The organism is Kitasatospora purpeofusca, assembly GCF_036010405.1.
Lineage (GTDB): Bacteria > Actinomycetota > Actinomycetes > Streptomycetales > Streptomycetaceae > Kitasatospora > Kitasatospora purpeofusca.
Genome location: NZ_CP108561.1, coordinates 9,200,586 through 9,257,841, shown reverse-complemented (window position 1 = coordinate 9,257,841; position 57,256 = coordinate 9,200,586). Strand labels below are relative to the sequence as shown.

50 protein-coding genes (2 of these 50 only partly in view) are annotated in these 57,256 nt (G+C 73.6%); 30 read left to right on the top strand and 20 right to left on the bottom strand.

Features of this window, described 5'->3' with window-relative positions; genetic code table 11:
- The 5 genes from OG715_RS40270 to OG715_RS40250 all read left to right on the top strand — a co-directional run.
- Positions 1–541, top strand: the 3' portion of a protein-coding gene (locus OG715_RS40270) for a TetR family transcriptional regulator (RefSeq protein ID WP_266272237.1). It extends 95 nt beyond the left edge of the window; 541 of the gene's 636 nt are visible here — the last part of the coding sequence; its start codon lies beyond the left edge, outside the window; the stop codon is at positions 539–541.
- Between the two features lie 195 nt (positions 542–736).
- The gene (locus OG715_RS40265; RefSeq protein WP_266272238.1) at positions 737–2,308 is read left to right on the top strand and encodes a Re/Si-specific NAD(P)(+) transhydrogenase subunit alpha; all 1,572 of its coding nucleotides are present in this window, start codon (positions 737–739) and stop codon (positions 2,306–2,308) included.
- A 5-nt stretch (positions 2,309–2,313) separates the two neighbouring features.
- Positions 2,314–3,789: a Re/Si-specific NAD(P)(+) transhydrogenase subunit beta gene (gene pntB / locus OG715_RS40260; RefSeq protein WP_266272239.1), complete on the top strand. Its 1,476-nt coding sequence runs from the start codon at positions 2,314–2,316 to the stop codon at positions 3,787–3,789.
- 233 nt (positions 3,790–4,022) lie between these two features.
- Complete coding sequence (locus tag OG715_RS40255; RefSeq protein WP_045943636.1) at positions 4,023–4,442, top strand: YciI family protein; 420 nt, start codon at positions 4,023–4,025, stop codon at positions 4,440–4,442.
- Entirely contained in the window at positions 4,415–5,776 is a 1,362-nt protein-coding gene (locus tag OG715_RS40250; protein ID WP_266272240.1) for an RNA polymerase sigma factor, read from the top strand. The genes OG715_RS40255 and OG715_RS40250 overlap by 28 nt, the downstream gene beginning before the upstream one ends.
- A gap of 118 nt (positions 5,777–5,894) precedes the next feature.
- On the opposite strand, the gene OG715_RS40245 is transcribed toward OG715_RS40250, so the two are convergent.
- The 7 genes from OG715_RS40245 to OG715_RS40215 form a co-directional block, all read right to left on the bottom strand.
- Positions 5,895–6,602 (bottom strand): DUF3152 domain-containing protein, encoded by a 708-nt coding sequence (locus OG715_RS40245; protein WP_266272241.1) that lies wholly within the window; start codon positions 6,600–6,602, stop codon positions 5,895–5,897.
- A 222-nt stretch (positions 6,603–6,824) separates the two neighbouring features.
- Positions 6,825–7,616, bottom strand: a complete 792-nt coding sequence (locus OG715_RS40240; RefSeq protein ID WP_266272242.1) for an ABC transporter permease — start codon at positions 7,614–7,616, stop codon at positions 6,825–6,827.
- Positions 7,613–8,599, bottom strand: coding sequence for an ATP-binding cassette domain-containing protein (locus tag OG715_RS40235; RefSeq protein ID WP_266272243.1), 987 nt, complete (start codon positions 8,597–8,599; stop codon positions 7,613–7,615). Before OG715_RS40235 ends, OG715_RS40240 begins: the two co-directional genes overlap by 4 nt.
- A gap of 124 nt (positions 8,600–8,723) precedes the next feature.
- Positions 8,724–9,569, bottom strand: a complete 846-nt coding sequence (locus OG715_RS40230) for a DUF4097 family beta strand repeat-containing protein (RefSeq protein ID WP_266272244.1) — start codon at positions 9,567–9,569, stop codon at positions 8,724–8,726.
- A gap of 360 nt (positions 9,570–9,929) precedes the next feature.
- Positions 9,930–10,667, bottom strand: a complete 738-nt coding sequence (locus tag OG715_RS40225) for a class I SAM-dependent methyltransferase (protein WP_266272245.1) — start codon at positions 10,665–10,667, stop codon at positions 9,930–9,932.
- Between the two features lie 308 nt (positions 10,668–10,975).
- Positions 10,976–12,001 carry a substrate-binding domain-containing protein gene (locus OG715_RS40220; RefSeq protein WP_266272247.1) on the bottom strand — a complete coding sequence of 342 codons (1,026 nt, stop codon included), beginning with the start codon at positions 11,999–12,001 and terminating at the stop codon, positions 10,976–10,978.
- Positions 12,002–12,242: 241 nt separating this feature from the next.
- Complete coding sequence (locus OG715_RS40215) at positions 12,243–14,258, bottom strand: hypothetical protein (RefSeq protein ID WP_266272248.1); 2,016 nt, start codon at positions 14,256–14,258, stop codon at positions 12,243–12,245.
- Positions 14,259–15,084: 826 nt separating this feature from the next.
- On the opposite strand from OG715_RS40215, the gene OG715_RS40210 reads away from it, so the two are divergent.
- The 11 genes from OG715_RS40210 to OG715_RS40160 all read left to right on the top strand — a co-directional run bounded on the left by OG715_RS40210 (position 15,085) and on the right by OG715_RS40160 (position 28,076).
- Positions 15,085–16,308: a hydroxymethylcytosylglucuronate/cytosylglucuronate synthase gene (locus tag OG715_RS40210; protein ID WP_266272249.1), complete on the top strand. Its 1,224-nt coding sequence runs from the start codon at positions 15,085–15,087 to the stop codon at positions 16,306–16,308.
- Positions 16,309–16,398: 90 nt separating this feature from the next.
- Positions 16,399–17,400 (top strand): cytosylglucuronate decarboxylase, encoded by a 1,002-nt coding sequence (gene blsE / locus OG715_RS40205; RefSeq protein WP_266272250.1) that lies wholly within the window; start codon positions 16,399–16,401, stop codon positions 17,398–17,400.
- Positions 17,388–18,293 carry a CGA synthase-related protein gene (blsF, locus tag OG715_RS40200; protein WP_266272251.1) on the top strand — a complete coding sequence of 302 codons (906 nt, stop codon included), beginning with the start codon at positions 17,388–17,390 and terminating at the stop codon, positions 18,291–18,293. Before blsE ends, blsF begins: the two co-directional genes overlap by 13 nt.
- Positions 18,294–18,401: 108 nt before the next feature.
- A complete protein-coding gene (gene blsG / locus OG715_RS40195; protein ID WP_266272252.1) occupies positions 18,402–19,574 on the top strand; it encodes an arginine 2,3-aminomutase in 1,173 nt (390 codons plus the stop codon).
- Positions 19,571–20,749 (top strand): DegT/DnrJ/EryC1/StrS family aminotransferase, encoded by a 1,179-nt coding sequence (locus OG715_RS40190; RefSeq protein WP_266272253.1) that lies wholly within the window; start codon positions 19,571–19,573, stop codon positions 20,747–20,749. Before blsG ends, OG715_RS40190 begins: the two co-directional genes overlap by 4 nt.
- Positions 20,746–22,092 carry an ATP-grasp domain-containing protein gene (locus OG715_RS40185; RefSeq protein WP_266272255.1) on the top strand — a complete coding sequence of 449 codons (1,347 nt, stop codon included), beginning with the start codon at positions 20,746–20,748 and terminating at the stop codon, positions 22,090–22,092. Before OG715_RS40190 ends, OG715_RS40185 begins: the two co-directional genes overlap by 4 nt.
- 5 nt (positions 22,093–22,097) lie before the next feature.
- Positions 22,098–23,342, top strand: a complete 1,245-nt coding sequence (locus OG715_RS40180; RefSeq protein ID WP_266272257.1) for an MFS transporter — start codon at positions 22,098–22,100, stop codon at positions 23,340–23,342.
- A gap of 119 nt (positions 23,343–23,461) precedes the next feature.
- Complete coding sequence (locus tag OG715_RS40175) at positions 23,462–25,369, top strand: hypothetical protein (RefSeq protein WP_266272259.1); 1,908 nt, start codon at positions 23,462–23,464, stop codon at positions 25,367–25,369.
- Positions 25,370–25,407: 38 nt separating this feature from the next.
- Positions 25,408–26,040 (top strand): class I SAM-dependent methyltransferase, encoded by a 633-nt coding sequence (locus OG715_RS40170; protein ID WP_266272260.1) that lies wholly within the window; start codon positions 25,408–25,410, stop codon positions 26,038–26,040.
- Positions 26,041–26,045: 5 nt separating this feature from the next.
- Positions 26,046–26,576, top strand: a complete 531-nt coding sequence (locus OG715_RS40165) for a nucleoside 2-deoxyribosyltransferase (protein WP_266272261.1) — start codon at positions 26,046–26,048, stop codon at positions 26,574–26,576.
- Positions 26,577–26,648: 72 nt separating this feature from the next.
- Complete coding sequence (locus tag OG715_RS40160) at positions 26,649–28,076, top strand: M1 family metallopeptidase (RefSeq protein ID WP_266272262.1); 1,428 nt, start codon at positions 26,649–26,651, stop codon at positions 28,074–28,076.
- A 127-nt stretch (positions 28,077–28,203) separates the two neighbouring features.
- On the opposite strand, the gene OG715_RS40155 is transcribed toward OG715_RS40160, so the two are convergent.
- A complete protein-coding gene (locus tag OG715_RS40155) occupies positions 28,204–30,522 on the bottom strand; it encodes a M9 family metallopeptidase (RefSeq protein ID WP_266272263.1) in 2,319 nt (772 codons plus the stop codon).
- Between the two features lie 340 nt (positions 30,523–30,862).
- Positions 30,863–31,714 (bottom strand): LysR family transcriptional regulator, encoded by an 852-nt coding sequence (locus OG715_RS40150; protein WP_266272264.1) that lies wholly within the window; start codon positions 31,712–31,714, stop codon positions 30,863–30,865.
- An 82-nt stretch (positions 31,715–31,796) separates the two neighbouring features.
- Between OG715_RS40150 and OG715_RS40145 the strand changes: the two genes are divergently transcribed.
- Positions 31,797–32,366, top strand: coding sequence for a cupin domain-containing protein (locus OG715_RS40145; protein WP_266272265.1), 570 nt, complete (start codon positions 31,797–31,799; stop codon positions 32,364–32,366).
- Positions 32,367–32,398: 32 nt separating this feature from the next.
- Entirely contained in the window at positions 32,399–32,866 is a 468-nt protein-coding gene (locus tag OG715_RS40140; RefSeq protein ID WP_266272266.1) for a GNAT family N-acetyltransferase, read from the top strand.
- A gap of 39 nt (positions 32,867–32,905) precedes the next feature.
- On the opposite strand, the gene OG715_RS40135 is transcribed toward OG715_RS40140, so the two are convergent.
- From OG715_RS40135 to OG715_RS40115, 5 genes are all read right to left on the bottom strand, one after another.
- Positions 32,906–33,877: an ROK family protein gene (locus OG715_RS40135; RefSeq protein WP_266272268.1), complete on the bottom strand. Its 972-nt coding sequence runs from the start codon at positions 33,875–33,877 to the stop codon at positions 32,906–32,908.
- A 95-nt stretch (positions 33,878–33,972) separates the two neighbouring features.
- Positions 33,973–35,445 carry an APC family permease gene (locus OG715_RS40130; RefSeq protein ID WP_266272269.1) on the bottom strand — a complete coding sequence of 491 codons (1,473 nt, stop codon included), beginning with the start codon at positions 35,443–35,445 and terminating at the stop codon, positions 33,973–33,975.
- A gap of 189 nt (positions 35,446–35,634) precedes the next feature.
- Complete coding sequence (locus OG715_RS40125; RefSeq protein ID WP_266272270.1) at positions 35,635–36,504, bottom strand: NAD(P)H-binding protein; 870 nt, start codon at positions 36,502–36,504, stop codon at positions 35,635–35,637.
- 193 nt (positions 36,505–36,697) lie between these two features.
- Entirely contained in the window at positions 36,698–37,033 is a 336-nt protein-coding gene (locus OG715_RS40120) for a hypothetical protein (RefSeq protein WP_266272271.1), read from the bottom strand.
- Between the two features lie 169 nt (positions 37,034–37,202).
- Positions 37,203–38,186, bottom strand: a complete 984-nt coding sequence (locus OG715_RS40115) for an aldo/keto reductase (protein WP_266272272.1) — start codon at positions 38,184–38,186, stop codon at positions 37,203–37,205.
- A gap of 275 nt (positions 38,187–38,461) precedes the next feature.
- Here OG715_RS40115 and OG715_RS40110 point away from each other — a divergent pair, with 275 nt between their 5' ends.
- The 4 genes from OG715_RS40110 to OG715_RS40095 all read left to right on the top strand — a co-directional run bounded on the left by OG715_RS40110 (position 38,462) and on the right by OG715_RS40095 (position 43,128).
- Positions 38,462–40,522 carry a phosphocholine-specific phospholipase C gene (locus tag OG715_RS40110; protein ID WP_266272273.1) on the top strand — a complete coding sequence of 687 codons (2,061 nt, stop codon included), beginning with the start codon at positions 38,462–38,464 and terminating at the stop codon, positions 40,520–40,522.
- Between the two features lie 168 nt (positions 40,523–40,690).
- Entirely contained in the window at positions 40,691–41,428 is a 738-nt protein-coding gene (locus OG715_RS40105; protein WP_266272274.1) for a DUF2278 family protein, read from the top strand.
- Between the two features lie 188 nt (positions 41,429–41,616).
- A complete protein-coding gene (locus tag OG715_RS40100) occupies positions 41,617–42,558 on the top strand; it encodes a hypothetical protein (protein ID WP_266272275.1) in 942 nt (313 codons plus the stop codon).
- A 147-nt stretch (positions 42,559–42,705) separates the two neighbouring features.
- Positions 42,706–43,128 carry a TOBE domain-containing protein gene (locus OG715_RS40095; protein ID WP_266272277.1) on the top strand — a complete coding sequence of 141 codons (423 nt, stop codon included), beginning with the start codon at positions 42,706–42,708 and terminating at the stop codon, positions 43,126–43,128.
- Positions 43,129–43,225: 97 nt separating this feature from the next.
- Here the strand turns inward: OG715_RS40095 and OG715_RS40090 are convergent, their stop codons facing one another.
- Positions 43,226–44,917, bottom strand: coding sequence for a carbohydrate binding domain-containing protein (locus tag OG715_RS40090; RefSeq protein ID WP_266272279.1), 1,692 nt, complete (start codon positions 44,915–44,917; stop codon positions 43,226–43,228).
- Between the two features lie 805 nt (positions 44,918–45,722).
- Between OG715_RS40090 and OG715_RS40085 the strand changes: the two genes are divergently transcribed.
- Positions 45,723–47,693 (top strand): ABC transporter ATP-binding protein, encoded by a 1,971-nt coding sequence (locus OG715_RS40085; RefSeq protein WP_266272280.1) that lies wholly within the window; start codon positions 45,723–45,725, stop codon positions 47,691–47,693.
- A 105-nt stretch (positions 47,694–47,798) separates the two neighbouring features.
- Here OG715_RS40085 and OG715_RS40080 read toward each other — a convergent pair whose 3' ends face one another.
- Positions 47,799–48,398, bottom strand: coding sequence for a phosphoribosylanthranilate isomerase (locus OG715_RS40080; protein ID WP_266272281.1), 600 nt, complete (start codon positions 48,396–48,398; stop codon positions 47,799–47,801).
- A 162-nt stretch (positions 48,399–48,560) separates the two neighbouring features.
- Between OG715_RS40080 and OG715_RS40075 the strand changes: the two genes are divergently transcribed.
- Positions 48,561–48,854 (top strand): hypothetical protein, encoded by a 294-nt coding sequence (locus OG715_RS40075; protein WP_266272282.1) that lies wholly within the window; start codon positions 48,561–48,563, stop codon positions 48,852–48,854.
- Between the two features lie 46 nt (positions 48,855–48,900).
- Here OG715_RS40075 and OG715_RS40070 read toward each other — a convergent pair whose 3' ends face one another.
- On the bottom strand, positions 48,901–49,554 hold the full coding sequence (locus OG715_RS40070) for a GNAT family N-acetyltransferase (protein ID WP_266272283.1): 654 nt from the start codon (positions 49,552–49,554) through the stop codon (positions 48,901–48,903).
- Between the two features lie 142 nt (positions 49,555–49,696).
- Between OG715_RS40070 and OG715_RS40065 the strand changes: the two genes are divergently transcribed.
- Positions 49,697–50,200, top strand: a complete 504-nt coding sequence (locus OG715_RS40065; RefSeq protein WP_266272284.1) for a metallophosphoesterase family protein — start codon at positions 49,697–49,699, stop codon at positions 50,198–50,200.
- A 39-nt stretch (positions 50,201–50,239) separates the two neighbouring features.
- Here the strand turns inward: OG715_RS40065 and OG715_RS40060 are convergent, their stop codons facing one another.
- Entirely contained in the window at positions 50,240–51,187 is a 948-nt protein-coding gene (locus OG715_RS40060; protein ID WP_266272286.1) for a helix-turn-helix domain-containing protein, read from the bottom strand.
- A gap of 246 nt (positions 51,188–51,433) precedes the next feature.
- Here OG715_RS40060 and OG715_RS40055 point away from each other — a divergent pair, with 246 nt between their 5' ends.
- Positions 51,434–51,931 carry a hypothetical protein gene (locus OG715_RS40055; RefSeq protein WP_266272288.1) on the top strand — a complete coding sequence of 166 codons (498 nt, stop codon included), beginning with the start codon at positions 51,434–51,436 and terminating at the stop codon, positions 51,929–51,931.
- 302 nt (positions 51,932–52,233) lie between these two features.
- On the opposite strand, the gene OG715_RS40050 is transcribed toward OG715_RS40055, so the two are convergent.
- Both OG715_RS40050 and OG715_RS40045 read right to left on the bottom strand, forming a co-directional pair.
- Positions 52,234–52,737, bottom strand: a complete 504-nt coding sequence (locus OG715_RS40050; RefSeq protein WP_266272289.1) for a hypothetical protein — start codon at positions 52,735–52,737, stop codon at positions 52,234–52,236.
- Between the two features lie 289 nt (positions 52,738–53,026).
- The gene (locus OG715_RS40045; RefSeq protein ID WP_266272290.1) at positions 53,027–53,974 is read right to left on the bottom strand and encodes a GlxA family transcriptional regulator; all 948 of its coding nucleotides are present in this window, start codon (positions 53,972–53,974) and stop codon (positions 53,027–53,029) included.
- 71 nt (positions 53,975–54,045) lie between these two features.
- On the opposite strand from OG715_RS40045, the gene OG715_RS40040 reads away from it, so the two are divergent.
- From OG715_RS40040 to OG715_RS40025, 4 genes are all read left to right on the top strand, one after another.
- Positions 54,046–54,681, top strand: a complete 636-nt coding sequence (locus OG715_RS40040; RefSeq protein ID WP_266272292.1) for an HD domain-containing protein — start codon at positions 54,046–54,048, stop codon at positions 54,679–54,681.
- A 190-nt stretch (positions 54,682–54,871) separates the two neighbouring features.
- The gene (locus OG715_RS40035) at positions 54,872–55,843 is read left to right on the top strand and encodes a hypothetical protein (protein WP_266272294.1); all 972 of its coding nucleotides are present in this window, start codon (positions 54,872–54,874) and stop codon (positions 55,841–55,843) included.
- Between the two features lie 133 nt (positions 55,844–55,976).
- Positions 55,977–56,492, top strand: a complete 516-nt coding sequence (locus OG715_RS40030) for a hypothetical protein (RefSeq protein WP_266272295.1) — start codon at positions 55,977–55,979, stop codon at positions 56,490–56,492.
- Positions 56,493–56,621: 129 nt separating this feature from the next.
- Positions 56,622–57,256 carry the start of an NAD(P)/FAD-dependent oxidoreductase gene (locus OG715_RS40025; RefSeq protein WP_266272296.1) on the top strand. It continues 640 nt past the right edge of the window, so only the first 635 of its 1,275 coding nucleotides appear in the window; it begins with the start codon at positions 56,622–56,624; its stop codon lies off the right edge, out of view.

Below are 57,256 nucleotides of genomic sequence, written 5' to 3'. Positions count from 1 at the left end.
CCGGGGCTTCGCCCAGGTCTCGGTGGCCGAGATCGCCGCCGCCGCCGAGGTCTCCAAACCCACCCTGTTCCGGTACTTCGCCACCAAGGAGGAGCTGGTCCTGCACCGCTTCGCCGACCACCGGGGCGAGGCCGGCCGGGTGGTGCGCGACCGCGCCGCCGGGCTCACCCCGCTGGACGCCCTGGAGCGCCACCACCTGGCCGGGCTGGCCGCGCACGAGCCCCAGACCGGACTGAGCGACGACCCCGAGGTGCTCGCCTTCCTCCGGCTCGTCTACGGGACCCCGGAACTGTCCGCCCAGCTCCTGGACTACGTCGACGCCGACGCGGACGCGCTCGCCGAGGCCCTGGACCCGCAGGGCGGCATCACGGCCCGGCTGTTCGCCGCCCAGTACGTGGCCGTCCGCCAGGTGCTCGCCCGCACCGCCTGGGAGAGGCTGGCCGCCGGACAGGACATCGCCGAGGCGGGCCCGCAGGCCGTCGCCGAGACCGCCACCGCCTTCGCCCTGCTGCGCGAAGGAGCCCGCGCCCAGGGGTTCTGACCGCGACCCGCCACTCCCTGGCGTCCCGGGCGGCGCAGCGGACCCGCCGCCCGGTGAATCGGTGAAGCACGTCACGGCCTCGCCCCGGTGCCCCGGCGGGTCAGGGCGGGTAGGTTCCTGCCTCCAAGGGGAGCGACGCTCCCCCGGACGCGGATCCCGCCGTCATTGGCTCCTCCCAGGAGAGAGGCACGAGTGATGTCTGCACAGGACGCCACGCACCACCCCCCGCGGCGCATCGGTGTGGTCGCCGAGTCGACCGCCGGGGAGACCCGGGTCGCCGCGACACCGTCCACGGTGCGGGGGATCCTCGCCCTCGGCTACGAGGTCGTGGTCGAGTCCGGGGCCGGTACCGCCTCCGGCTTCACCGACGAGGCCTACACCGATGCCGGAGCGGGCGTCGGGGACGCCTGGGCGGCCGACGTCGTACTGAAGGTCAACGCGCCGTCGACCGCCGAGGTCGCCCGGCTGCGCGACGGCGCGACCCTGATCGGCCTGCTCGCCCCGGCGCAGCGGCCCGATCTGCTGGAGACGCTGTCCGCGCGCCCGGTCACCGCGCTGGCGCTGGACGCGGTGCCGCGGATCTCCCGCGCGCAGTCGATGGACGTGCTCAGCTCGATGGCCAACATCGCCGGGTACCGGGCGGTGATCGAGGCGGCGCACGTGTTCGGCCGCTTCTTCACCGGCCAGGTGACGGCCGCGGGCAAGGTCCCGCCGGCGAAGGTCCTGGTGGCCGGTGCCGGTGTGGCCGGGCTCGCCGCGATCGGCGCCGCCTCCAGCCTGGGCGCGATCGTCCGGGCGACCGACCCCCGGCCGGAGGTCGCCGACCAGGTGAAGTCCCTCGGCGGGGAGTACCTGCCGGTGCGGGTCGCGCAGGAGGCGAGCACCGACGGCTACGCGAAGGCCACTTCGGCCGACTACGACCGGGCCGCGGCCGCGCTCTACCACGAGCAGGCCCAGGACGTGGACATCGTCATCACCACGGCGCTGATCCCCGGCCGGCCGGCCCCCCGGCTGCTCACCGCCGAGGACGTGGCGGCGATGAAGCCGGGCAGCGTCGTGGTCGACATGGCCGCCGCGCAGGGCGGCAACGTCGAGGGCACGGTCGCGGGCCGGACGGTGGTCACCGGCAACGGCGTCACGCTGATCGGCTACACCGACCTCGCGGCCAGGCTGCCCGCCCAGGCCTCGCAGCTGTTCGGCACCAACCTGGTCAACCTGTTGAAGCTGCTGACCCCGGGCAAGGACGGGCAGCCGGTGCTGGACTTCGAGGACGTGGTCCAGCGGGCGGTGACCGTGGTCCGGGCGGGCGAGGTCACCTGGCCGCCACCGCCGGTCGCCGTGTCGGCCGCGCCCGCGGCCGCCGCGACGCCCGTGACGCCGGCGGTCGTGGAACCGGCCCGGCCCCGGCTCACCCCGGCGGCCCGGTTCGGCCTGATCGGCGCCGGGATGCTCGCACTGTTCCTGCTGATCGCTTTCGCCCCGACCCAACTGGCCCAGAACTTCACGGTGTTCGCACTCGCCGTGGTGATCGGTTACTACGTCATCGGCAAGGTCCACCACGCCCTGCACACCCCGCTGATGTCGGTCACCAACGCGATCTCCGGGATCGTGGTGATCGGCGCCCTGCTCCAGATCGGGCACGGGAGCGCGACCGTCACCGTGCTCTCCTTCGTGGCGATCCTGCTGACGAGTGTGAACATCTTCGGCGGCTTCGCCGTCACCCGCCGCATGCTGAGCATGTTCTCCTCGTCCCCGGAAAGGCGCTGAGCCCGATGACGTCCACGACGGCGGCCCACGCCGCGGATCTCGTCGCCGCCCTGTTGTTCATCCTCAGCCTGGCCGGGCTGTCCCAGCACCGGACCTCCCGCGCCGGGGTCGTCTACGGCATCGCCGGGATGGCGCTCGCCCTGGTCGCCACCGTGGTGGTCGCGTCGAGGAGCATCAGTGCCGGGGCGGTCGCCCTGATCGTCCTGGCCATGGCGCTGGGCGGAGCGGCCGGGCTGTTGCGGGCCCGGCAGGTCGAGATGACGCAGATGCCGGAGCTCATCGCCGTGCTGCACAGCTTCGTCGGCCTCGCCGCGGTGCTGGTCGGCTGGAACAGCTACCTGGAGGTGGAGGCGCACGGCGCGGCGCAGACCGCCGTCTCCGGGGACCTGCTGGGCATCCACCACGCCGAGGTGTTCATCGGCATCTTCATCGGGGCGGTCACCTTCACCGGGTCGATCGTGGCCTTCCTCAAACTGTCCGCCCGGATCGCCTCCCGGCCGCTGGTGCTGCCCGGCAAGAACGCGCTCAACATCGGTGCGCTGGCGGCGTTCGTGGGGCTGACGGTCTGGTTCACGGTCAGCCCGGGCCTGGCGGCGGTGATCGCGGTCACCGTCCTGGCGCTGGCGCTGGGCTGGCACCTGGTCGCCTCGATCGGCGGCGGCGACATGCCCGTCGTCGTCTCCATGCTCAACAGCTACTCCGGCTGGGCCGCGGCGGCGGCCGGCTTCCTGCTCGACAACAACCTGCTGATCGTCACCGGCGCGCTGGTCGGCTCCTCCGGCGCCTATCTGTCCTACATCATGTGCCGGGCGATGAACCGTTCCTTCCTCTCGGTGATCGCGGGCGGTTTCGGCATCGAGGCCGCCCCGGGCGGGGCCGAGGAGCAGGGCGAGCACCGGGAGGTCCGGGCCGAGGAGGCCGCGCGGCAGCTCGCGCAGGCCAAGTCGGTCGTCATCACGCCCGGCTACGGCATGGCGGTGGCGCAGGCGCAGCACCCCGTCGCGGAGCTCACCCGGCGGCTGCGCGAGCGCGGTGTCGAGGTCCGCTTCGGCGTCCACCCGGTCGCCGGGCGGCTGCCCGGGCACATGAACGTGCTGCTCGCGGAGGCGAAGGTGCCGTACGACATCGTGCTGGAGATGGACGAGATCAACGACGACCTCGCCGCGACCACCGTCGTCCTGGTCATCGGCGCCAACGACACCGTCAACCCGGCGGCCATGGACGATCCGGCCAGTCCGATCGCGGGCATGCCGGTGCTGCGGGTGTGGGAGGCGGAGCGAGTGATCGTGTTCAAGCGGTCGATGGCGTCCGGCTACGCCGGGGTGCAGAACCCGCTGTTCTTCCGCGAGAACAGCGTGATGCTGTTCGGCGACGCCAAGCAGAGCGTGGAGGACATCCTCCGGGCCCTGGACGCCGACGGCTCCGGGGGCGCGGCCGCTGTCGTCCGGCCGGTGCCTCCGGTGGACCGGGCGGGCGTGTAGCGGCGGGCGTTCAGCGGGCGGCGTTCAGCGGGCGGGTGTGCGGCGGGGGCATCGCGCCGCACGCGGGCTCGCGGGAGGCGCCGGGAGGCGTCAGGGGGCGTCCGGAGAGAATTCGCTCCGGACGCCCCCCGTCGTGTCGATCCCGCGCCGTCCCGTTCGACCTGGGGTAGAGAGGGTCGGACAGCGACTCCCCGTACCGACCCCGTACCGATCCCGTACCAAGGAGAACAGCCATGGCGAAGTACATGTTGATCATGCGTGGCAGCGACGAGACGCGCGAGAAGATGATGGACACGCCCTTCGAGGAGATCCTCGACATCATGGGCCGCTACAACGACGAGCTGATCCGGGCCGGGGTGCTGATCGCCGCCGAGGGGCTCGACGACGCGTCGACGGGCGTGGTGGTCGACTTCACCGGGGAGGCGCCGATTGTCACCGACGGGCCCTACGGTGAGACCAAGGAACTGTTCGGCGGCTTCTACATCCTCGACGTGGCTTCGCAGGACGAGGCGGTCGCCTGGGCGAAGCGGCTGCCGTCCCTCCCGGGGATGAAGATCGAGATCCGGCGGGTGCCGGGCATCGACGAGTTCCCGCAGGACAACAAGTGGATCATCCAGGAGCGGGAATGGCGCGAGCGGACCGGCCAGCTCTGAGCACCGGACCGACCGACGGCACCGGCGGGTCCGCCGGGCACCTCGACGGCCCGCCGGGCACCGAGGCCGCCCGGCGGGCCGTCGAGGCCGTGTGGCGGATCGAGTCGGCGCGGATCGTCGGCGCCCTCACCCGCTTCACCGGCGACTTCGACCTCGCCGAGGACGTCGCCCAGGAGGCCGTGGCCGAGGCCCTCGTCGCCTGGGCGCGCGACGGCGAGCCGGCCAACCCGGTCGGCTGGCTGCTCGCCACCGGCCGGCGCCGCGCCATCGACCGGTACCGCCGCCGCTCCGCCCTCGACGAGCGCTACGCGGCCCTGGCCGGCCGGCTGACCGAGGGCGGGGCGAGCTCCGGCGCCGATCCCGTCCCCGGCCACCCGGACGACCTGCCGTGGGACCCGGACCTGATCGAGGACGACGTCCTCGCGCTGATGTTCGTCGCCTGCCACCCCGTGCTGTCGCCCGAGGCCCGCGCGGCGCTGACCCTCCGGGTGGTCGCCGGACTGTCCAGCGAGGAGATCGCCCGCGCCCTCCTGGTGCCGGTGCCCACCCTCCAGGCCCGGATCACCCGGGCCAAGAAGACCGTCGCCGCCGCCGGCGTCCCCTTCGCGGTGCCCCCGCCGGAGGAGCGGCGCGAGCGCCTCGGCGGGGTGCTGAGCGTGCTCTACGTGCTCTTCACCGAGGGTTCGACGGCGACCAGCGGGGACCGGCTGCTGCGCACCGACCTCGCCTACGAGGCGATCCGGCTGGCCCGTACCCTGGCCGCGCTGCTGCCCGGGGAAGCGGAGGTGTCCGGCCTGCTCGCCCTGTTCGAGCTGACCGCCGCCCGCTTCCCCGCGCGCACCGGGCCGGACGGCGAGCCGGTCCTGCTGGAGGACCAGGACCGCCGCCGGTGGGACCGCTCGGCGATCCGGCGCGGACTGGCCGCGCTCGACCGGGCCACCGCCACCGGCCACGGCCTGGGCCCCTACGGTCTCCAGGCGGCGATCGCCGCCTGCCACGCCGGGGCCCCGTCGGTCGCGGAGACGGACTGGCCGCGCATCGTGCTGCTCTACGAGGCGCTCGGACGGGTCGCGCCCTCCCCCGTGGTCGACCTCAACCGGGCGGTCGCCGTCGCCATGGCCGCCGGACCGGAGGAGGCCCTGCGGATCGTCGACGGGCTGGCCGCGTCCGGCCGGCTGTCCGGCTCCCACCTGCTGCCGGGCGTGCGCGGCGAACTGCTCACCCGGCTCGGCCGCACCGCCGAGGCCCGGTCGGAGCTGGAGCTCGCCGCCCGGATGTGCCGCAACACCCGCGAGCGCTCGGTGCTGCTGCGCAAGGCCGCCGCCCTGGGCTGACCGGCCGGGGGCCGGGTCGCCGCGGCGCGGTCGTCCCTGCCGTCAGGACACGTCAGGACACGTCAGGGCAGGGCAGGACACGTCAGGGCGGGGCAGTTCAGGGCGCGGGCAGGGCGGTTCAGGGCACGGGCGTCGCGGTGGAGGCGACCACCGGCGGGCCGGTGATCAGGGTGCCGTCCTCGGCGTACGGCGTGCCGTTCGGCACACAGCCGTGCAGCCCCTTGATCTGCTGCATCATCACCGGCGCCGGAGCACCCTGGCCCGGGCAGTCGACATGGCCCTCGCCGAGGATGTGACCGACCTCGTGGTTGACGGCGAGCGCGTGGTAGAGCTCGGGCTTGCCGGTGTAGAACTCCGACAGGTCCTGCCAGCGCTTGAGGTTGATGACGACCTGCTTGCCCGCCGCGCAGTTCACCCAGCCGCCCGTGTCCAGGCCGTACTGTCCGCAGATCCGGTCGGTGGACTTCGGGGTCGCCAGGTAGACGGTGAAGTCCACCGGATCGGCGTCCACCCGCTGGAAGGACCGCTCACCGCCGGCGGCCCAGCCTCGCCGGGTGTCCCCGAGCACGGCGTCCACCTCGGCGGCGAACTGCGCGGGCGTGACCTTCAGCCCGTTCTCCGCCCGCACCTTGTACCGGTAGAGGTGCTCCCCGGCACCGACCCGCTCCGTGCCGCCGGGCGCCGTGGTGAAGGCCAGGGCCTTCGGCGCGGCGTCCGCCCACGGCTGCCACCACCAGGTGCCCGCCCCCACCGCGGCGACGACGACCAGGGCGATCGCTCCGAACCTCGCCCGCCCCGCGGGCAGCCGGGCCGTCACCCGGCCCACCGGGCGACGGCCCCGCGTATGGAGCGGCGGAAGGCCGGGGCCGCCGCGGTGACGGCGGCCCGGGAACGACCCCTTCGGGGGCGGATCAACACATCGTTCATACCGAATAGGACGATTAGAGACCCTTCCGCGGTTCACCCGATCTTGATCGGGTTCTCCGGGGCGGTCAGGCTCGGGGCCGTGCCGGCACCCGCCACCGCGTCCGGGATCCCGCCCGCCGGCTCACCGGGGGTCCCGGTCGAAGAGCCGCTTCGACCAGCGGTGGCCCAGCGCCGTCAGAGCCAGGCACCAGGCGACGGCGAGCCAGCCGTTGTTGCCGATCCCGGTCCCGAGCAGCAGCCCGCGGAGGGTCTCGATGGCGGGGGTGAAGGGCTGGTACTCGGCGATCGGCCGGAACCAGCCCGGCATGGCGTCCAGCGGGACGAAGGCGCTGGAGACCAGCGGCAGGAAGATCAGCGGCAGCGCGTTGTTGCTGGCCGCCTCGGCGTTCGGGCTGACCATTCCCATCCCGACCGCGATCCAGGTGAGCGCCAGGGCGAACAGGGTGAGCAGCCCGAACGCGGCGAGCCACTCCAGCAGCGTGGCGTCCGTGGAGCGGAAGCCGACGGCCGCTCCGACGGCGCCGACCACCACGACGCTGAGCACCGCCTGCAGCACGCTGCCGACGACGTGCCCGGTGAGGACCGACCCCCGGTGGATCGCCATCGTCCGGAAGCGGGCGATGATGCCCTCGGTCATGTCGTTGGAGACCGAGACGGCGGTGCCGACCGTGGTGCCGCCGATGGTCATCAGCAGGATGCCCGGGACGAGGTAGGCGACGTAGGCGGAGCGGTCGGCTCCGGCCCCGCCGATCCCCGCGCTCATCACGTCGCCGAAGACGTAGACGAAGAGCAGCAGCAGGACGACCGGCGTGAGCAGAAGGTTCAGGGTCAGCGACGGGTAGCGACGGGCGTGCAGCAGATTGCGCCGCAGCATGGTCGACGAGTCGCGGACGGCGAGGGAGAGGGAACTCATCGGGCGACCTCCTGGGTGCGGTGCGGCGGAGTGGGACCGCCGGTCAGGGCGAAGAACACGTCGTCGAGGTCGGGGGTGCGGACGGTCAGCTCGTCGGCCTCGACCCCGGCGGCGTCCAGGCGGTCGAGGATCTCGCGCAGCCGGCGCTGGCTGCCGTCGGCGGGAATCCGCAGGGTCAGGGCCGCGTCGTCGCGCTCGGCGTCCGCCAGCGAGGCGGCGGCCGCGCGGTGGGCGGCCGGGTCGGTGAACCGGAGCCGGACGTGCCCGCCGGGGACCAGCCGCTTCAGCTCCTCGGCCGTGCCCTCGGCGACGATCCGGCCGCCGTCGATCACCGCGATGCGGTCGGCCAGTTCGTCGGCCTCGTCCAGGTACTGGGTGGTGAGGAGGACGGTGGCGCCCTGGGCGACGAGTTCGCGGACGATCCCCCACATGGTGTGGCGGCTGCGCGGGTCGAGGCCGGTGGTGGGCTCGTCGAGGAAGATGATCCGCGGCTTCCCGACCAGGGTCATGGCGAGGTCGAGGCGGCGTTTCATGCCGCCCGAGTAGCCGGAGGCGGGCTTCTTGGCGGCCTCGGCCAGGTCGAACCGCGCCAGGAGCTCGGCGGCGACCCGGCGGCCCTCGCTGCGGGGCAGGTGGTGCAGGTCCGCCATCAGCAGCATGTTCTCCTCCCCGGTGATCAGCCCGTCCACCGCGGAGAACTGCCCGGTGACGCCGATCGCGGCGCGCACTCCGTCCGGGGAGTCGGCGAGGTCGTGGCCGGCGACCTGGGCGTGCCCGCCGTCGGCCCTGACGAGGGTGGAGAGGATCTTCACCGTGGTGGTCTTGCCGGCGCCGTTGGGCCCCAGCAACGCGAACACCGAGCCGGCCGGGATCCGCAGGTCGATGCCGTCGAGGACGGTGCGGTCGCCGTAGGACTTGCGCAGGCCGACCGCGGTGACGGCGGCGGGCGGCGGAGGGGAGTCGGGCTGCCTGGACGTGGGCATGACAAGCGAGGGCATGTGGTCCTCCCGTTCGGGGACTCGGTGACGACTGGCCTGGGACTGGGTCTGGAGCTGGGGCCGGGAATTGGCGGCCGGGGACGGTTCGGGGCGGGGCGGGGCGGTGGGATCAGGGCTTGGCGCGGAGGACGTCGATGTTGCCGTACCGGGTGCGGGCGCGGACCTCGACGGTGTCCTCGGACTTGCCCGGGGCGTCGGAGGCGGAAAGCATGTTGCGGACCTGCCCGGAGGCCGAGCCGAGGTCCAGCCAGGCCGCGGTGCCCTCCCGGATGCCGACCTCGATGGCGCCGTAGGACGTCTCCAGTTGGACGCTGCCCCGGGCCACCTCGCCGATCCGCAGGGTGCCGTGGGCGGTGGTGGCGGCGACCGAGCCGCCGGCCCGGCGGACCTCGATGTCGCCGTTGGCCCCGCTCACCCGCAGATCGCCGTTGGCGAGGTCGACGGTCGTGCTGCCGTGGGTGTTCTTCAGTACGGCGGGGCCGTCGATCCGGCCGATCCGCACACTGCCGGAGCTGGTGGTGACCTCCGCCTCGCCCTCGATCCGGTCCACGGTGATCGAGCCGTGCGCGGCGGCCAGCCGCAGCGGGCCCGTGGTGTCGAAGCGGACGTCCCCGGAGGAGGTCTTCACCTCGGTCTCGCCCAGCCGCCCCTCGCCCAGCACCTGCGCCCAGGCGCCGCCCACCTCGATCCGCGAGTCCGCGGGGAGCTCGACCGTGACGTCCACGGTGCCGACGCGGCCGACGAGGTAGCGCGGCTTGGGCGTCCGGACGGTGAGGACCCCGGCGGCGTAGCCGATCTCGGTCTGCTCGGCGGACCGCACGTCCAGGTCCTTCTTCGGGTCGCGCGGCCGCACCTCGACAACGGTGTCCGGCCGGTCGACGGCGATGAAGTGGATGGAACCGGCCTCGACGTGCGCGGTGACGGCGATCGGGTCGGGAGTGTCGAAGGAAGGCATGGTGATCCCGTCCTCGGGGGTGTCTGGTGGGGGGCCTGGCGGCGGGGTCGGTCCGGCGGGTGGCGCTACCGATGGTGGCGCTACCGGCAGACCGACCCGACCTTGCGGCGCGGGTTCCCGGCATACGGGATGAGGTTCATGACGCCATGATGGCACCATGATGACGCCAAGTGCAAGCCTTTTATGTGCCCGAGTGGCGCGGACCGGTGACACCTACCGCCGCCCGAGCGCAGACGGCGCTCCCAGCCAGGCGGCAGCACGACACCGGGCGGCTCCTGAGCCGGACCGGACCGCACGGCCCCGCCCTCCGGGCAGCCATTGCGCCACCTCAGTGCCAGGTGGCGCCAGGCACGGCACACCTCAGGCGCCGCCGCCCTCCTGCGCGCCCACCAGCAGCCACCGCGCCGGCAACTCGATCCGCCCGCCGTCCGCGGTGAACTCCGTGGTGGCCAGCGGCATGTCACCGGAGTCCAGGACCGCCAGCCCGGCCGCGCCCAACAGCTCCGCGAAAGCCCCGTCGGCCACCTCGGCGGGAGCCAGCCCGTGGGCGAACACCGGGCGCAGCTTCGGCGGCGGCCCCGCCGGGCCACCGGCAAGGTCCGCCAGGAACCGCTTGGCCGCCTCGGCCAGCTCGACCACGAACGCCCGGCCGCGACGCCCGGCCAGCACCGCGACGGCCTCGGCGACCGGCCCCCGGTCGGCCGGATCGCTCTGGTGGATCACCCCGCGCAGGTAGAGGTTGACGTCGCCGAGGCGGTCGTGGAGCGCGCGGACGGCTCCGGCGTCGGTGGCGTCCAGCCGGGCGTACTCGGCCAGTCCGGCCGGGTCGTTCCGCCGGGCCAGCTCCACGGCGGCCTCCGACAGGTCGACCCCGAGCACCCGGCCGAACCGTCCGGCCAGGAAACGCGTCTGCGTCCCGCTGCCGCAGCCGAGGTCGACCACCGGCAGCTCCGGGTCGGTCAGCCCCGGCCGGAACAGCGCGAGGTGGCGCTCCGCCACCAGGGCCGCCTCCGCGTCCCAGATCACCGCCCCGGGCTCGTCCGGCGCATCCCGCCAGAACCCCTCCCAGGCACCCAGGTACCGACTCGTCACAGTCACGACGGAGACCTCCTAGCGTCACCCACAGTGGCCGCAATGTATCCGCCGGTCGCCGTCCCCGGTGGCCGCACCGGTACGGGGAGGCCGCGGGGCCGGGCAACACTCACCCCTGTGGGTGAGGACACGTCGTACGGGGTTGACCAGTACGACGAACGGAAGCCGCGCTGGGGCGATGGCGCGGAGACGGTACGGGCACGGGCACGGCGGTGCGATGCGTGCGGTCCGGTCCGCGGGTCGCCGGACCGGACTCGTCGGCCGGACCGGGTGGCCGGAGGGAGGTCGCCGCCGCCCCTCCGGCCGCGGTGGGGTCAGGTGTTGGTGATGCTGCCGCAGTTGGCGATCGGGACGAAGCCGTAGGCGACGATCACGGCGGGGTGGGCACAGATCCAGCCCTGCGGCCCGAAGACACTCCGCAGGGCGATGCCGTGGGCGTTGGCACCGGTGTACTCGGCGGAACGGAAGATGTGCCACAGCAGTCGGCCGTAGTGCGACCCGAGGAACGGCGCGTTGATGTTCTGCGCGGCGTCGACGGGCGGGATCCCGTTGATGCCGCGTACGGTCAGCGGGCCGGGCGACTCCACCGCCGTGCCGTGGCCCCGGTACACCTGGTCGATGTAGACGCCCACCGAGTAGGGGAACACCACGTCGATGTCGTCGAGCGCCGGGTCGGTGCCGCGGTCGTTGCGCGGTCCGGCGGTCACGCAGGCGCCGGGGACGATCGCCGTACCGCCGCCGAGGGCCTTCAGGAAGGCGACCCGGGTGTCCGAGGACGGCGGCGGCAGATACGGCTTGATGGTGGCGTTGGCGAGGGACGGGTCGATCTGCAGCCAGTTGGTGGCCGTGCATTCGTAGACGGCCCTGAGCTGGGCACCGCTGAGGTCGGCCGGCGCGTGACCGCCCGCCTTGGCCGACCAGGAGACGGCGTCCTTGGCGAACGGCACGAAGGAGTACGGCTTGGGATCGCCCGGCGACACGCCGCGCGAGGAGCGGGCGAAGTCCAGCGTGGCGATCGTGGTGGCGATCAGCGCGCTGAAGCCCGGCCCGGAGCCGTCGGGCCGGTTGATCGCCAGTGCGCCGGTCTTGGGGACGATCGGGTTGAGGCCGGTCACGTCCCAGCTGTAGAGCCTCGGCAGGCCGGCCATGACGGCCGCGTTGTAGTCGACGGAGGTCCGGTTCATGAACTGCTGGGTGGTGTCGACGCCGACGCCCACCAGGTCGGTGGCGGCCGGCACGACGCCGGCCGGCGGGTCGGCCACCGCTGCCGGCGCCACCACGGCGACCGCGCGGACGGCGGCCGCGAAGCCCGTCGCCACGCGGGCAAGTATCGAACGCATCGAAGATCCCCTCCTGGGTACCGTCCCTCCGGCCGGACCGGCCGGGGGTGCGGTCATCCTCGATCGCGGCCCCGGCCTCGGACAATGCCGATAGTCCCGCAACTCCTGCCCGAAACATCCGAGTTGAGCGTGGTCGACCTGCTCGTGCCGTCCGAACGGGCGACGGTGGGCGCGCCGAGGATTCTTCCCCCGGCCACCCGGCGGCGGACGGCGGACCGACCACCGCCGGGTGGCCGACGGGTCAGGCGAGCTTCTGGCAGAGCAGCGCGTACGGCCGCGCCGCCCAGAGCTGCCACCAGGGCTGGCTGTAGGCCACGCCGGCGACGAACTCGTCGTCCGCGCACTGGCCCTTGCCGAAGCCGTAGGCGAAGTCGCCGCCGCCGGCCACCGCCGGACGGTTGTCACCCTTGTCGAACCACAGGGTGCGGCTCGCCGTGCCGAGCGGGGTGGCGGACTTGGCGCAGAGCACGCCGAGCGTCCGGCCGTTGCGGCTGTAGCCGGAGACGAAGGAGCCGGCGGGGCACTGCGCCTTGGTGTAGCCCGGCGCCCAGTCGGTGGTCACGTACGTCCCGCCGTGGTCGACGGCATGACCGCGGTTCGCTTCCCAGAGGTTCGCGCGGGTCACGTCGCCGCACAGGCCGTTGTCGCTGCCGTGGGCGAGGCCCAGCAGCCGGGTGCCGTCGGGGCAGGAGGCCTTGAGTGCCTGGGGGTCCCAGTCCGGCCGGGTCCGCAGGTAGGCGGACTGGTTGTCGTCGATCAGGCCCGCGCTGAGCGTGGTCCAGTTCACCAGCGGCACCGGGGACTGCCCGGCGCTCCAGGACGTGATCGGCCACTCGCGGTGGAAGGCGAGGAACGGCAGGTCCTGTTCGAGGATCGGGGTGCCCAGGACGACGAGGCGGGCCATCAGCGCCCCGTTGATGTCGAGTCCGCCGTAGAGGGCGAGCGTGCCGTTGACCTCCGGCTCGGGGTGGGTGGCGTCCAGGAGCACCGAACCGTTCACCGCCACCCGCAGGTACGGCTCGATGGACGCCTTCACGCCGACCGTGTCGTAGAGGGCGACGGAGGCTTCGGCGAGCAGTCCGGCCTTCGCCGTGGCGGAGCCCCGGAGGTCGAGGCGCAGCGGGGAGACGGTGGAGGTGCCGGGGTCGGTGGTGGTGGTCCAGCCCGGGCCCTTGACGTAGTCGGAGTGGACGCCCCAGGTGCCGTCGTACGCCTGCTCCGCGTCGAGCGTGACGGTGCCGTCGGCACTGATGTCGGCGTAGAGGGTGAAGGCCAGATTGATCACCACGGGCAGCACGCCGACCATGACCACCGGGCTGGCGCTGTACGAGGCCAGGGCGATCCGGACCGGGCCGGTGCTGCCGGTGAGGGCGGCGCTGACGTGCCAGTCGGCATGGGCGCCCAGGGTGAAGCCGATCCGGGCCTGCTGCGGGTCGATCAGGCCGAGGCCGCCCCGGTAGGAGAAGTCGACGGCCGGGTGGAGTTCGACCGAGCCGGAGAACCTGGCCGAGGAGCCGCCCGGCAGCGGGACGGTGGCGTCGGCGCTGAGCCCGAGGCCGCCGGAGACCGAGCCGCTGCCGGAGGTCGGGCCGAGGTCGGTGGTGACCTGGAGGCCGCTGATCCACGGCTTGACCTCGAAGGCGGCGGGGCTTATCGCACTGTGCAGGTCGGCGCTGGTCGCGCCGAGCAGTTCGGGGAGGGTCGCCGGGCGGGTGGTGACGGCCACCGTGCCGTCGGCGGCCGGCTGGACGCCGGTGACGGCGACCAGTGCGCCGTGCGGGGCGGCCGGAGTGGGCGGGCTGTCGATCAGCTGGCCGGGCTGGACGGCGGCCGCGGCGGACTCACTCGGGGGCGCTGCCGCCCTGGCCGCTCCCTCGGCGGGCTCCGCACCGGCCGGGGCGAGTACGGCGGTGCCGGCCTTCGGGTCGTAGGAGGAGAGTGCGAGCGCCGGGGCCGAGGTGGTGGTGGCGGGCGCGCTGCCCTGCGCCGGCCTGACCACGGTGGCCTCGGAGGTGGTGCCGGTGGCCGGCGGGGCCAGCGTCGTGGGCACCTCGGGGGTGCCGGGAGCGCCCGGGGTGCCGGGAGTGCCGGGGGTGCCCGGGGTGCCGGGCGCTTCGGCGCGGGCGGTCACGGTGGTGGTGGGGGCGGTGGTCGCCGAGCCGGCCGCGGTGGCCGAGGTCGCGCCCAGGATGCTGCCGCAGAGGAGGAGCACGGTCGTTGTCGCGGCGGCTGACAGCGTCAGCTTGCGCACGGTCACGTGGAGGGTCCCTTCGTGTCAACGGTGCGGTGGTGGTGCCGACTTGTGGTCGGTCAGGTCGCCGGTGGCTCCGGCAGCCGGGAAACTAGCAGGCGGCGGAGGGCGTCTCTTGGTGCTATGTGACGTTTCACAGGTCGCGATCATCAAGATGTCATGTCCCCGCCGTTGAAGCTTTGCTCCGTGCTCGCCGCCCCGGGGGCCGGGGCGGCCGACCGTCACGGCCGGCCGGTCGACCCCGGTGGCCGCCCCGGTCGGGGAGGGCGCGAACGGCGGACCGCCGACCGCAGGTCCGTGGACGGCGGGACCGTGGACGGCGGGACCGGTCGCATCGTGATTCCCCTCGGCAGGCGGCGCGCACGGAAGTCGGGCACACGGGAGTCGGGCACACGGGAGTCGCACGCGCGGGCCGTTCAGCCGGACGGCGCGAACTCGACACCGCGCGCTCCTTCACTGAACTCGCGCGCCCCGAGGGCGACAAGCCGCCCGCCGGGGGCGCTCGGGGGCGCGACGGGAGCACTCGCGCGAAGCGCGCGAGACCGCCCGCGGCTGCGACTGCGCCGCCCCGGACGCGGCCCGCCCCCACCGGCGGCACCCCCGGACAGGTCGCGGGAGGCGCCTCCGCACGCCGGGCGGCCGCAGGAGGTGCCGAGGATTCAACGGCCGTACGTCAACACGGCGATGACGAACTTCACCTGCCGGGGTGGAGTAGCTGCCGAATCCGTCAGTGGGCCAACCATCCTGTCCTGTCGGGGTGCTAAGACTACGAAGCATGCGCGACAGGGCGCGGTGGTCGACCGGGACGGGCCGGCGGGAGGAGGCGGGGCGGATGCGGGTGAGTGGAGAGAGCGGTACGAGCGGGGAGAGCCGGACGGTTGCCGTGGCCGGGGTTGATTTCGGCTGGGGCAGCTCCGGGAAGCTGAGTGCGGTACTGACCGCCCTGCAGGCCGGCGGCGAGCGGTCCAGGTTCGTCGGGCTGGCCTCGGGGCTGGGTCGGCCGGTGCTGGCGGGCTCGCCCGTGGAGCGCTGGTTCGACCTGCCGGAGGCGGAGCCGGAGCGGGGGCCGGAGCTGGCACGGATCGTGCGGGAGCAGCGGGTCGCGGCGGCGCTGGTGGTACTGGACGGCGGGCTCGCACGGGCACTCGGTGACTGCGGGGTCCCGGTGGTCTTCGTGGACAGCCTGCCGTTCCTCTGGACCGAGGGTGACCGCGCCGAACTCCCCCTGGACGCCGAGGTCTACTGCGCGCAGCGGTGCGTCGACCTGCCGCCGGAGTGCACCGGGGTGCTGGCCGACGTGCGGCGGCTGCGCTGGGTGGACGCGGTGATCGCCGGGGGCGGGGCCGACCGGCGCGCCGCTCCCGGGCGGCGTCCGCGCCGGGCCCTGGTCAGCCTGGGCGGGCTGCGCGCACCCCAGCTGGACGACTGGGCGAGCTATCCGCAGCTGGTGCTGCCCGCCGCGCTGGAGGCACTGGCCGCGTCCGGGTTCGACGAGGTCCATGTCGCCGGGAACCTCCCGGCCTGGCTGGCCGGGCAGTTGGTGGACTCCTGTCCGGTGCCGGCGGCCACCACGGTCGGCGCGCTCGCCCACGAGGACTTCCTCCACCGCCTCGCCGAGTGCGACGTGCTGCTCGCCTCCCCCGGTCTGACCACGCTGCTGGAGGCCGGTCGACTGGCCGTGCCGACGGTCTGCCTGCCGCCGCAGAACCTCAGCCAGATCTTCAACGGCCGTTTCTACGAGCGGGCCGTGGGCGGCGGGTCGCGGGTGGTCTGGCCGAAGGAGGTGTTCGCCGAGGACGAGGCGCTGGCCCTGCGGGTCGGCGGCGAGGGGCGCGCGCTCGACCTGATCTACGGCGGCATCGCCCGCGCCGCCCAGCAGCACCGGCGCGCCACCTCCGCCGCGGTGCGGGGCCTGGTCGCCGAGGCGCTGGGCCGGGTGGAGCGGGAGCCCGGCACCGACTGGGGCGCGCTCACGGCCGAGGTCGGCACCGGGGGCGCGGCCCAGGTCGCCGAGGCACTGGTCGAAGTGCTGGGGGCCACCGGCCCCGCCCGCTGATCCGCCCCCACCTGTCCGACCTGCCCCACCTTTCCTGGCTGTCCTAGCTGTCCTAGCTGTCCGACCACCGTCTTCGACGAAAGGGTCCGGGTGTCCGCCACCACGCCAACGCGCGCTCGCTACCTGTTCATCCGCATCCTCGAAGCCTGCAACGCCGACTGCTTCATGTGCGACTTCGCACTCTCCCGCGACACCTTCCGCTTCTCCCGCTCCGACTTCGCCGAGCTGCTGCCCCAGGCCAGGGCCGCCGGGGTGGGGTACGTCCGCTTCACCGGCGGCGAGCCGCTGATGCACCCCGATGTCGTGGAGCTGGTGCGGGCCGGCGCCGGGGCGGGCATGCGGATGTCGCTGATCACCAACGGCTCGATGCTGCCGAAGCTGGTGAAGGACCTCGCGGCGGCCGGTCTGGCCCAGGTGATCGTCAGTCTGGACGGCGCGTCGGCGGCCACCCACGACACCTACCGCCGCTCCCCCGGGATGTTCGACGCCGGACTGCGCGGCCTGCGGCTGGCCGACGAGCTGGGGGTGCTGCCGCGCGTCAACACCGTCGTCGGGCCGCACAACTACACCGAGATGCCGGAGCTGCGGCGGGTGCTGACGGAGGCCGGGGTGCGGCAGTGGGAGCTGTCCGCGCTCAAGCTGGACCGCTCGATCCGCTACCCCGACCCCGACCATGTGCGGGCGGTCTGCGACCCGCTCTACACGGCCGGTCCGCAGAGCGGGCTCGTCCCGATGGGCAAGCGCTTCTACGGCGACACCCCGGAGGAGCAGTGGCGCTACTTCGAGGAGTCGACCCCGCCCCGAGCCTCGCTTCCGCTCTGCCACGTCACCGACGACGTGATCTACATCGACGGGCGGCGCGGCCGGATGCACGCCTGCAGCTGCATCCCGCACCGGGAGGACGCCGACGGCCCCGGGGGCGCGCCGATCCGCGAGAACGGCGTACTGCTGCTGGACACCCCGGCCTTCCGGGAGCACGTCGACCACTTCCGCGAGCAGGGCCCGAGGGTGTGCAGCGGCTGCTCGACCACGGCGGCGGGCTACAGCGACGACGTGGCCCGGCTCGGGGAGGTGGAACCGTGGCGGTACTGACCACCGCACCGGCGGTGCCGACCACCGGCCCGACGGTACTGCTCGCCTGCCGCGAGCAGCAGTTGGACTCCGTGCTCGCGCTGCGCCGGGTGGCCGCCCACCTGGGCGACCTGCCCCGATCGACCGACAACGGGCACGCGCTGCCGGGCCAGACCCTGCCCGGCGCCGCGCTGGTCTGCGACGAGGAGGCGACGACCGCGCGCCTCGCCCGGCTCGGGGTTCCGGTGCTGCACCTGCGCTCGGCCCCCGGTGCCGCCCCGCTCCCCGCCGACCGGATGCTCAGCCGCGCCCAGTGGCCCGGCTGGCTGGAGCACCCGGCGGGCGATCGGCCCACCGGGCTGCTGGCGCCGGCCCGGCTGAGCCGTCGGCGGGAGCGGCACGGCACCCTGCTGCTGCTCTCGTTCTGGGACGTGCCGCCGCCCGAGGCCGAGGCCTTCGCCACCGGGCCACTGTCCGCGCTGGTCCGGGAGGCCGTCCGCCGCACCGGTTCCTGCACGGTGGTCGGGGACACCGGGCTCGACCCGGTCCGCGAGGCCACCGCCGGCCTGCCCGGGGTGACGGTCGACGCGGCGGCGGAGGCCGACGCCGACGAACTGCACGCCCGCGCCGAACTCCTGCTCGCCTCACCGACGTGGGGGGCCGTCGCGCTGGCCCAGGCCCGGCGCGCACCGCTCGTCTTCCTCCCGGCACTCGGCACCGCCCAGCGGGAGCTCGCCGAGCGGGTCACCCGCCTCGTCCGGGTGCCCAGCGCCGCCGACCCCACCGATCCCGCGCTCTGGCAGCCGTCGTCGGCCGAGGAGCAGTGGGGGGCCGTCGGCCCCGGGCTCGACGATCTGCGCGGCGCGCAGGGCGTCGCCCGCACCCTCCGGCAACTCCTGCTCGCGCCCCCGTAGTCGCCACCCGGCCACCCCCGCCACCCCCACTCCGCTCCCCGCCGCGGTCGCCATGCCGGCCGCGCCCACCGCCGTCGCCCGACGTCCCCCCTCGTACGGAGCCGCGCCATGTCCCACGCCGCCCCCACCGACCGCGAAGACACCACCGGACCGCCCCCGGCCAGGCCCGCCCCGGAGCCGGCCGAGTGGGACGACTGGCGCTGGCACATGCGCAAGCGTGTCAACACCGTCGAGAAGGCCCGGCAGTGGATCAACCTCACCGAGAGCGAGGAGCGGGCCATCGCCGGGGTCGCCGGCCGCTACCGCTGGAGCATCACCCCGTACTACGCCTCGCTGATGGACCCCGACGACCCGCACTGCCCGGTCCGCCAGCAGGCCGTGCCCGCCGCCGAGGAACTGCTGGAGTTCCCCGGCGCCGAGGTCGACCCGGTCGGGGACACCCTCTACCGGCGCACCAACCGGGTGGTGCACAAGTACCCGGACCGGGTGATCCTGCTCGTCACCGAGGCCTGCCCGGTCTACTGCCGGCACTGCACCCGCAAGTTCCACACCACCGACCTCCAGGGCAGCTACTTCCGGGACGACGAGGGCGGCGCCTACGACGAGGACCTCCGCTACATCGCCGAGCACCCGGAGATCCGGGACGTGCTGCTCACCGGCGGCGACCCGCTCTCCTACCAGGACGGCCGGCTGGAGGAGATCGTCGCCGGACTGCGCGCCATCCCCAGCGTGGAGATCATCCGGATCGGCTCGCGCTTCCCGGTGCTGCTGCCGCAGCGGATCACCGAGGAGCTCTGCACGATGCTCTCCCGCTACCACCCGGTGTGGCTGAACACCCACTTCAACCACCCCAAGGAGATCACCCCCGAGTCGGCCGCCGCCGTGGACCGGCTGCTGCGCCACGGCATCCCGGTCGGCAACCAGACCGTGCTGCTGCGCGGGATCAACGACGACGTCCCGACCATGCGCCGGCTGATGACCGAACTGCTGCGCATCCGGGTCCGCCCGTACTACCTGTACCACTGCGACAACGTCACCGGTGTCGCGCACTTCATGACCTCCGTCGAGAAGGGCTGGGAGATCATGGAGGGCCTCCAGGGCCACATCACCGGGTTCGGCGTCCCGCAGTACGTCCTCACCACGAAGATCGGCAAGATCCCGGTCTCCCGCCCCTCCTTCACCGAGACGCCCGACGGCGGTCTGCTGCTGCGCAACTTCCGCGGTCAGCAGCTGCTCGTCGACGCCACGACGCACCCGATCACGGAGACGGACGCCCGATGACCCTCCACCAGCGGCAAGGCCAGCGCTTCCTCCCCTACGGCGCCAACTACCTCGACTGGTCCGACATGGCGGAGCTCAAGGAGGTGATCGACCACCAGGTGCTGTTCCGCTACCAGACCGAGCAGGAGAGCATGGCCTCCCGGCTGGAGCGCCGGGTGGGCGAGCGGCTCGGCGTCGCCCACACCCTGGCCGTGCACAACTGCACGGAGGCGCTGCGGCTGGCGCTGATCTCCACCCGCCCCTCGATCGGCGACCCGGTGTACATCCCGGCCGTCACCTTCGTCGCGGTGGCCGGAGCGGTGCTGTCCTGCGGGCTGATCCCGGTGCTGGTCGACGCCGACGAGTCGCTCGCCCTGGACCGGACCCTGCTGCCGCCGGACGCCCGGCGGGTGATCGTGGCCCACATGGAGGGCTCGGTGGCCACCCTGCCGGAGGGCGTGCCCTACCTGATCGAGGACTGCGCGCAGACCCTCGGCGGGCGGTTCCCGGACGGCCGGGAGGTCGGCACGGCGGGTTACGCCGGGGTGTTCAGCTTCCACCACAACAAGGTGCTCACCTCCGGGGAGGGCGGCCTCGTCGTCACGGGCGACGACCGGGCCGGGGCCACCATGCGCTGCTACCACGACCACGGCTCGGCGCGGGTGCCCGGCCACTACCCGACCTGGAACCAGGACGCCCACTACGGCGAGAACTTCGTCACCAGCGAGGAGGTCGCGGCCGTCCAGTGCCAGCAGTTCCGGCACCTGGACGAGGTGCTGGCCGGGCTGGAGCGGATGTACGCGCTCGCCCTGGCCGAGCTGCCCGGCCGCACGGACATCCGGCCGCTGCCGCGCGCCCGCGGCGACGTCAAGGTGAGCATGCGCCTGCGCTGCGAGTCCCGGGAGCTGCGGGACGCCGCCGTGGCGGCCCTCACCGCCGAGGGCATCGCGCACTGGACACTCGGCAAGTACCTGCTGCCCGAGCACCCGGTGCTCACCGGCCGCCGCTCGCTGTACGCCGACGGCTTCCCGTGGAACCACGCGCCCGAGGGGCCGCTCCAGCTCAGCCGGGACGGCTTCGCCCGCACCCGCGACCTGCTGGACCGCACCCTGTGCCTGCCGCTCTCCCCCGAACTCCCGGAGGCCGATCAGGCGGCCGCGGTCAAGACGATCCGCCGCGTCCTGGAGGCGGTGTGAGCGGCACCGGCCCGGTGCTGCTCATGGTGGACGACCGGCCGTCCACCTTCACCCGGTACGCGGCCCGCACGCTCCCCGAGCACCTCGTACTCCTGCGCTTCGAGGAGCTGCGCGCCGACCTCTCCGAGGAGCATCTGCGCCGCACCGCCCACCTGCCCGCCTTCTGGGTACGGTCCGGGGAGCCGCTGGAGCGGGAGGCGGAGCGCTACCGCGCCTGGGCCGCCGCCGAACTCCCCGTCGTGCCCGAGCGGTTCTGCAACCCCTCCGAGCCGCGGCAGGCGCTCGCCCAGCGCTTCGCCGCCCTCGCCGGGCTGCCGCACCTGACCGAGCGGCAGGTGGCCTGGGTGCGGGACAAGGCCGCGATGAAACAGCGATTCCGCGAACTCGGGCTGCGCACCGCCGCGTTCACCCGGGTCCGGGATGCCCCCGGGATCACGGCCTTCGCCGCCGAGTACGGCTGGCCGCTGGTGCTCAAGCCGGTGGACTCCTTCGCCTGCGTGGACACCCATCGACTGGACGGCCCCGAGGCGCTGTCCGGCCTCGACCTCACAGCCCGGGCGTGGATGGTGGAGGAGTTCCTCGGCGGCACCGAGTGGGAGGTGTGCGCGGTCGTCCACCGGGGCGAGGTGCTGGACGCCTGGCCGAGCGCGATGCCCTGCCGCCCGCTGGACATCGTCGACGGGGCGATGAACGCCAACATCAGCGTGGGCACCGACGAGGCGCCGCCGGTGGACCTGCGCGCGCTGCTGCAGACCGTCGTCACCGGCATGGACATCGACCACGGCTACGCGCACATGGAGTTCTTCCTCGTCGACGGCGAACTGTACGCCGGCGAGATCGGTCTGCGGCTGGCCGGCTGCGAGATCCCGGCCAACCACGGGCACGCGTACGGCTTCGACGTCTTCGGGGCCACCCTGGACGTCTACCGGGGGCTCGCACCTGATCTGAGCTATCGTCAGAGACAGTGTGCGGGCGATCTGTTGCTGCCTCTTCGCGGCTCCGGGACGGTCCGCCGGATCACCCCGGCGGAGGAGCTGCTGCGTGTCCCCGGGGTGGTCGAGGCCGTTCTCAAGGTCGGGGTCGGCGACACCGTCTCCGCCCGGCGCGCCTCGCACAACGCCTCGGGGTACGTCCATGTGGTCGGGGCCTCGATCGAGGAGGTGGAGCGGCGGATGCGCGACGTGCTCGGCGCCTTCGTGATCGATCTGGCACCCGTGACCGACCTCGCCCCGGTGATCGACCTGACCGCCGCGATCGATCCGGCGCCCACGGTCGACCTGACCGGCGTGATCGACCTGACCGCCGCGATCGATCCGGCCCCCGCCCGGGAAGGAGCCCGTTGAACGAGGTGAGCACCTCCACCCCGGACCGGGACACCCTGGCCCACCGCTTCGGCACGCTGCTGCGCCGCCCGCACGTGCCCGCGGTGGCGGGGTGGAGCCTGGTCTGCCGGCTGCCGGTCTACCTGATGTCGCTGGCCACCGTGCTGGTGGTCCGCGAGCAGGGCGGCAGCTTCGCCCAGGCGGGCCTGGCCAGCGCGCTCTACACCGCCGGGATGGCGGTCGGCGGGCCGCTGGTCGCCCGGCGGCTGGACCGCGCCGGACGGCGGCCCGTGCTGCTCGCCACCGGTCTGTGCTACCCGGCGGCGCTCGCCGCGCTGGCCTGGACCACCCGGCCCGGCACCTGGGGACAGCTGGCCGCCGCCACCGCCGCCGGCATCGCCCTGCCGCCGGCCAACGCCTGTATGCGCTCGCTCTGGGCCCGGCTGCCGCTGGCCGACACCGAGCGGGACACCGCCTACCTCTGGGAGGCGATCCTCACCGAGGTCCTGGTGATCGGGGCGCCGCTGATGCTGGCCGCCCTGATGCTGACCGGCTCGGCCGCGCTGGCCGTCACCGCCGTGGCCGCGCTCGGCGGCGCCGGGGCGCTGGGGCTGGCCCTGGTCCGGCTCCCACCGGGGACGGACCCCGACCCCGGCACCGAACGGCGCGACCTGCTCGGGCCGCTGCGCAACCCGCCGATGCTGGCGCTCACCGCCGTCATGGCGGCCAGCGCCGTGCCGATCGGGCTGCTCACCCTCGGCATCCCGGCCTTCGTCGCGGCGCACGGCTCCCCCGGCGGCACCGGCCTCGTGTACGCCTGCTGGGGCGTCGGCAGCGCGCTGGGCGCGGTCTGGCTCGGGCGCTCGCAGTCCGACGTCCCGGCCGCGGTGCGCTTCCCGCGACTGGTACTCGCCTACGCGCTGGGGACGGGCCTGACGCTGGCGGCCACCTCGCAGCCGCTGCTCGCCCTCGCCCTGGCCGTCGGCGGCGCGCCGATCGCGCTGGTGTCGGCCGTCGAGATGACCCTGGTCGGTGCGGTGGCACCGAACGGCTCGCTGGCGGAGGCGTTCACCTGGGCCTCGCTGGCCACCGTGCTCGGCGACGCGGTGGGCCAGCAGGTCGGCGGGCTGCTGGTGGAACCGCTCGGCGCCCGCGGGGTGTTCGCCGTCGCCTTCGCCGTCGCGCTGGGCGCCGCCGTCCTGGCCTTCGCCGTCCGCCCGCTGCTCGACCGGGGCACCTCGGCCGCGACCGCCGCGGAGTACGCCGTGTGACCCGCCGCCCAGCGCTCGCCCCGCCCCCGCCCCCGTCCCCGTCCCCGTGCCGCCCGCCGCCCGCCTGCCCGCCGCCCGTGCCACCCACCACTCCCCTCCCGTCCACGAGGTCACCGACGATGAAGCCCGAAGGCCCGCTGTTCCGGCCCGTCAAGCTCACCCAATTCCCCTCGGCCGTCAAGGAGTTCCTGGCCGCTCGGGACGCCCCCCAGCACCCGCGCCCGGACACCGCAACCGGACTGGCCCCCGGTTCCGTCGGTTCCGTCGGTTCCCCCGGTGCCCTCGGGGTGCCGGTCCCGGTCGACGGCCGCGCGGACCTGACGCAGAGCCTCGGCCTCGCCGAGCAGCTGTACGACGTCCTCCACCGCCCCCGGCCGCTCGACCTCGGCATCCTCCTCGGCGCCGACCGGCTCCCGGACGGCCTCGCCGAGCTGGCCGGACCGCTGGCCGCCGAGTGGCTGCCCGAGGAACGGCTCGTCGACACGGCAGCCCTCCTCCGCGACCACCCGGGCAGCCTGCTGCTGGTCGGCTGCTACGACCGGCTCACCCTCGACCCGGTGCGCTCCCTGCTGTTCGCCACCTACCGCAGCCGCACCCACGCCCTGACCCTGCTGAGCGGGCGCGACACCGCCTCGCTCGCCTGGAGCGTCGCCAAGCAGTACGCCCGCCCGGCGGCCGCGGTCGGGGCCGTCGGGCTGTTCACCGACACCGACCGGCCGCCGCACCTGCCCGGCGTCCAGGTCCACGACGACCGGGACTTCGAACGGGTCGACATCCAGGCCGCGATCCTCGGCACCCGCTGGCGCAAGGTCGCCTTCCAGGGCCACGGCAAGGACGACAGCGTCAACCTGGGCGAGTTCACCATCTGCGGCCTCAGCCCGGCCGCCGAGGCCCGGCCCGGGCTGCTCGGCCCGCGCTGCTCCTACGGGCTGCCCTGCTACAAGCCCGAGGACAAGCTCGTCCCGCTGCACCGGGTGCCGGCCGTCGAGGTGGTGCTCAGCGCCTGCAACAGCGGCCCGCTGGCCGACCTCGCGCTGTACGACCCGAAGTACCAGCTGCTGCTCAACGCGCTGGACGGCCCGGCCCGCACCGTGGTCGCCGCCGTCTCGGTGCACGACTCCGACCGGCCCGAGAACGTCGCCTGGATGCGCGCGGCCCTCACCGGCGGCGACACCGTGGACACCCTCAACGCCAGCCTGGCCGGTTCGCACCCGTACCCGGCGTTCCTGCGGTTCGGCCTGCCGGACAGCACCGCGCCCGCGCCGGAGCCGGCCGACCACCGGCCCGACCCGCTGCTGCTCACCGTCGGCCGCCGACTGAACGCCCTGCTCGGTTCCGAACTCCTGCCGCACAACCACGCCCTGCGGCCCCGGCTGACCAAGCTGGCCCGGAAGGTCGACCTCTGGGTGGCCCGGCCCACCCATCTCGCCGACCAGTCCGCCGCCGAGATCCAGGCCTCGCTGACCGCCGACCTGCAGTCCCTCGACCATGTGCTGGCCGGGCAGGTCGCCTCGGACCCCGAGGACGAGCTGATGAACTACCCGGCGCACTTCGGCGACCGCAGTTCGCTGGACCCCGAGGTGCGCGAGGTGACCTGCCACTGCGGGCGCCCGGCCCAGGAGTTCACCCGGCGCGGCCTGCTCCCGCAGGTCCTCGACACCGTCTGCGCCGTCTGCATGCGGTGCGGGGACGTCACCTTCCGGCTGCCGGAGGCACCCTCGCTGCTCGCCCACAGCGCCGACGAGGTCCGGCAGGGCGGCGTCCTGGAGGTGCGCGCCGAACTCACCGCCGCCCGCACCGGCCCCGTCCGGCTCGGCCTGTTCGTCCCCAGCTACCTGCGCGCGGACGCCACGGTCGAGCCCGAGCACGCCAAGGTCCGCGCCGTCGGCGGCCGGCCGACGGACGTCGCGTTCCGGGTCCGCTTCGACCCGGCCACCGCCCCGCAGGCCTACTACTTCACCGTGTTCGCCGTCCAGGACCTCGCCGTCTCCACGGCCCGCCGCCACTTCGGCGTCCTGCCCGGCTGACCCGCCCCCCGACCGCACACCCCGAGGACACCACAACCATGACCAGCACGAGTATCAAGCCCGACGCCAAGCCGGACATCAAGCTCATCGAGCAGAACGGCGAGGTGACCCTCAGCATCGGCGGCGAGCAGGCCATGCAGGCCTGGGAGCGCGACCTCATGTGGGCGAGCGCCGACCTGCTCTGCGAGTACGGCCAGGACTTCTACGAGGTCGGGCTCGGCCTCGGCCTGTCCGCCCTGCGGATCGCGCAGAACCCGGCCACCCGCCACCACACCGTGCTGGAGCTCTTCGACGAGGTCGAGGACCTCTTCCGGGCCCGGCACCCCCAGGTGCCCGACAACCTCACCGTCGAGCGCGGGGACTTCTTCCGGCGGATCTTCGAGCTGCCCTCGGAGAGCATCGACGGGATCTTCTTCGACCCGGCCCTGGACATGGAGGTGTGGACCGACGCCGAGCTGTGGGCCCGCACCGTGCCCGAGGTGGTCCGGGTGCTGCGCCCGGGCGGGGTGTTCATCCCCTTCTTCAGCACCAAGCCCGAGCTGCGCTGGCAGTACACCCCGCACTTCCGCTCGATCCGGGTCGAGCGCCACCCGTACACCGCCTACGACACCACCGAGTACACCCACGGCACCAGCGGTGACGCCTACATCCAGTGCTTCCTCAAGGACTGAGCGACATGAGCGACATGACCACCCAGCACGCCGCCCACCTCGCCGACCTGCCCCGGACCCTGTTCCTGGCCGGGCCGTTCATCCAGCTGCTCGACCCCGAGACCGGCGAGATGCCGCCGGGTGCCCGGGAGCCCTTCGACCTGCTGATCAAGCACTTCGAGTCGCAGGGCGTCGCCGTGCACAACGCCCACCGCCGGGAGGCCTGGGGCGCCGAACTGATGCGCCCCGAGCAGTGCACCGCGCTCGACCAGGAGGAGATCCGCAAGGCGGAGATCTTCGTCGCCCTGCCCGGTTCCCCGGCCTCCCCGGGCACGCACATCGAGATCGGCTGGGCCAGCGCCTTCGGCAAACCCATCGTGCTGCTGCTCGAACGCGGCCGGGAGTACACCTTCCTGGTCCAGGGGCTGCACACGGTGGCGGAGGTGGAGGAGGTGGTCTACACCGACCTCGCCGCCTCGCTGCCCGCCGTCGACCGCGCCGTCCAGCGGGTCCTGGCCCGGCATCGGGGCACCGCCCGACCGGCCCGACCCGTCTGACCTGCCGCACCCGCCTGCCGCACCCACCCACCCGGGACCACCAGCCGCCGCCGACAGGAGCCACGACGACCGATGCGACGCCGCCACGGCCCGCCCGCCCCGAACGCCGTCCCCGCGGTCCTCGCCGTACTCGCCGTGCTCGCCGTGCTCCTGTCGGTGGTGGCCGCCGCCCCGCCGGGCGGCCACCCCGGCAGCCACCACCCCGACCACCACCCCGGCAGCCACCACCCCACCCGGTCCCGTACGCCCGACGACGCCCCCCGGACCCCGGCGGTCGTCACCCACACCGTGACGCTGCGCAGCGATGCGACCGGTGCCACCTGGCAGGGGCACCAGCGGGTGGGCTTCACCCAGGTCGCGCCGGAGCCGCTGTCCGCCGTGTACCTGCGGCTCTGGGGGAACGCCCGCGGCGGGTGCGCGGCGCCCGCCGTCAGGCTGACGGGCATCACCGGCACGGCCACGGCGGACTGCACCGCGCTTGAGGTGCCGCTGCCCCGACCGCTGCGCCAGGGCGAGTCCGGCACCCTCGACTTCGAGTTGTCCGTCGACGTCCCCGAGGGCCTCGACCGCTTCGGGCGCGACGGCGCGTACACCATCCTCGGCAACGCCCTGCCGACGCTCGCCGTCCTGGACGGCGACGGCTGGCACCTCGATCCGTACACCCGCAACGGCGAGTCCTTCTACTCCCTCGCGGCCGACTACTCCGTCACCCTGGACCATCCCTCCGGCCTGCTGGTCCCCGCCACCGGCAGCGCCGTGGACACGCCCGCCGACCCGGGCCGGACCCTCACCACCGTCGCCGCGCACCAGGTCCGCGACTTCGCCTGGGCCGCCGGCCCGTTCACCCGGCTCACGGGCCGGTCGGCGGACGGCGTGCGGATCGGCGTGTTCGCGGCCCCCGACGTCACCGCCGAGGAGGCGGGCCGGATGCTGGAGCTCGCGCGCACGGCGATCGACGCGCACTCCGCCCGCTTCGGCGCCTACCCGTACGGCGAGTTGGCCGTCGTCCTCGACAACGCCTTCTGGTTCAGCGGCATGGAGTACCCGGGCTTCGTCCTCGACCGGGTCAAACCCTCGGCGCTGGTCCACGAACTGGCGCACCAGTGGTGGTACGGCATCGTCGGCGACGACCAGTACCGCGCGCCGTGGCTGGACGAGTCCTTCAGCGAGTACGCCACCGACCTCGTCCTCGGCGGGACGGACAAGGACTGTGCGGCCGCCGCACGTTGGGAGTCCGAGGACGAGCGGCTGACCTCGCCGATGAGCCACTGGGACGCGCACCCCGAGCGGTACGAGGCGGTCGTCTACGACCACGGCTCCTGCGCCCTGCGGGAGCTGGGCCGGCTGCTGGGCGAGGACACGATGGCCGCACTGCTGCGCGACTACGCCCGGGCCCACTGGTACGGCGTCTCGACCACCGCCGCGTTCAAGGCCGCCGCCCGGGCGGTCTCCCCGGTCGACCTCGCCCCGTTCTGGCAGGAGCACCGGATCGACGGCTGAGCACCGAACCGGACGGAACCGCCCCGGCCGGCGGCCGGGGCGGTCCGTACTGGATCAGTACTCGATTACTGGATCAGCACTGGGTCCGACCGGGGCCGGGCGCGCGCGGCGCCCGGCCGGGAGGGGATCAGAGCTCGCTGGTGACGCTCACCCCGCTGAAGCCCTGCTGGGCGTACAGGCTGAAGAAGACGTAACCGGCCTGGGGGTTGGTGACGGTGAGGGACTCGGAGTTGTCCGGGCCCGCCGAGCGGGTGACGTACGAGTTGGTGTACGCCCAGCCGTACGGGTTGTAGTAGAGCTCACCGTTGCCGGTGCCGCCGCTGCTGGTGACCCGGATCTGGCGGGTGCCCGCCGGCACCCAGAGGTAGAAGTGCGCGTAGTTGCCGGTGGTCGCCGACAGGTTGCTCCGGACGCAGTTGCTGTCGAGCTTGCGGAGGTCGCCGCCCGCGCACTCGCTCAGCCTGGGGAAGCTCGGGGTGTTCTTGCACTCGCCGGCCGCGCAGGCGTTCAGCCAGCTGTCGAAGTCGGCGTCGTACCGGGTGCCGATGGTCGTCTTGAGGAGGGTACGGGAGCCGGCCCAGTCGCCCTTGCGGTATAGGGCGAGGAGGCTGTCCACGTCCGGCCGGTGGCGCTCCAGCATGTAGCGGACGGCGAGGTAGCCCCAGCGGTAGGTGCGGTCCTCGTTCTGGTAGTAATTGTCGAAGAGGTCGCTCAGGCGGTAGGTGTGCTGGGCGGCCGCCTCGATGGCCTTGGTGTTCACGACCTTGAGGTAGGAGTCGGCGACGACCTCGGCGAGGCCCTCGGTCCACCACGCGACGAAGAAGGCGTCGGCCGCCAGGAAGTCGCCGTACATGTTGAAGCGGGCATCCAGGTAGTGGGTGTACTCGTGGTTGAGGTTCCAGATCGAGAAGCCCGGTTCACCCCAGGTCTTCTCGTAAGCGACGAACCGCGCCTTGTTGCCGGCCTTGGCCGGGTCGCCCTCCAGGTACATGCCGCCGTTGCTGGTGGAGTTGCCGAACATGACCGGGGAGAGCAGGTCGTACTCTTCGTACCTATTGAAGACGACGACGTCGATGGTGCTGTTGCGGTCGTCAGCGACCGGGCCGTTGTCCCGTGCCACGGCATGGAAGTAGGCGTCCTGTCCGTTCAGGCTGGTGCAGGTGCTGTCCAGCTGGTCCGGGGTCATGGCCTCGGCGAGGATACGGATGCTCGGGCTGCACTGCTTGACGTTCGTCAGGTAGGCGGCCTGGAAGAGCTCCGCGTCCTGGCAGGTGCCGTAGTAGGCGCAGTTCGCCTGGTCGTAGGCGCGCACGCCGACCGCGGCCGCCGCGCGCTGGTTCCGGGTGGGGCCGGTGACCGAGAACTTCGCGCTGAGCGCCTTGAGGTACGGCTGCACCCGAGGGAGGAACTCGGGGTAGTACATGAACCGGCTCAGTTCCTTGATCGAGTTGGTGAGCACGGGGTCGTAGGTGCCGCCGGCGTGGACGAGGGCGCGGTTGGCGAAGGCCGCCACCAGGTCGATCAGAACCGGGTCGGCCTGGAGCTCCTCGCGGAACTTCGGGTCCCGGCTCTCGATGCCTCGGAAGAGCACCAGGAAGGCCGGGTTGAGCCCCCACATCAGGTTGTCCTTGTCCCACGCGCTGCTGTTGTAGGCGGTGAGCAGGAGCTTGGCGATCGGCAGGTAGGTGACCGGCTCGCGGGTGACGTCGGCAAGTATGGCCGCCTTCGCCAGCGGGCCGGCGTTCTCGGCGGTGGTGTCCAGCGCGTGCGAGTTGGCGAAGAAGGCCGTCACACCGGGGAGGATCGCCTTCGGGACCTCCTTGCTGTACTCGCCGACCACCGAGGGGTAGGCCCACTGCACGGCGTAACCGGCCTGGTAGTAGTACATCAACTGCTCGACGGAGCCGCTGTTGTTGCCCTGGTAGGCGACGGCGGCCTCATGGACGGCAGCAGCCACCGTGAGCATCTGGGACCCGCGGAAGGCGGCGGCCGCGTAGCGGGGCTCGATCCTGAACAGGCTGTCGATGCAGTCCACGCTCACGGACTTGATGAGCCTGATCAGCTCCGCGCCCGTCCGCCCGAAGTCGGTCGGGTTGCACGCCACTGCTTCGGCCGACCCGTCACCGGCGGCCGCGCCCGGGCCGGACGACTTGGCCGCCGGCTGCTGGGCGGACCAGGGGGCGAAGTCGTTGCGGGGCCTGTTGTCGGCCGACGCGAGGTTCCCGTTGTGCGCGGCGGGTACCGCGGCGGGATCGTCGGACTTCAGGACCTTCTCCACACCGGGCGGCGGGAGCTCGCCGGACGGAGCCGTGCGGGCTCCTGCGGCCTCCCGGGCGGCCGGCGGTACGGCCAGGGGGGACACGGCGACGGGTGCGGCCTGCCCGAGTGGGGCGAACAGACCGATCGTCAGGACCAGGGAGAGCGCAAGCGTTAACAGTCTTGCCAACTGCCGAAGGTGCGACAGACGTGCGGTTCTCACGTGGGGGCCTCCGGGCCTTGATTCGGTCGCGTTGGGGACGTGACCGGTGGAGGTGAGGACCAAAGGGCGACGGTTCCTTGATGGGGCTCCGTCGCGACCGGTGGGGAGCGGTGATCAGTACCATGGCACATGTCACATCTCCTCTGGAAGCCCTTTGCCGCCACTCCGTTCGGCCCGGAACGTTCCGCACCGGGACCATGACGATCCGTCATCATCGCTGCTGTGCAACAGAGTTCAACAATCCAGGAATCAACATCCGACCTGGCGACGAGCTGTCACCGAAACCCGAAACCCCGACGACGAACCGTCAGACCCCGTACACAGCCGCGGCGGTGCGCACGAAGGAGCGGACCAACGGATTCGGGTCCCCCGCGTTCCAGGCCGCCAGCACCCGGCTCGGCGGCATGTCGGCCACCGGCACGACGGCCAACCCGGGGGGCGGCTCGTGCCCGAGCGGAGCCATCCCGACCGTGCCGTTCCAGAGCACCGCCTGCCGGCACTCCTGGACGGCGCGGACGACCGGACCCTGTCGGCGCTCACCGCCGTTCCAGTACGCCTGCCAGCGCGGATCGGTGCCCTCCGGGAACTGGAACCACCGCCGCTCCGCCAGGTCCGCCAGCCGCAGCCGCGCGCGGCCGGCCAGCGGATCGTCGGCGCGCAGCACCGCCCCCACCGGGTCGGCCCGCAACTCGCGCACGGCCAGGCCGGTCTCCTCGAACGGGCCTCGGGTCAGCGCCACGTCCACCAGACCGGCGCGCAGCCCGCAGGTCGGATCGGTCAGATCGGTCTCGCGGACGCGGACCTCCACCTCGGGGAAGCTCCGCCGGTAGGCGGCGGCCAGCCGGTTCACCCCCAGGTCGGAGCTGTCGGCCAGGATGCCGACGGTCAGCGATGCCGGGCCGGCGGCCGAGGCGACCCGGGCGCGGACCCGTTCGGCCCGGTCCAGCAGTTCCCGCGCTTCCGTCAGCAGGGTCTCCCCGGCCGGGGTGAGCGTGGTCCCGGTGGCCGAGCGGTTCAGCAGGACGGCCCCGAGCTCGCTCTCCAACTGCCGGATCGCACGGCTCAGCGGCGGCTGGCTCATGTGCAGCCTGGCGGCGGCCCGGCCGAAGTGGAGTTCCTCGCCGACCGCGACGAAATAGCGCAGCGTCCGCAGCTCCATACCCGCAACGATACCCGCGCGGTATCGACCGCCACAGAACGGGTCTTGGACGGACGACCCGCCCCGGCGGTGAAATCGGGGCATGACCGAAACACCGAACGCCGACACACCCACCACCGACTCCGCCGTGCCCGCCGCAACGGCGGCACCGGACGCACCGGCCGCACCGGCCGCACCGGCCGCACCCACTGTGTCCGTGGTCGGCCCGGGCGACGGCGAGACCGTCCTGCTCGGCACCACCCGGATGCGGATCCTGGAGGACGGCGGCACCACCGGGCACCGCCTGGGCATCGCCGAGTCCGTCATCGCCCCGCACACACCGGGTCCGCCGCAGCACCGCCACGCCGGGCACGACGAGGGCTTCTACATCGTCTCCGGCTCGGTGCGGTTCACCGTCGGGGACGAGGAGCACGACGCGGTCGCGGGCACCCTGGTCGTCGTCCCGCCGGGGGCACCGCACACCTTCGCCAACGTCCGCGACGAACCGGCCGTCATGCTCAGCACCTTCACCCCCGACCCGTACGTCCGGTACTTCCGGGAACTGCGGGACCTCCACGCCGGCAGCGAGGCCGTGACGCCCGAGGCGCAGCTCCGGCTGATGCGCCGCTACGCCACCGAACCCGCCGGGGCTCCCGCCCCGGGGCCGTCCTGACCGGCGCCGCCGGGTACTGCCACGATGCGTCCATGGACATCCAGAACTCCGGCGGGATCCTGGTGCGCACCGCCGCGCCTTCGGACTGGACCGCGATCGCGGGCCTCGACACGGTCGCGGCGGCGGGTGACCCGGCCCGGCGCGCCGCCGTCCGGCGATGGTGCGAGGAGGGGCTCGTGCTGGTGGCCGAGGACCCGTCGGGGCCGCTGGGCTACGGCGTGCTGGAGTACACCTTCTTCGAACAGGGCTTCGTGACCATGCTGATGGTCGGGAGCGGCGCCCGCCGACGCGGTGTCGGATCGCTCCTGCTCGGAGCCGCGGGGGCGGCCTGCACCGCACCGAAGCTGTTCACCTCGACGAACGTCTCCAACCTGCCGATGCAGCGGCTGCTCCAGCGTGAGGAGTGGCAGGCGGTCGGATTGCTGCACGGGTTGGACGACGGTGATCCCGAGCTCTTCTTCCGCTGCCCGCCGGACCGGACCGGGACCGGCGGCCACTGACCGGCGGCACGCGGCGCACCCACCCCGCTCGCACCGGGCTCAACGACCCGCCGGGACGCACCGGTGGTCCAGGGCCAGGGTGATCGCCCCGTGGAGGGAGGCGTCGGCGGTGAAACGCGCCGGGAGGACGGTCGGCGGGAAGGGCACGGCGCGGTCCAGCCGCTCGCTGAGGGCGGGCAGGATCACCGCTCCGGCCGCCATCATTCCGCCGCCGACCACGACCCGCTCCGGGTCCAGCAGCACCGCGATGTTGGCGACGGCCGTCGCGAGCGTGTCGAGCACCTCGCGGGCGATCCGCCGGGCGGCCGGGTCGGGGCTGGTGAACAGGCGGTCGGCGGTGAGTGCCTCGCCCAGTTCGGCGGCGCTGCGCTCGGCGAGGGCCTTGCCGCCGACCAGTTCCTCCAGCGGGGCGTGCCCGTCGGCGAATGTCGCGACGGGCGCACCGGACGGTCGGCCGGGGTCCAGGTAGGCGATCTCGCCGGCCGCCCGGTGCGCGCCGTCCAGCACCCGCCCGCCGACGGTGAGCGCGGCGGCCACGCCGGTGCCGAGGCTGAGGTAGACACCGGGGTCGGCGCCGCGCAGGGCGCCGCGGCGCAGCTCCGCGAGGGCTCCGGCGCGGACGTCGTTGGCCACCGCCACGCCGTCCACGCCGAGTTCGAGCGCCAGGCGGTCGGCGAGGGCGAGGTTCTCCCAGCCGGGCAGGTTCGGGGTGAGCAGGATCCGGTCCGGCCGGACGACACCCGGACTGACCGCGGCGTGGGCGACCACCGGCAGGCCGAGCCCGGACCGGGCGTACTCGGCGAGTTCGCGGACCGCCGCACCGGCGCGGGCGAGGACCCGGTCGGGCCCCTGCTCGGGTCGGGTGGCGAAGCGGATCCGCCGCACGGGGGTGCCGTCGGGGTCGGCGAGCGCGACCTCGGTCTTGGTGCCACCGAAGTCGATACCGATGACGGCGCCGTCGGGGCGGGAACGGGAACGAGGGAACGGGTCCGGGGCGGGGTCGGTGCTCAAGAGGGTGTCCTCGGGTGGTGGCCGGACGGCGGGCGGGAGGCGGTGCGGCGCCACCCGCCCGCCGCCCGGCGGTCGGGGGTGAACGGTCCGAGCGGCTAACGGGTCCGCGCGGCCTCCGCCTCGTCGGTCCGGGCGTCCAGGAACTCCTCGCGGATCTCCTTCGGCCCGAACGGCCAGGCGCCCTCGGCCCTGGACCAGACCAGGAAGGCGACGCAGCCGAGGGCGACCCAGGCCAGCGACCATTCGACGGGGTGGACCCCGGGGTTGGCCTTGTCCGCGTAGCCGTAGATGATCGTCCAGCCGATCGCCGCGACGACGGCCGGCAGCGGGTACAGCAGCATCCGGTACGGGCGCGCGAGGTCGGGCTGCCGTCTGCGGAGCACGATCACGGCGGCGATCTGGGCGAGCGCCTGCACGATCACCATGACGCTGGTGAGCAGGGTGATCAGGACGGTCAGCGGCGGGTGTGCGGCGACGTTGCCGATGTGCCGGGCGAACAGGAAGCCGCCGGCGGTGATCGCGCCCATCGAGAGCAGGCCGACGACCGGGAAGCCGTGCTCGGGGTGGAGCCGGCCGAAGGCGCGGAAGAACATCCCGTCGCGGGCCGCGTCGTAGGGGACGCGGGAGCCGCCGAGCAGACCGACGCAGACGGAGGCGAAGGCGGTGATCAGGATGAGGACGGTCACCGTGTCGGCGGCGCCCTTGCCCCAGGTCTGTTCCAGGACCGCGGAGGCGACGGACCTGGAGGCGACGCTGTCGGGGTCGAGCATGTCCTGCCAGGGGATCACGCCGAGGACGCCGATCTGCATCAGCAGGTAGATGCCCATGATGGCGACGATCGAGAGGATGATGGCGCGCGGCATGACCCGGCCCGGGTTCTTGATCTCGGCCCCGAGGTAGGAGGCGGTGTTGTAGCCGAGGTAGTCGTAGATCCCGATGGTCAGACCGGCGGCGAAGCCGATCCAGAACTGGCCGTGGGTCAGCTCGATGGCGTGGGCGGGCCAGGTGAAGGCCATCGACGGGTGGAAGTCGGTGAAGGAGGCGAGGATCACCGCGCCGACCGAGACGATCATCACGCCCCAGAGCACCACGGTGGCCCTGCCGATGTTCTCCACCTTGCGCCACAGCAGCAGCACCACCAGGGCGAGCACCGCGACGCCGACGACGTCGCCCTGCCCGGTCGTCATGCCCGGCCACAGGTAGGAGAGGTACTGCACCAGGCCCTGGACGCCGGTCGACATGATCAGCGGGATGAACAGCATCGCCGTCCACACGAACAGGAACGGCATCAGCCGCCCGCTGCGGTACTGGAAGGCCTCGCGCAGGTAGACGTAGGTGCCGCCGGCGCCGGGGAGCGAGGCGCCGAGTTCGGCCCAGACCAGGCCGTCGGCGAGCGCGAGCAGCGCGCCCGCGATCCAGCCGACGACGGCCTGCGGCCCGCCGAAGGCGCCGACCATCAGCGGGATGGTGACGAACGGGCCGATCCCGCACATCTGGCTCATATTGATCGTGGTGGCCTGGAAGAGGCCGATTCTGCGGGTGAAGCCTGCGGACAAGGGGGGCTCCATGAGGTGGGGGACGGAGCGGAGGAGAGGCGGCGCGGGCATTAAGTTAAGGAACATTACTTTTACCGTCAAGGGTGTGCGCACATCTCCTCACCCCGCGCTCCGGCCACCCGCCCGGAACAGCACGGTGCCCGGCCGCCCCCGAAGGGACGACCGGGCACCGGACCCGACCCCGGCGGCGCGCCGGACCGGTCATACCTGACGAACCATCAACTCCCTTACAGCGACCTCACGGAAGCCGCTCGGCGGGCGACCGGTGAGGCGCAGGACGGTGTCGGTGGTGCGGTCCTCGGCACCCTCGGCGATGGTGCGGTCCAGGTCCGCCAGCAGCGCGGCGAACCGGGCGGGCATCCGCTCCGCCAGGACGGCGGTCAGCTCCACCGGCGTCAGGTGCCGGTGCACCACGGGACGGCCCAGGACCTCCCCGGCGATCCGGGCGATGTCGTCGTAGCCGAGGGCCTCCGGACCGGTCAGCACCAGCTCGCGGTTCGGCGCCGGGTCGTCGGTGAGGGCGTGCACGGCCACGGCCGCGATGTCCTCGGCGTCCACGAAGCCGACCCGCCCGCCGCCGGTCGCGGTCCGGACGACACCCTCACCCCGGATGCCGTCGGCGTGCAGGTGCGCGCCGGTGAAGTTCTGCATGAACCAGGACGGTCGCAGCACGGCCCACTCCGCGAACAGCCCGGGCAGCGCCTCGTGCACCGCGCCCACCGCCGGACCACCGCTGGGCACGGCCGAGGAACTCAGCAGGACGGCACGGCGCAGGCCCGCGGCCCGGGCCAGCCGGAGGAACGGCAGCATGACCGGCGCCGGGTCCGGCTCCCCCACCGGGGGCACGAGGTAGACGCGGTCGCAGCCGACGAGGGCCTCGGCGAAGGTGGCGCGGTCGTACCAGTCGAAGCGCACCGGTTCGGCGCCGGGGAGCGGGGTGGCCCGACGGGAGGCGGCCCTGACGGGGCGGCCGGCCGCGACCAGCCGGGCGACGGTCCGGCTGCCGGTCGTCCCGGTGGCGCCGACGACCAGGGTGGCGGCGGTCCCGGCGGCGGTCCCCCCGGCGGTCATCGGGCGCCCCCGGCGGCGAGGCCGGTGTTTTCGGGCATGGGTGTCACAGACGTCTCCCTCCGAGATGATCCGGACCGGTGGTCCGTTTCATTCCAGGAAGATACGGACCGCCGGTCCGGATCGCAAACGCCCGGATCGCCAAGGCCCGGACAGCCGACGCCCGGATCACAAGCAGCCGGACCGCAACGGCCGGTCAGCCCGCGCTGCGGCCGCTGACCAGGACGCGGTCGCCGAGGTGCTCGCTGTGGAAGCCGAGCTCGGCCAGCAGTGCGGCGACGCGGAGGGTGGCCTGGAAGTGCCGCGAGCGGACAGCGGCACCACCCTGCAGACGAGCACCGTCGATCCCGGCCGCACCGGACGCCTCCGACGCCGCGCCCCGGGGCGCGGCCTGCCAGGAGACGATCACGCCGTGGACCCCGTCGGAGACCGTGGCACCACCGGTCCCGAGCACCGCGTCGGCCAGCGGGAGCCCCGCCGCGCGCAGCGTGGCGGTGACCGAGCCAAGGAGAGCGCGATGATCAGACAGCATGCAAACCAGTCTAATTACCAAATGACAGATTAACTCCAGCTGAACGACCGATTTGGGCCTCAAGGGTGACAGCACCGACAAGCCGGGCACCGAACCCCGACAGGATCCGGGCATCAGAAGAAGCGGCGGACGGCCACCCGGCCGTCCGCCGCCTCCGACTGCCGCACGCCTACCAGCGGTCGTGCACCAGCGGGCGGATCCGCGCGTCGTAGAGCTCGCGAACGGCGGCCAGCGTGCCGTCCGGCAGCGGCGGGAGCCCGGCGGCGGCCGCGTTGGCGACCGCCTGCTCGGGATTGCGGGCGCCGGGGATGACGGCGGTGACACCCGGCTGCTGGACGACCCAGCGCAGCGCCGTCTGCGCCGCCGTCGCACCGGTGGGGGCGAGCCCGGCGAACGCGGCGGCCGCCTCGACACCGGTCGCGAAGTCGACACCGGAGAAGGTCTCGCCCTGGTCGAAGGCCTCGCCGTGGCGGTTGTACGTGCGGTGGTCGTCCGCGGCGAACCTGGTCCGCGCGGTGTACCGGCCCGACAGGAGGCCGGAGGCCAGCGGCACCCGGGCCAGGATGCCGACCCCGGCCGCGGCGGCCGCCGGCAGTACCTGCTCCAGCGGCTTCAGCCGGAACGCGTTGAGGATGATCTGCACACTGGCCACCCCGGGGCGGGCGATCGCGGTCAGCGCCTCGGCGCAGGTCTCCACACTGACCCCGTACGCGGCGATGCGCTGTTCCGCGACCAGGGTGTCGAGCGCGTCGTACACCTCGTCACTGGAGTACACGGGTGTCGGCGGGCAGTGCAGCTGCACCAGGTCGAGCCGCTCGACGCCCAGATTGCTCCGCGAACGGTCCGACCAAGCCCGGAAGTTGGCGAGATTGTAGTGTTCCGGCCGCTGCTCGGCCCGGCGGCCGAACTTGGTGGCGACGAACACCTCCGCGTCCGGACGACCCTTCAGGTAGCGGCCGATCAGCTGCTCGCTGCGCCCGTCGCCGTAGACGTCGGCGGTGTCGAAGAGGGTGACGCCGGCTTCGACGGAGGCGTCCAGCACCGCCAGGGCGTCCTCCTCCCGGACGTCGCCCCAGTCGGCACCGAGCTGCCAGGTGCCGAGCCCCACGACCGAGACAGATCGGCCGGTTCGTCCCAAAACGCGCTGTTCCATGGGCCGACCCTCTCACATAACCGCAGGTCCGCCGCGCAATCGCGGCCACCCCGGGAACACTCCCCGACCCCGGTCGCACCGTGACGCCCGTCACAACCGGCGCACGGCCCCTGCCGCACTCCCCCGAGGGCGCCACAGGATGTCCATACAAGTCGAGGCGTTCTTCTGACGTACAGCAACCGGACACCGGCGGTCGGCCCGCACGTACCCCGTAGCCGCTGTCCTCTTCAGGCACCGTTCCTCCACCCCCCATGACAGGCAGAGGTCTCCCACCCATGGCTGAGCCGAACCGGCGCCGTTTCCTCCAACTGGCGGGCGCCACCGCCGCGTTCTCGTCGCTGTCGCAGAGCATCGCGCGTGCCGCCGCGATCGCCCCGGCCGGCGCTACCGGGACTCTCCAGGACGTCGAGCACATCGTCGTACTGATGCAGGAGAACCGTTCGTTCGACCACTACTTCGGCGCGATGAAGGGCGTGCGCGGCTTCGGCGACCCGCGCCCCGTCACCCTGCCGAGCGGAAAGCCGGTCTGGTACCAGACGGACTCCGCCCGCAAGGAGATCCTCCCGTTCCGCCCGCAGGTGAACAACCTGGGTATGCAGTTCGTCCAGGACCTCAACCACGACTGGGCCGGCGGCCACAAGGCGTTCAACAGCGGCAAGTACGACCAGTGGGTGCCGGCCAAGACCGCCACCACGATGGCCTATCTGACCCGCCAGGACATCCCGTTCCACTACGCGCTCGCCGACGCGTTCACCCTCTGCGACGCCTACCACTGCTCGTTCATCGGCTCCACCGACCCGAACCGCTACTACATGTGGACGGGCCACACCGGCAACGACGGCACCGGCGGCGGCCCGGTGCTCGGCAACCAGGAGGCCGGGTACGGCTGGACCACCTACCCCGAGCGACTGGAGCAGGCCGGCGTCTCCTGGAAGATCTACCAGGACATCGGCGACGGCCTGGACGCCGCCGGCTCCTGGGGCTGGATCAACGACCCCTACCGCGGCAACTACGGCGACAACTCGCTGCTGTACTTCAACAACTACCGCAACGCCAAGCCGGGCAGCCCGCTGTACGACAAGGCCCGCACCGGCACCAACGCCAAGGCGGGCGACGGCCTGTTCGACCTCCTGCGGCGCGACGTGCAGGCCGGCACGCTCCCGAAGATCTCCTGGATCGCCGCCCCCGAGGCCTTCACCGAGCACCCCAACTGGCCCGCCAACTACGGCGCCTGGTACATCTCGCAGGTCCTGGACGCGCTCACCTCCAACCCCGAGGTGTGGGCCCGGACGGCGCTGTTCATCACCTACGACGAGAACGACGGCTTCTTCGACCACGTGGTGCCGCCGTTCCCGCCCTCCTCCGCCTCCCAGGGCCTGTCGACCGTCGCCACCGGTGCGGACTACTACGGCGGCAGCGTCGGTTACGGCGCCGGCGCCTACGGCCTGGGCCAGCGGGTGCCGATGCTGGTCGTCTCGCCCTGGAGCACCGGCGGCTACACCTGTTCGGAGACCTTCGACCACACCTCGATCATCCGCTTCATGGAGCGCCGCTTCGGCGTGCTGGAGCCCAACATCTCGCCCTGGCGGCGCGCGATCTGCGGCGACCTCACCACCGCCTTCGACTTCACCGCCTCCAACCCGGCGCCGGCCGCCCTGCCGTCCACCGCCGGCTACCGCCCGCAGGACGCCAACCGGCACCCGGACTACGTGCCCGCCCCGCCCGCCGTCGGCACCATGCCGAAGCAGGAGGCCGGCACCAAGCCCACCCGTCCGCTCAAGTACGCGCCGTACGTGGACGGTTCGGCCGACATCTCGACCGGCAAGTACCGGCTGACCTTCAGCGGCGGGGCGGCGGCGGGCGCACAGTTCCTGGTCACCTCGCCCAACCGCACCGACGGCCCGTGGACCTACACCGCGGAGGCGGGCAAGAACCTCTCCGACGCCTGGAACACCACCTACTCCAAGGGCGTCACCGACCTCACCGTGCACGGCCCCAACGGCTTCCTGCGCCGCTTCCGCAACCCCGGCAAGACCGCCGGGCCCGAGGTCACCGCGCGCCACAACCCGACCACCGGCAACCTCGACCTCACCTTCACCAACCCGGCCGGCGCCGACGCCGTCCTCACCGTCGCCAACGCCTACGGCGGCACCCCGCAGACCGTCACCGTCCGCCGGGGCGCGACCGTCGGGTACACCGTCGACCTGCGCGGCTGCCGCAACTGGTACGACGTCACCGTCACCTCCTCCCTGACGGCCGACTTCGTCCGCCGCCTCGCCGGCCACGTCGAGACCGGCGCCCCCGGCCTCTCCGACCCGGGCCTCCTCACCTACTGAGCCCGCCCGGAGCCATCGGCCCCGACCCGACGGCTCCAACCCGACCGCTGTGCCCGGGCGCCCCGCGCTCCGGGGCGCCCGGGCACAGCGGTCCTCCGGGTCGGGGCCACCCTCGCGCGCCCGGCCGCGCCTGGGCGCGCACGCGCCCGCGGCGTGCGAACCTGGGCCATGCCCCTTCCCCTGTACGGCGTGGCCGTCGGCACCTTCCAGGACTTCTCGCGCGACCCCTCGCACGACTTCGGCCAGTGGTACCACGGCCATCTGACCCTCTCGACGGCCGTCGGCCCTTTCGAAGCCGCGCTCGACGTCGACGCGCCCGGCAGCGTCGGCGTCTCCTACCGGCTGGTGGACGGCCTGTACCGCTCCGACCTGGGCCCCCTCCAGCAGCTGACCGCCGACTTCCACCGGCTCGACTCGTCACCCGCCTCCGGCGCGCTGGACTACGCCCGCAGCCCGCTGCTCCGCGACCCCGACTGGCTGCGCACCCTCAGGAGGCTGGTGCTGGGGGTGGTCGCGCTGCTGCAGAAGCAGCCCGTCGGCGCGCCGGCGTTCGGCCCGACCGTGGTCGACCGACTGGTGGCGCTGCTCCACAAGCTCCCGAACCGCCCCGTAGCGGTGTACCCGTGGGTGGCCAGCAACGGCGACAACGCGCTCGACGTACTGGAGCCCCTGCTGCGCTCCGCCGACCGGATCTACGTCTTCGGCCAGCGCTTCACCACGGGCCTCGGCGTCCACGACGTGCACCTCAACCAGGGCGACCCGCTGGGCAGTCAGTGGTACGACACCGACGGCATCTGGCAGGACGGCGCCGTCGTCTGCGAGTTCGCGGACGGGCGGGTGGTCGTCTGGCAGATCAGGTTCAACACCCAGAGCCTGAACACCGACGGCACCGGCCACCCGCTCTGACCGTCCGGCTCCCGCTGGACGACGGGACCGGCGGGCCCGGTCGCAGGGCCCGCCGACCGCCCGGCGGGCCGCCCCTCACTGCGGCCGGGAACCCGGCGCTGCCCCGCACCGCGGGCCCGAAACCTTCGTGTGGGAGGATCCCGCCCGGATGATCGACATCGGGGGCGGTGGGGCACGTGCTGGTCTGGTTGGCGCGAGTGAGTGCGGTGGGCGCGTGGGCGGTCCTGTCCGTCGCGATCGTCTGGGCGTTCGGTCTGGGCGGCGGGACCCGCCAGCCGCTGACCACGATCGACACCCTCGGCCGGATCGGCATCGGCCTGCTCTGGCTGCGGGTGGCGGCACTGTGGGCGGCCAAGGCCGTCCGGATGTGGCACCGGCGCAGGCGCCGCCGGGTCTCCCTGTCCAAGGACCTCGCCCCGCTGCGGTTCCGGGTGCCGATGACCTTCGACGCGACCCCCTGGGTCTGGGTGCGCGTGGCCGCCGTCCTCCTGCTGCTGCCGTTCGCGGCCGCGCTCCCGTGCGCCCTGAACGAGATGGACGGCGGCGAGGACGCGCGCGCGATCAAGAACGCGGGCGCGGTGGTGGCCACCGCGACGGTGGTCGGGGTGACGAACGCCGAGGCGGTCGAGGACGCCGACGGCGTGCTGCACCACTACGACTCCGATCTGGAACTCGCCCTCCCCGACGGCAGCCGGATCACCGCCTGGGGCGCCGACACCTACGAGGAACCCCGCACCGACGTCCGGGTGCAGGTCCTGTGGGCCCCGTCGGCGCCCCAGCTGGGCCCCGTGGTGCGCACCTGGGACCTCTCCCGGCACGTCGACACCGGCACGACGCTCGGCGGCATGCGCCTCTTCCTGCTGCTGTTCCTCGGCGTGTTCTTCGTCTGCTTCGTGGTGCCGATCTCCGTCGCGGCGGAGGCGGACCAACTGCACGACCTGGCCTGGCGGCCCCTCGCCCAGACCGCCCTCCCCGCCCTGGCCACCCTCCTCTTCCTGTGGATCCGCCCACTGCTCACCGGCGTCGGCGTCGGCGGCCCCGAGTCGATCCTGCCCGCCGTCTACGGCGGCTTCGCGATCCCACTGCTGTTCCTGTACATCGGCCTGGCCCTCCGGGCGCTGGTCGACTGACCGGCCCCGGGCGCTTCTGCCAGGTGATCGCGGAGGTCGGCCCCGCAGCTGCGACGGGGCCCGCCCGGCGGTAGCGGTTTCCCCCTAGGGTCGGGCGTACCCGCAGGTGAAAGCCCTGCTCCCAGCGATCGTACGAGGTCCGCCACCATGAGCCTGAGCATTCGCAACCAGATCCCCGGCACCGTCACCTCCGTCACCTCGGGCGAGGCGATGGCCACGGTGAAGGCCCGGCTGGACGGCGGCCAGGAGGTCACCGCGGCCGTCACCGTCGACGCCGTCAAGGAGCTCGGACTCGCCGAGGGCAGCGCGGTGCAGGCGATGGTGAAGTCGACGGACGTGTCCCTGGCCACCGGCCCGGTCACCGGGCTGAGCATCCGCAACCGGATCCCCGGCACCGTCACCGGCATCACGGCCGGGGCCGCCATGGCCACGGTGAAGGTCGCCGTCGAGGGCGGCGGCGTCCTCACCGCGGCCGTCACCCGGGACGCCGTGACCGACCTGGGCCTGACCACCGGCTCCGCCGTGGTCGCGCTGATCAAGGCCACCGAGCTGTCCCTCGCCACCGTCTGACCCGGACGACGACGGGGCCCCGGGAGCATCCGATGCTCCCGGGGCCCTTGCCGTTCCCGGCCCGTCAGCGGTGCGTCAGCCGCGCGTCAGCGGGACATCAACGGCCCTGGAGGGACTTCGCGTTGTCGCCGAAGCTCCAGCCCTTCGAGCCGTCCCAGTTGATCGACCAGGTCATGAGCCCCTTCAGCGCGCCGCCGAAGGCGCCCCACGACTGGCTGACCAGGCCCGGCGCCATGTAGCCGCCGCCCGCGCCGGGCTGGGCCGGCAGACCGGGCACCTGCTTGTCGTAGGGCACCTTGATGGTGGTGCCCTGGATGGTCAGGCCGTTGTTCAGGCACTCGGTCTGCTTGGTGAAGCCCTGGACGGTACCGGCCTGGTAGGAGTCACCGGAGCAGCCGTACATGCTGCCGTTGTAGTACTGCATGTTCAGCCACCACAGGCGGCCGTTGTCCACGTACTTCTTGATGATCGGCAGGTAGGCGCCCCAGATCGAGCCGTAGGTGACGCTGCCGCCGGTGACGTACGCGGTCTCGGGGGCCATCGTCAGACCGAAGCCCGCGGGCATCTGGGCGAGCACGCCGTCGATGATGCGGATCAGGTTGGACTGGGAGGCGGACAGCGTGCCGATGCTGCCGCTGCCGGAGAGGCCGGTCTCGATGTCGATGTCGATGCCGTCGAAGTTGTACTTCTTCAGGATCGGGACGACGGTCGCGACGAACTTGTCCGCGACGGTGCTGGAGCCGAGGTCGATGCCCGCGGCGGCGCCGCCGATCGACATCAGCAGGGTCGCGCCGGCCGCCTTGGCCTGGCACATCTCGGCGGGCGTCGACACCTTGACGCCGGCGTCCATGCCGTCCTGCCACAGGACTGTGCCGTCGGAGAGGATCACCGGGAAGGCGGCGTTGATGACGTTGTAGCCGTGCGCGGCGATCCGGCTGTCGGTGATGGGGACCCAGCCCATGCCCGGGTGCACGCCGTTGGAGGCGCCGTCCCAGTTCTCCCAGTAGCCCTGGAGGACCTTGCCCGCGGGGCGGGGCTTGGTCGGGCAGGTGTCACCGGTCGGCGGCGTCGTGGGCGGCGTCGTCGGAGGAGTGGTGGTGGGCGGAGTGGTGGGAGGTGTCGTCGGCGGGGTGGTCGGCGGCGTCGTGGGCGGCGTCGTCGGAGGGGTGGTCGGCGGGGTGGTGGTGCCGCCGGGGCCGCTGAGCACCACGTCGTCCGCGTAGTACGCGGGCTGTCCGTACCAGCCGTGCAGGAAGACCGTCACCGAGGTGGTGCTCGGCCCGGTGCTGAAGCCGACGCTGAGCTGGCTGTAGGCGGCGCTGCTCGGCGTCCAGGTGGACTGGGCGCCGCTCAGGCCCGTGCCGGTGGCGCCCAGGTAGATGTAGCTGCCCTGGACGAAGGCGCTCAGTGTGTACTGCGAGTTGGGCTGCACGCTGACGGTCTGGGTGCACTGGGCGCTGTCCGAGCCGGCCGGCGTGGCCTTGAGCGCGGAGGAGCCGGCGTGCACCGGACTGGCGACGGCGGCGCCGGAGCCGCCGGAACACGTCCAGTCGGAGAGTCCGTTCTCGAAGCCGGGGTTGGCCAGCAGGTTGGGGACCGCCGCCCCGGCGGTGACATTGCCGGCCACGACGAGGCCGGCGCCGATCACGGCGGCGGCGCTGATCAGCGCGAGGGAGCGGTTCACCGCGCCCGGTCCGGTCCGGGCGCCGCCGGTCCGGTACGTCCGGGCTGCTCGTTCCAGGGTGGCCCGGGGCTGCGGATCCGGGGTGCGCGACCTTCGACGGAACATGCTGTGCTCCCTTCCCGCCGAGCGCCAGGGACGAAACCGACGCGTGGGGGCGTGACGCCCGGCTCTGGGTGAGGTGGGGGGACATGTGGGGCTGTGCCGGTCCGGATCGTAGGAGGGGCGGCCGAGCACGTCAATAGGTCTGGACCAATTGCGAGGGTCTGGACCAATTCGGGAGGCGGCCCGGCCCGTCCCGCGCGCCGGGGGATCCACCGGAGGCGCTCCCCGACCCGGGTCTCCGATCCGGGTCTCCGATCCGGGTTTCCGATGGGGCGCGCGGGAGTTGGCCGGATCGGTGGGCGCCACGAGCGGGAGGACCGACGGACCGTCAGTCCCGGCGGGGTTCGGTGGGAGCTGACGGGAGCCGGCGGGGCCGCAAACCGCCCCGGCGTCCGACCATCCGAACGAGTGAATCCGGCGACGGCCGCCCCGGCCCGCGGCCGCCCGCCCGACACGCCGTCCGCCCCCGGCGCGGGGAGGCTCCGGACCATCGGGGGCGTGCTCGAAAAGTCCCTGTTCGACCCGGGCTCGCCCGGACGGAAATCCGCTTGAACGGCGCGCTCGAACAGCACCATCATCGGACCCCACCCCGACCGTGACGGATTCGCCAACTCAGCTTTGTGACAAGCGAGTTGCGCTAGTTCGCCATGGCCGGACCAGGGTACTGACGCCCGTCCGCGCACCGCTCCGCGACTGGAGGCCCCGTGGCCTGTCCCCCCACCCCGGCGATCCACTTCCCGCCCGTCCCCGCGCCACCGCCCGTCCCCGCTCCCCTGCCCGCCCGCGCGCCGCGGAAGGAGGCGAACGCTTGAGCACCACGACGACCTCGGCCGGTACCACCGACGAGGAACTGCAGTGGCTCGCCGACGGGCGCCGGATCGAGGCGATCGAGGCGATCAGCGTCAGCGCGATGGCCCGCCGGCTGCCCGCGCTCGTCGTCCGCGCCTTCCGCCTCGGCTGGCGCATCGACCGCGCCTCCGTCGCCCTGCTCCTCACATGCCAGGCGGTGTCCGCCGTCCTCGGCGCGGCCGGCCTGTTCGCGACCACCGGGACGATCTCGGCCCTGTTCGGCCCCGGCCAGGTCGGCACCAAACTCACCCACGCCGCACCGTCGATCCTCGTGATCGCGGCGGCCGCGGGCGCCCGGTCCCTGCTGGGCATCACCATCCAGTCCATCACCATCCACCTCTCGCCGCGCATCTCCCGGGAGGCGGAGGCCTCGGTGCTGCGCGCCACCGTCGCCGCCGAACTGACCGCCTACGACCACGCCGGCTACAACGACGAACTGGAGGCCGCCGACCGGGGCGCCGAGGTCTGCGTGGACATCGTCGGCGAGGCGCAGAACCTGCTCGCCTCCCTCGCCTCCCTCCTCGGCGCCGCCGGCGTGCTGACCGTGCTCCACCCCGCGCTGCTCCCCCTGCTGGTGCTGGCCGCGCTGCCCCAGGGAATCGCGTCGGTGCACGCCGCCCGGGTGCAGTTCCTGGCCAACCGGGCCGCGATCGGTGACCGCCGGATCATGGCCAACCTGCGCTGGTACATCCACCTCAAGCGCAACGCCGACCAGGTCCGCTCCGACACCATGGGCGAGTTCCTGCTCAGCAAGTACGACCACGTCGGGCGGCGACTGGACGCCAACTCCCGGCAGGCGGCGCGGCGCAGCGCCCGGGTGTCGGTGGTCGGCGCCGCCGCCTCCGGGCTCGGGACGGCCCTGGTCTGGGCGGCGATGCTGTGGCTGGTCAGCAGCGGCCGGATGAGCCTGCCGCGCGGCGGCGCCGCGGTGTTCGCGCTGGCCGCCGTCGGCACCAGTCTGCGCGGCATCGTCGGCTACGGCGCCGATCTGTTCCGCACCGGCATGTACCTGGACGACTGGTCGAACTTCCTCGACACCGCCGGCGGCCACCGGCCCGAGCGCGGCACCGAAACACCCGGGGCACCCGAGCGGATCGCGGTGGAGGATCTCAGCTACGGCTACCCCGCCGCCGACCGCAAGGCGCTGGACGGGGTGAGCCTGCACGTCGAGCGCGGGGAGATCCTCGCCCTGGTCGGCGAGAACGGCTCCGGCAAGACCACCCTCTCCAAGCTCCTGGCCGGCCTCTACCTGCCCGACGCCGGAGCGGTGCGCTGGGACGGGCGCGACACCCGGGAGCTGGACCCCCACGCCCTGTGGCGCCAGGTCGCCGTGGTCCCGCAGGACTACGCGCGCTGGCCGATGACCTGCCGCGAGAACATCACGCTGGGCCAGCCCACGCCCGAGGGCGACGCGGCGGTGCTGCGCGCCGCCGACGCCTCCGGGGCCTCCGACGTCGTCGCCAAGCTCCGCCGGGGCCTGTCCACCCTGCTGGCGGTGGAGTGGATGGGCGGCGAGGAGCTGTCCGGCGGGCAGTGGCAGCGCCTGGCCATCGCCCGGGCCTTCCACCGCGAGGCCGGGCTGCTCGTCCTGGACGAGCCGACCGCCGCGCTCGACCCGCGTGCCGAGCACCGGATCTTCCAGAACCTGCGGGCCGTCGCCCGGGAGCGCGCGGTCGTCCTGGTCACCCACCGCCTGACCAACGTGGCCGTCGCCGACCGGATCGTGGTGCTGGAGAACGGCCGGGTCCTCCAGGAGGGGACCTTCGCCGAGCTGGTCGCCGACGGTTCCGGGCGGTTCAGGGAGCTGTGGGACCTGCAGAACGAACGCACCGGCCTGCCGGGCCAGCGGAGCCGGCCGCCCCAGGAGTCCGAGGTCCACGAGAACGGCGGGGAGGACGAGAAGGGCGAGGAGGCCGGGCACTCCGGGTAGCGGTGCGCCCGGTCCGGGGCGGCGGGGCCCGCCGCCCCGGACCGCTCGCGCACACCGTCGGCCCCGCCCCGCACCGGGAGTGGACCGGGCGCGGGCCGGGGGAGGTCAGCGGGACTTGGCGGCGCGGACGAACTCGGTGATCAGGTCGGGGTCCTTGACCCCGCGCCGGACCTCGACCCCGCTGGAGACGTCCACGCCCCACGGGTTCGCGGCCGCGACGGCCTCGCGGACGTTCGCCGGACCGAGACCGCCGGCCAGCAGCCACTTCCCGGCCGGCGGGCGGGCGCCCAGCTCGGACCAGTCCCACGGCTCCCCGGCGCCCGGCACCGGTGCGTCGAGCAGCAGCAGGTCCTCGCCGAAGTCCCCGCAGTCCGCGCCGGCCGCGTTCGCCGCCGAAGTCGCCCGGATCAGCGGCAGTCCCAGGTCGGACAGCTCCGCGAAGGCGCCCGCCGGGTGGTTGCCGTGCAACTGCACCGCGCGGACCCCGGCCGCGCGCACCGCCGCGCGCACGTACGCGGCCGGTTCCTCCCGGAACACGGCCACCGTCAGCACCTCCTCGGGCACCGCCGCCACCAACTCCCGTGCCAGCGCGGGCTCCACCCGGCGCGGGCTCTCGGTCAGCACGAAGCCCAGCGCGTCGGCACCGGCCGCGACGGCCGCGGCCACATCCACAGCGGTACTCAGACCGCAGATCTTCACAAACATGTTCCCGGGCACTCCCCACTGGACGGCCCCGCCAGCGTAGTACCGGCGCCGGGGCGGGGGCACCCGCCCCGGCGCCGGGGGGTCCGGCGGCCGTCCTCCGACCGGTTGGTCCGGATGCCACGTGCGGGTGCAGCCCGACGGCCCGACGGGAACGGTGGGGGGATGGACACCGTTGTCGTACTGGAATCTGACACACCGACCAATGTCCGGGTCCTGGGGCCCGGCCTCACCCCGACCGATCCCGAGGGTCCGGTGCGCCGCGCGCACGCCGCCCCCGCGGAGGCCTCCGGCGTCTGCGGCCCCCGCACCCTGTGCGGGCTGGACACCTCCGAGATGACCCTCGCCCCGCACCGGTCCGGCCTGGACCGGCAGGGATGGCACACCTGCAGCGTGTGCCGGACCAACGGGGAGGGGGCCGGGGCCGAGCGGTACCCGGCGAGCAGTTCCGCCGTCTGACCCCCCACTCACCGGAAGATCTTCAGCACCCGCCGGTGAGACGCCGTCACTTCGGCGGGTGAGAACCGAAAGATTTCCTGTCCTCAGACTTCGCTCTCCTCAGACCCCGCTCTCCTCGGACTTCGCTCTCGTCGGCTGCTTCCTCCCCGGCCGCACACTCCTGGACCACGTCCGCCTGGCGGCCGAGCCGCCAGACCAGCTCCTCGCCCGTCCCGGCCGCCGGGCGGCGGCCGCCCTCGGTGAAGCCCAGCCTGGCCGCGACGGCACCGCTCGCGTGATTGGCCGGGTCGTGGGCGATCTCGACACGCTCCACGCCCGGGAACCGGAACGCCTCGGCGACCAGGGCGCCCGCGGCCCGGGTGGCCACACCGCGCCCGGTGGCCGCCGGGTGGAGCCAGTAGCCGATCTCCATGACGCCGCCCGGCCCGCCCTCCCGCCGGAACAGCTGGCAGGCGCCGACTATCGCCCCTCCCAGCACCACCGCGAAGGTGAAGTCCCGGCCCGCCTCCCAGGCCTCCTGGCGCCGCGCCAGGAATTCGGCGGTCCGGTCCGGGTTGTGCTCGTCGACCCAGGACATCCACGGTCTGAGGTGTCCCCGCGCCCCGTCGATGACCTCGAAGAGCTCCGCACGGTCCCCCTCGGGGTCGAATCGGCGAAGGGTCAGGTCGTCCAGCTCGATCACCCGCGGCGGCATCTCCATTGGCGAAGGATCACCCCGATCGCCGCCGAGGGCAAGGGAATTCGGGGGAGACCGGGGCCGGCCGCCCGGGCCCGGGACGCCGACCGGGTGGTTCCCGCAGCGGCCCCGAAGCCCCGGAGGCGGTGCGGTCGTTCTCAGCGTGATGCGACTGCTGCTGACCTCCGACACCCACCTCCCGACCCGGGCACGGGCCCTGCCCGCGCCGCTGCTCGACGCCCTCGACGAGGCCGACGTCGTGTTCCACGCCGGCGACTGGGTCGACACCGCCACCCTCGACCTGTTCCGGTCCCGGTCCGAACGGCTGGTCGCCGTGCACGGGAACAACGACGGGGCGGCGCTGCGCGAGCGACTGCCCGAGATCGCGCGGGTGCGGCTCCAGGGCGTCCGCTTCGCGGTGGTGCACGAGACCGGACCCGCCCGGGACCGGGAACAGCGCTGCGAGGCCCGGTTCCCCGACACCGATGTGCTGGTCTTCGGACACAGCCACATCCCCTGGGACAGCCTCGCGCCGGGCGGCCTGCGGCTGCTCAACCCTGGCTCGCCGACCGACCGGCGCAGCCAGCCCTTCGCCACCTACCTCACCGCCCGGCTGGACGACGGGGGGCTCACCGAGGTGCGGCTCCACCGCCTGCCACCCCGCCGCTGAACCGCCGGCGGGCAGTCGCGCGGGCACCCATCCGGGCACTCACGCGGGCAGGTGCAGGGTGGTGCCCGGCGCGGTCCGGTAGGTGTTGCGGTAGTGCGCGGCGAAGCGCCCGGGGTGGGCGAAGCCCCAGCGCATCGCGATCTCGGTCACGGTGGTGCCGCGGGGGTCCGCGGCGAGCAGCTCGCGGTGCGCGGCGTCCAGCCGGACCCGGCGCAGGAAGGCCAGCGGCGTGGTGTCCAGGTGGCGGCGGAAGGCGTACTGGAGGGCCCGCGGGGTGACGTACGCGGCGGCGGCGATCTGCACCAGGCCGATGTCCCGGTCGGCGTTGGCCTCGATGAAGGCGACCGCCCGGCGCACGGTACCGGGGGTGGCGTCGGCGCTGTCGGCCGGGCGGACGGTGTCACGGGTGCTGTTGGGCAGCGCGGCGAGGGTGGCGGCCGCCAGGTGCCTGGCCGCGGTGCCGACCAGCAGTTCGTTCTCGCAGGCCGCCGGGTCGTCGAGGACGTGGTCGCGGACGTAGGCGATGGTGGCCGCGAGCCGGCGGTTCGCGGCCCGGTCGACCGGCCGGTTGCCGGTCAGGCGCGGCGGGCGCGTGCCGGGGCCGGTGGGGGCGACGGCGTCCAGCAGAGCGGTGTCGAACAGGGCGTTGGTGTAGCGGGCTGCCCGGACCTCGCCCCGGTAGGGCCGGTCGGGCGGGGCGAGGAGGAAGGTCTCGTCGGGCCCGAACACCTCCTCGCGGCCGTAGGTGAGGTCGGCGAGGGTGCCGCTGTGCATGCTGATCAGGCACACCCTGCCCAGGTCGCCCGCGTCGTAGGCCATGGTGTAGCCGAAGTCGAGACGGTCCATCGCCACCGGCCCGACCGCCCGGCGGCTGATCCGCACCCTGGCGTCCTGGACGGGCCCGCCGATCCTCATCGGTGTGTACACGGACGACAGGAACTCCTCCGTCTCGCCCACGTTCACGCTCTCGAACGACAACGACTCCACCCGCACCACCACCGGCTGTCCCGTGCTCTCCCCGAACCTGCCCGGGCGACACGGTACCGCCCCCTCGGCGGGGTGGTGCGAGGCGCTTCGTTCCCGGGCCGCCTGCGCTCCCGGGGCTTCGTTCACGGGGCTGTGCGCGGAGCCGCGGGCCTGCACCGTTGGGACCGCGTGGCAGTTCCCTCTCCGCGTCCGCCCGCTCCCCGAGTCCCGCCTTCCCCCCTCCGCGCTCCCGACGAGAGGCACGACATGCCCCCGCACAGCACCTACCGCCCGCTGCCGGCCGAGGCGGGCATGTGCGCGCAGATCGCGCACCTCACCGCGGAGGCCGAGCGTCAGCTGAGCCAGGGCCTGTGGGACCCGGCCGAGGAGGACGCGGCGCTGGCCCGCAAGACCGCGAGCGGACTCTCGGAGGCCGTCGGCGAGGCGGGAACGCAGGAGCGGCTGCCGGTCATCGACCGCCTGGAGCACCTGCGCGAGGCCCTCGCGGTCCTCGCCATCGCCCTCGCCCGCATCCACGGCCCGCTCGCCTGGTACCTGGCCCAGGCCGGCACCGCGCTCTCCCCCGTGCTGCGCTGGCGCGCCCTGCCCGCCGACCGGCAGTCGTCCTTCGGCACCGTCGTCCCCTCACCCTCCGACCTCGCCGACGCCGAGCGGGCCGTGCGGCGCCTGCACACCGCGCTCAGCCGCGCCGCCGCCGCTACCGGGACCGCCGCCGACGGGTGCGCGGCCCGCTCCGACACCTGACGCCGCCCGACGGGCGACGGGCGCGCCGGGGCGGAGGTCGGGACCGCGCGTCCGTGTTCACGACGGGGCGGGTGCCCAACGGGCCGAGCCGCAGCGGGCGCGCCGTTCAGAAGGGCCTTCACCCGAACGGGTCCGCCGGACGACCGCGTACGACCCGCCCACGAGCGGGGCGGTGGATCACGGGGTCCGGGTTCGTCTCGGACGTGCGCGGCCGCCGGCACCGCCCGACCTGGACGATCGCCCAGGTCGCAGGCGCGGGTGGCCCGTCCCGGAGGAACGGGCCGCCCGGGGGCCGGACGGTATCAGCTGCAGTACGAGAACATGTCCGCGGTGCTGTAACTGCCGTTGGAGAAGTTCCACGTCGGCGTCTCGCCGGAGCACGAGTGGCCGTAGGCCGTGAAGTTCCAGTTCCCCTTGTAGAGGCGGGTGTTGGAAACGCCGGTCACCGGGATGAAGCCGGCGTCGAACCAGTACGTGCCGGCGTTCGCGATCGGCCGGTTGCTGTTCGCCGAGTAGTTCGAGCTGGATTTCACGGTGACCTGGCCGTAACTCCAGTTGTTGACGTAGTTGGTGTTCCACAGATTGACCTCGGTGTAAGCACCCCGACAGTCCCAGCCGAGGTAGAACTTACCGATCGTCTGCGAGCCCACCAGGATGTTCTGGATCGGGCCGAGCACCTGGCCGCCGGCGGGACAACTCGCCGCCGCGGCTTGGGCGGAACCGGCTCCGACCATGACGGACGAGAGGCCGGCCACGATCATCACGGCCGCCGCCGAGGCCGCGCGCGCACGGGTACCGATTCGCATGATTTCCCCCTGGAAAGTCGTCGGGGCGGCTCGTGCCCCCCGTTGGCGCGGCCCACTCTTCCACCGGCATTACGCATGGTCCAGACCTGTCTACGGAAAGTCTCGGCAAAGAGCGACGCACGGACACTCCGGACACAACATCGCCAACAGGAAAAGCCGCCCCCAGGGGGGCCGGAAGGTACCGACCCGGTCCATCGACGGAATTACGCCGATTTCCGTCCTCCGAAATCCGGAATGCGTCCCGACCGCTTCCGTCGGGCGCTGTATGCCAAAGCCCTGTGCCCGGGCTCTATGCCCGGAAGGTGGCCCGGTACTCCGCCGGGGAGGTGCCGATGTGGCGGTGGAAGGCCGCGCGGAAGGCGGCGGGACTGCCCAGGCCGCTGAGGCGGGCGACCTGTTCGACCGGGGTCGGGGTCGTTTCCAGGAGTTCGCGGGCCCAGTCGAGGCGGGCGGCGGTCAGCCAGGCCATCGGGGAGCTGTCCGTCTCCTGCTGGAAGCGGCGGATGAAGGTCCGTCGGGACATGTGCGCGCGCCGGGCGAGTTCGTCGACGCTCTGCCGCGACGCGAGGTTGTCGAGCATCCAGGCGCGCACCGCCGCGAGCTCGTCCCCGCGCGCGTCCGGCCGGAGGCGTTCGACGAACTGGGCCTGGCCGCCGGGGCGTTGGGGCGGGGCGACGAGCGCCCGGGCACGGGCGTTGGCGGCGGCGGCGCCGTGGTCCCGCCGGACGATGTGCAGACAGAGGTCGACCCCGGCGGTCACCCCGGCGGAGGTGAGGATGTCGCCGTCGTCGACGAAGAGCAGGTTCGGCCGGACGTCGGTCCGGGGGTAGCGGCGCTGCAGCGCGGCGGCGTCGCGCCAATGGGTGGTCGCGGGGCGGCCGTCCAGCAGTCCGGCGGCGGCCAGGGCGAACGCGCCGGTGCAGATCGACACCAGCCGCGCCCCGCGCGCGTGCGCCGAGCGGAGCGCCGTCAGCACCGTGCCGGGAACCGGCGCTTCCGGGTCCTGGTAGCCCGGGACGACGACGGTGTCGGCGTCCCGCAGCGCCTCCAGCCCGGCCGGGGTGGCGAGGACGACGCCGTCGGCGAGGACCGGTCCGGCCGACGGATCGGCGCAGACGGTGACGCGGTAGTGCGGGTCCGGCCCGAAGGTCTGCACCGGAATGCCGAGATCGAGCAGCAGGACGCCGGGCAGGGCCAGCACCGCGATCCGGTGGGGTTCGGGCGGCGACTGGATCATGGCACGATCCTAGCGCTCACCGGCCCTCGTGCCACTGTCGCGGTCCGGCTCCGTCTCCGTAGCCTGCGGACATGGACTCCTTCTCGCCCGACCTGCCGACCGGCCCGCTGGCCGAGGCCGTCCTCGCCGCCGCGCGGACCTCCGAGAGCCCCTCGCTGGTCAACCACAGCGTGCGCAGCTTCCTGTTCGCCGAGATCCTCGCCGCACACCTGGGCTGCCTGGACGACGCCGCCTACGACCGCGACCTGCTGTTCGCCGCCACCGTCCTGCACGACCTGGGCGCGGGCGAACTCGCCAAGGGGGAGGCCCGGTTCGAGGTGGAGGGCGCCGACCTGGCGGCCGAGGTGCTGCGCCGCCACGACGTCCCCGAGACGGACGTCGACCGGGTGTGGGAGGCGATCGCCCTGCACGCGTCGCCCGGCATCGCCGAGCGCCGCGGCCTGCTCTGCCACCTCACCCGTGAGGGCGTCGGCGCGGACTTCGGGCGCAACGCGGACCTCGTCGCCGCCTGGGCGCCGCGGATCCACGCCGCCCACCCCCGCCTGGACATGGTCCGCACTCTCGTCGACGCGATCGTGGAACGCGCCGCCCGGTCCGAGGCCGCCGCGCCCCGCTACTCCCTCGGCGGCGAACTGCTCCGCGAACGGCGCGCCGACGGCGTGACCTCCCTGGAGCGCGACGCCGCGTCCTGCGCCTGGGGCGTGTAGGGCGCGACCGGTCGGCCGCGGCGGCCCGGGACGGGCGGGCGGGACGGGCGGACGGGCGCGCGGAGATTTCGGTTATCGCGCGGGCCGGCGGCGGTCTCCTGGTCGGGTGCCGGTCCGGTCCCGCCGGGCAGGAGTCCGGGCTCCGGACCCGGCGTCCGCCGAACCGCGCCCGCCCCGGGAGAGACCGCCGATGACCGCTCCGCCCACCCGACCGCCCGCCCGACCGACCGCCGACCGCCCGTCCCCCGCCGGACCGCTCGCGCATCCGCTCGCCCGCCGCTGGCTGCTCGCGTCGTGCGTGCCCGTGCTGCTCGTGCTCGGGATGGCGCTGACCGTCCCGGCCGCGCCCTCGGCAGCCACCGCGGGGACACCCGGCACGGCCGACATGGCGGGCATGCCGGGGATGGACCACCCGGCGGGCGACGCCCAGAACCTCGACGCCCGGGACCCCGCCGCCGCAGGCCTCGCCGCCGAGCGGAACGGCTACCGGCTGGACCTCGCGGACCCCGGGCCGACGGCCGGGCGGGCGACGGACCTCCGGTTCACCGTCACCGGCCCGGACGGCTCCCCTGTCACCGACTTCGCCGTCCACCAGACCAAGAAGCTGCACTTCTACGCCATCCGCGACGACCTCACCGGCTTCCAGCACCTCCACCCGGACCTGGCCGGGGACGGCACCTGGACCGCCGCGCTCGCCGCCCTCGCCCCGGGCACCTGGCGGCTGTACGCCGACTTCGTCCCGAACACCGGCCCCCACGCCGCCGAGCTGGTCCTCAGCCGGACCGTGACGGTGCCCGGCGAGGCAGCCCCGGTGCCGCTGCCCGCCCCGGGCGGCACCGCCACCGCCGACGGCTACACCGTCACGCTGACGGCGCGGCCGACCGCCGGGGCGCACCGGCTGACCGCCGTCGTCAGCCGGGACGGCCGCCCGGTCGGCGACCTCCAGCCCTACCTGGACGCCTACGCCCACCTCAGCGCCTTCCACGAGGGCGACCTCTCCATGGCCCACCTCCATCCGGCGGGCACGGTGGACGGCGACCGCGGCGGGCCCGAGCTGACCTTCCAGGCGCTGTTCCCCGAGCCGGGCAACTGGCGGGTGTTCCTCCAGTTCCAGACCTCGGGGCAGTTGCACACCGTCGCGCTCACCCTGCGCGTCGACTGACGGCCGCCCCGGCCCGGGTAGGCCGTTCCGGCGAATGCGGCACCCGGAACGGTGACCGCCCCCTCCGCCCGGTGATCCGTCAACCGGTGGCACACCCCGTGCCCACCGAACGGCGAGCACCAGGGAGTCCGGTATGACCATCGACCGCAGGAACGCGCTTCGGCTCACCTCACTGGCGGCGGCCGGGGCGGGGATCACCGGCGGGCTCGGCGGAGCCGCCAGGGCGGAGGGCCGCCGACCGGCGCGCGACCGGGCGAACACGATCACCCTGACGGGGAAGCGGACCGCCGCCGACCTCCCCGACGTGCTCGTCCCCGGCACGCCCTACTTCGTCCACTACGAGCTGCGGGACGCGGACGGCAACCCGGTCGGCACCGAGAGCGCGGAGTGCACCCCGGTGACCGTGGGGCCGGACGGGGCGCTGGTCCTGGCTTCGCTGGTCCTGATCCTCGGTGACGGCATGATCACCGCCTCGACCGCCTTCCAACGGCCGCTGCCCGCCCTGACCGAGGTCCTCGTCGCCCCCCGCCAGTGGTCGCACGTGTTCGCGGTCACCGGGGGGACCGGCACCTACGACGCCGCCGCCGGGTCCGTCACGATCGAGCACCTCTCCCGGGAGGACGACATCCTCACCGTCGCTCTCGACTGAGGTCCGACAGCCCGGCCCCGCTCCCGGTACCCATCCGATCCGTCGCCGCGCTCCGAACCGCCGATGACACCGGACGGACCGCCGCCGGGCGGACCACCGAGAACACCGGACGGCACGGAAGGACGGGCGATGACCCAGCACACCGAGCAGGACCCGACCGTCCCGGCGCTGCCGGAGGCGGCCGAGGTGATCGTGGTCGGAGCGGGCCCGGCCGGACTGGCCTGCGCGCTGGACCTGGCCGGGGCGGGTCGCGAGGTGCTGGTCCTGGAGGCCGCCGACGACGTGGGCGGACGGATGCGCACCGACGTGGTGCGGGGGTTCCGCCTCGACCGGGGCTTCCAGGTGTTCAACACCGCGTACCCGCAGGTCCGGCGCCGCCTCGACCTCGCCGCGCTGCGGCTGCACCCGTTCACGCCCGGCATCCTGCTCGCCGACGGCGAGCGGTCGCGCCTGCTGCTGGACCCGACCCGGCGTCCGGCCCGGGCCCTCGACGTGCTGATGGGCGGGGCGCTCCCCCCGCGCGACCTGGTGGCGCTCGGGCTGCTGGGACTGTGCGACGCGGTGCTGCCCGCCGCCCTGCTGAAGCGGATGCCGGAGACGAGCACCGCGCGGGCGCTGCGGAGGGCGGGCGTCTCGGAGCGCACCGTCGAGGGCGTGCTGCGGCCCTTCCTGGCGGGGGTGTTCCTGGAGGACCGGCTGGAGACGTCGAGCCGGATGTTCCACCTGGTGTGGCGCAGCATGCTGCGCGGGAGCCTGTGCCTGCC

Bases quoted from the DNA above. Each gene is read 5' to 3' on its own strand.
- OG715_RS40265 (WP_266272238.1), top strand. From the start codon at position 737: ATGTCTGCACAGGACGCCACGCACCACCCCCCGCGGCGCATCGGTGTG.
- OG715_RS40090 (WP_266272279.1), bottom strand. From the start codon at position 44,917: ATGTTCCGTCGAAGGTCGCGCACCCCGGATCCGCAGCCCCGGGCCACC.
- OG715_RS40030 (WP_266272295.1), top strand. From the start codon at position 55,977: ATGACCATCGACCGCAGGAACGCGCTTCGGCTCACCTCACTGGCGGCG.
- OG715_RS40105 (WP_266272274.1), top strand. From the start codon at position 40,691: ATGCCCCTTCCCCTGTACGGCGTGGCCGTCGGCACCTTCCAGGACTTC.
- OG715_RS40255 (WP_045943636.1), top strand. From the start codon at position 4,023: ATGGCGAAGTACATGTTGATCATGCGTGGCAGCGACGAGACGCGCGAG.
- OG715_RS40045 (WP_266272290.1), bottom strand. From the start codon at position 53,974: ATGATCCAGTCGCCGCCCGAACCCCACCGGATCGCGGTGCTGGCCCTG.
- OG715_RS40130 (WP_266272269.1), bottom strand. From the start codon at position 35,445: ATGGAGCCCCCCTTGTCCGCAGGCTTCACCCGCAGAATCGGCCTCTTC.
- OG715_RS40175 (WP_266272259.1), top strand. From the start codon at position 23,462: ATGAAGCCCGAAGGCCCGCTGTTCCGGCCCGTCAAGCTCACCCAATTC.
- OG715_RS40110 (WP_266272273.1), top strand. From the start codon at position 38,462: ATGGCTGAGCCGAACCGGCGCCGTTTCCTCCAACTGGCGGGCGCCACC.
- OG715_RS40210 (WP_266272249.1), top strand. From the start codon at position 15,085: ATGCGGGTGAGTGGAGAGAGCGGTACGAGCGGGGAGAGCCGGACGGTT.
- OG715_RS40035 (WP_266272294.1), top strand. From the start codon at position 54,872: ATGACCGCTCCGCCCACCCGACCGCCCGCCCGACCGACCGCCGACCGC.
- OG715_RS40115 (WP_266272272.1), bottom strand. From the start codon at position 38,186: ATGGAACAGCGCGTTTTGGGACGAACCGGCCGATCTGTCTCGGTCGTG.
- OG715_RS40055 (WP_266272288.1), top strand. From the start codon at position 51,434: ATGCCCCCGCACAGCACCTACCGCCCGCTGCCGGCCGAGGCGGGCATG.
- OG715_RS40065 (WP_266272284.1), top strand. From the start codon at position 49,697: ATGCGACTGCTGCTGACCTCCGACACCCACCTCCCGACCCGGGCACGG.
- OG715_RS40080 (WP_266272281.1), bottom strand. From the start codon at position 48,398: ATGTTTGTGAAGATCTGCGGTCTGAGTACCGCTGTGGATGTGGCCGCG.
- OG715_RS40095 (WP_266272277.1), top strand. From the start codon at position 42,706: ATGAGCCTGAGCATTCGCAACCAGATCCCCGGCACCGTCACCTCCGTC.
- blsG (WP_266272252.1), top strand. From the start codon at position 18,402: ATGTCCCACGCCGCCCCCACCGACCGCGAAGACACCACCGGACCGCCC.
- OG715_RS40170 (WP_266272260.1), top strand. From the start codon at position 25,408: ATGACCAGCACGAGTATCAAGCCCGACGCCAAGCCGGACATCAAGCTC.
- OG715_RS40070 (WP_266272283.1), bottom strand. From the start codon at position 49,554: ATGGAGATGCCGCCGCGGGTGATCGAGCTGGACGACCTGACCCTTCGC.
- OG715_RS40145 (WP_266272265.1), top strand. From the start codon at position 31,797: ATGACCGAAACACCGAACGCCGACACACCCACCACCGACTCCGCCGTG.
- OG715_RS40235 (WP_266272243.1), bottom strand. From the start codon at position 8,599: ATGCCCACGTCCAGGCAGCCCGACTCCCCTCCGCCGCCCGCCGCCGTC.
- OG715_RS40120 (WP_266272271.1), bottom strand. From the start codon at position 37,033: ATGCTGTCTGATCATCGCGCTCTCCTTGGCTCGGTCACCGCCACGCTG.
- OG715_RS40230 (WP_266272244.1), bottom strand. From the start codon at position 9,569: ATGCCTTCCTTCGACACTCCCGACCCGATCGCCGTCACCGCGCACGTC.
- OG715_RS40140 (WP_266272266.1), top strand. From the start codon at position 32,399: ATGGACATCCAGAACTCCGGCGGGATCCTGGTGCGCACCGCCGCGCCT.
- pntB (WP_266272239.1), top strand. From the start codon at position 2,314: ATGACGTCCACGACGGCGGCCCACGCCGCGGATCTCGTCGCCGCCCTG.
- OG715_RS40125 (WP_266272270.1), bottom strand. From the start codon at position 36,504: ATGACCGCCGGGGGGACCGCCGCCGGGACCGCCGCCACCCTGGTCGTC.
- OG715_RS40160 (WP_266272262.1), top strand. From the start codon at position 26,649: ATGCGACGCCGCCACGGCCCGCCCGCCCCGAACGCCGTCCCCGCGGTC.
- OG715_RS40165 (WP_266272261.1), top strand. From the start codon at position 26,046: ATGAGCGACATGACCACCCAGCACGCCGCCCACCTCGCCGACCTGCCC.
- OG715_RS40040 (WP_266272292.1), top strand. From the start codon at position 54,046: ATGGACTCCTTCTCGCCCGACCTGCCGACCGGCCCGCTGGCCGAGGCC.
- OG715_RS40240 (WP_266272242.1), bottom strand. From the start codon at position 7,616: ATGAGTTCCCTCTCCCTCGCCGTCCGCGACTCGTCGACCATGCTGCGG.
- OG715_RS40150 (WP_266272264.1), bottom strand. From the start codon at position 31,714: ATGGAGCTGCGGACGCTGCGCTATTTCGTCGCGGTCGGCGAGGAACTC.
- OG715_RS40075 (WP_266272282.1), top strand. From the start codon at position 48,561: ATGGACACCGTTGTCGTACTGGAATCTGACACACCGACCAATGTCCGG.
- OG715_RS40250 (WP_266272240.1), top strand. From the start codon at position 4,415: ATGGCGCGAGCGGACCGGCCAGCTCTGAGCACCGGACCGACCGACGGC.
- OG715_RS40050 (WP_266272289.1), bottom strand. From the start codon at position 52,737: ATGCGAATCGGTACCCGTGCGCGCGCGGCCTCGGCGGCGGCCGTGATG.
- OG715_RS40190 (WP_266272253.1), top strand. From the start codon at position 19,571: ATGACCCTCCACCAGCGGCAAGGCCAGCGCTTCCTCCCCTACGGCGCC.
- OG715_RS40220 (WP_266272247.1), bottom strand. From the start codon at position 12,001: ATGCGTTCGATACTTGCCCGCGTGGCGACGGGCTTCGCGGCCGCCGTC.